This window comes from [Flexibacter] sp. ATCC 35208 (genome assembly GCF_001975825.1).
GTDB lineage: Bacteria > Bacteroidota > Bacteroidia > Chitinophagales > Chitinophagaceae > Chitinophaga.
Genome location: NZ_MTKN01000039.1, coordinates 1 through 57,671 on the forward strand (window position 1 = coordinate 1; position 57,671 = coordinate 57,671).

The following is a 57,671-nucleotide window of genomic DNA, read 5'->3' on the forward strand; positions in this document are numbered from 1 at the left end:
TTAAAAGTTTAAACAACTTCTATGTTTAACAACTTTGGTCCTATAATCCTTGTTCGTTTTTTCAGTAAAACAAATTTACTGAATCTTATATCCTTTTTCACTAATTTTCATTGAGAGTTGCTTAACTAAACGACATTGGCATTAAAATACTGTTTGCATTTGTTGTAAGTTTTGACTTACATTCGTCCTGTTATTTCCTATACCGTAAAATACTTACGATTTAACCCGGGGACATTTATTAGTAAATAGATTTTTTATAATGGGACTATTATTTCTATTCTTATACTTATTTGTAGCTGTGACCTTTCGTGTACAGTACTACAGAGACATATTATCCTATAATATCAATACTACTCCTGCTAATTTCATTGATTACAAAGGGCATTTCAATCATATTCACCTGTAAGCTTATGCCAAAGGCATCAGTGGCGAGGTAGCGGTGGGGTTTATCTGCCGGACGGGGGACGCTTCGATGCTGATTCCCTAAGCCAACGCAATTTATTCCGTGCCCTATAAGAATGTATTTGCCGGAAATGTATGTCTGCCTGATAGTATAGTTTCTACCAGAGAAGATCAGTCTGGCATCGGGAGCTCGAATTCCCAAACAGCACTGTATGTCAATTGATAGCACAGCAGGATCGAAACATTTGAAAATCAAATCAAATATATATGCGTTCTTTAGTTCTACTATTATCCATTATGCTGGCTGCGAGGGTAGCCAGTGCCCAAAGCTATGATCTCATCAACTATTACATCAACTCAGTTCCATCCAATGGCGTGAAGATCAAAACCAATCTGCCTTCAGGAACCGGCGCATCGATGATGCCTACGATCTTCATCAAAGGTTATTGTTATGGCAATGCCACCACGATCAATATTACATTGTCATTTTATTACTACAACAATTTATTTAATTTTCCTAAAGCAAGCAGTGCTGGTAGTTTTACTCCTCCAATTACGCTAGCCCAGGAGAATGGGAAGATTGTGATCTTTATCGATTCAAAGATCAATTACCAGCGTTTTAATGTGAGTGCCTATGCCATTGGGATTCAATCTGAAATAGCAGCTAACTACAGTGGCTGGACAGCGGTGGATAGTACGCTGCTCAGTACCGCCAGCAGTGTGACAAGTGTTCCTTACGCTAATAGAATAGAGGGTACTGCATTTTTACCTGACAGTATAACTGCCACTTCTGATGGCAGATTTGGTATCAGTACCCTGGCACCCAAAGCTCCACTGGATATCAATACCATGATGCCGGATAGTATGACGGCGATCGTATCCAGGTTACCGGAGGGTAATACGTCAGGTAGGGGAACCTTTCTAGGGGTGCATGCGGGAACGACTACCGCCAGTGGGAATACTTCATTCTCTATTGAGCATTATTTCTATGGGCTAAAGAATGCTTCCATCAATTTTGTGAGAGGGAATAGCCAGCAGGGAGGATACCTGACTTTTTCAACTAATGACGGGAGTGAGAAAATGAGGTTGGATGCGAGTGGGAATGTGGGGATTGGTACCACAAGTACAAGTACATACAAGCTGGCAGTGAATGGTACGATCGGTGCAAAAAAGTTGCAGGTCACACAGACTGGCTGGGCTGATTTTGTGTTCCATAAGGATTATGTATTGCCTTCCTTACAGGAAGTAGCCGAATATATTGATACACACCAGCATTTACCCGGTGTACCTTCTGCACAGGAGGTAGCAGAAAAAGGTATTGATGTAGGCGAAATGAATAAAATCTTATTGCAGAAAGTAGAAGAGCTGACATTGTATTTATTACAGCAACAAAAGAGAATCGAGGAGTTGGAGAAGAAGGTGAAGTAGGTATTTATATTTTAAGAAGAGTTGTATGCGACTAATATATTATCCCCTTATACTCATGATTATATTTTGTGGAACAGTACATGCCCAGGATCAGGGCGGCCTGAACCCCACAAAGTTTAGTGTAATACCTCCCGCACCCAATGCGGCTGGTATCAGTAAATACGGACATGTACCCGTTAATTTATTCAATGGCTTACCGAACGTACAGATACCACTTGGCAATTTTTCCGTAAGCGACGAGTTTAGTTCAGAAATAAGCTTGTCTTATCATGCCGGTGGCACCCGTGTAGATGAAGTGGCGTCATTCGCAGGACTCTGATGGTCGCTGAGAGCAGGAGGCGTGATTACCCGTACGGTACGTGGACTGCCTGATGAAAATGGGTACGTAGGACAAAATCACCAGGCTCAGATTCCTGCAAACCATCCTCAAAATCCGGATGCAGATAATTACGAACAATTTGTACGAAGTGCAAACGGTACAAACGATACCCAGCCGGATGAGTTCTCCTATAATATTGGTAACTACAGCGGTAAGTTTGTAGTAGATGCCAATAAAAATATTTACCTGATTCCTTACAGGGATATTAAAATAACCTGGGTAACTACTACAAGTGGCATGTATTTTACGCTGGTTACCGAAGATGGTACAAAATACATTTTTAACAACGAGGAGACTACACAGAATAATTCCTGTAGCGGAGATCCGGATATATATACATCTGCATGGTACCTGACTCAGATCATTTTACCTAAAAGTAAACGTACAATCAATTTTGAGTATGTGGTTGATCCAGGCATTGCCATACCCAATACCAGTATGACAGAAACATGGGGAAGGAATTATGGTTATGCCAACACGCTGCAAGGCTGTCCATCGCCTACAGTTCTAGTTTTATCCACCTGCAACACCACACGCGTACAAAGGCAGCAGAAGATCAAAAAAATCACGTATCCGGGAGGAACAGTTACATTTAACTATAATTTCCAAAGGACTGACCTCTCTGCATTTACCACTGAATCTGTATATGCATTAAGCGAGGTGGTATTTAGCAATGGTAGTATTACCACAGAAAAATATCTGCTGAATTATATTACGCCTGATCGTTTAAGATTATCAGCTGTAAGTACAGCTGATGCATCAAATAATGTAATTAATGCCTACAGCTTTGCGTATAATTCTACAACGCTACCCGCTGTAAATTCCTATTCTAAAGACCATTGGGGATATTATAATGGCGCCAGCAATACCACATTGTTGCCAGCAATGCCCGGTTATTCAGGTGCAAATAGGGAACCGAATATTCAGTATACGCAGGCAGGTATTTTGCAAACGATCACATATCCTACAGGAGGCACCACCTCTTTCGAATTTGAAGGTAACAGCTATAGCCATTATGGCACCTCTGGACTTGTAGCTGATCCGGTGTATGGTTCAACCACCGTTAGCAAATCCATTCGTACAGGGTATGCGAATGGTACGACTTATCCTGACGCGATCACAGATAGCATTACTGTCAACCTGAATGTCGATCAATATCTGAACTTCACTGTCTCACTAACTTCCTGCTGTGGTAATCTTTCAAGTTGCTATATTAAGAATGTATCGAATGGAGATGTCGTTACTCCTGCAAATGGACAGAGCTATATATGGCTGGACAGCGGGCAGTATAGAATAATGATGATTGCATCGCATGATGAGCCTACAGCAAGTGATGAAAGAGTGATCGTAAATGCAACGTATCAAACCCAGACCGGTACTACAGGCATAGCAGCAGGTGGTGGTCTGCGCTTAAAGAAGATGATCACTTATGATGGGATCAGTCATGACAGGGATATCATTAGAACCTATACTTATCAATTCGCTGGTGATACCGTTTCTTCAAGTGGATACTTAACCAACCTGCCTAAGTATAGATACTCGTTCACCTCTATGCGACCCAATAAGGGAACTTCGGATATGTTTAGATGGCCCTGTGATGTCTGGATCAGAACCTCCGCAGCAGGCAATGAGATTGAATCTGCTGAAGGAAGCGTCATTTATAGAACGGTGTTGGAGACTGACAACCAGAACGGAAGCTCCCGCTATGTATACGAATTTATGGACAATTCAAGTGGAGTAGGTAGCTATCCATATGGGCCGTCTTCAAATTTGTATCCTGAAAAAGGTTCATTGAAAGAACAGTATACTTATAACAGTGCCGGACAGCTATTAACATCTACAGTCAATACCTATTCGACTTTTACAAAGGGAAATATTGACGGATGGAAAGCTGCATATAGCAAAAGAGATGATATCTATGCTAACTATTCAGTCGAACAATTTGTAAACAACTATTATACTTATTATAGCAACGGCGCATTGTTGAGCAGTTCTACAAAAACTGAATACAGTGGTACTGATGTCCTGGTTACGGAGACTGATTTTGTGTATGATAATATGAACCATATTCTACCAACACGCATTCACAATACAAATTCTCAGGGTGATGATATCTGGACATTCAGAAAGTATCCGACTGACTTTGCAACGCCAAGCGGTACATTAACCACCGGAGCGCAGGCATTGAAACAAATGCAGGATAGAAATATGCATAACATTCCATTGGAGCAATACGAACAGCAGATCAGGCAAGGTGTAACCACTACCCTGGGCGCTCAGTATGTAAGATACAAAGTCTTACCTGCTACTTCTGCGACAATGGTGGTAATGGATACTGCATTCAGACTGAAAACAGCCGCACCGCTTACCAGCTTTATACCTGCTTCCGTACTAAATGGAAGTGTAAAAACAGATGCAAACTATGAGCCTACTATCAGTTTCAAAACTTACGACAGTACAGGAAACATCCGCGAGCAACAGGCAATATATGGTGTGAAAGAAGCCTATATCTGGGGCTATAATAATCTCTATCCTGTTGCCAAAATCGTAGGTACATCTTACGATACAGCAGTGAGGTATATCAACATGAATGTGATCCGAAATCCTTCCAGCGACGCAGCGCTGCGTACAGAACTGGAGAAAATTAGAACAGGCTTAGCTGCTGCCAATGTATTGGTGAGCTCCTATACCGTAAACCCGGAAGTAGGAGTGACGAGCCAAACAGATCCTTCCGGCAAGACGATCTACTATGAATACGATACAATAGGAAGACTGAAAGTAATAAAGGATATCAATGGCAAAATCCTGAAGCAGTATTCTTATCAGTATGTTCAACCTATCACCCAATAACAGATACCTATGAGGAAGATTAGTATATGCCTTTTGCTGCTGATAGGTAAATTTGGATATAGTCAAAATGTGCCGCTATCCGGTGCGCGCCCCACAGCGACTCCCGTAGCAGTGCCTTCAGCGTATAGTAATATCAATATAAATTATGTGCGGACATGGGAGCCGTCAATGCCTACTGCAGATACTACAGTTGTAAATGCAACAGCCCGTACGATGGCCGAGGTGAAAATGAGTACCGAGTATATGGATGGTCTTGGCAGGACCCTTCAAAAAGTAAATAAAGGCCTGAGTCCACAGGGTTATGATGTGGTAGCGCCTGTTATTTATGACGCATATGGCAGAGAGCAATATTCATATCTGCCATATACAGGAACTACCAGCGAGACTTATGCCAAAACCAATGGCTCTGCCAGTGATGGTAGTTTCAAAATTGACCCTTTTAACAGTCAAAAGACTTTTTATCAAGACGTTACTATCAATCCTGGTGCAGCAGGAGAAACTGTTTATTACGGGCAAACCCTGTTCGAAGCGTCTCCGCTAAACAGGGTGTTAAAAACCTATGCGCCTGGTAATAGCTGGGCAAAAGAAGGAGGCAACAAACCTGTAGAGAATCAGTACCTGATTAATAATGGTAGTGACTCTGTGGTGATATGGTCAATGACTGGCGGCATCCCCACTAAAACCGGTTATTATGCTGTGGGTACCTTATATAAAAATGTCGTGATCGATGAAGCTGGTAATAAATCAGTTTCCTATACAGATAAAGACAAGCATGTCGTACTGAAAAGAACGCAGCAGGCAACAACACCTGGTACTGCGCATATGGGTTGGTTAAACACCTACTATGTATATGATGACCTGGATAACCTGGTAGCAGTCCTTCCGCCATTGGCTGTGGAGTATGCGATGGGTGCTGGTTGGAGTGTAAGTGCCGTATTAAATGAATTATGCTTCCAGTATCAGTATGATGAGCGGAAACGCATGATCTCAAAACGCATTCCCGGTGCCGGTGCAGCCTACATGGTCTATGACGTTAGAGATCGACTTGTATTCACGCAAGATTCTGTACAGGGGATGGCCTCTCCTCAACAGTGGCTGGCCACTTTCTATGATAACCTGGACAGACCGGTAATGACTGCAATATATAGCGCAACCATCACCCGCGACGCGTTGCAGGCAAGTATGAATATTGCGACGACTACCACTACACAAAGTATTTCAAATAGCGCTCCACTGTCATCAGATCTGGTATTGAATGAGTTTGATGGAAGTAGTGAATACAAAGCCAGTAATTCCATTACCCTGAACCCAGGGTTTGTTACGACGGATGGGGTAGAAACGCTTGCCTATATCGACACTTCAGCTGTAGGTAGCACTGTGACAGTGGCAACTACCAATTCTTTACCTTCTATTAATGCTTCTGCGCTCACGCCATTGACATATACCTTTTACGATAATTATAATTTCAATGGTAAATTGGCGTATGTAAGTAGTGATATCAGCAAGCCCATAGCAGGAAGCAACCCTTATGCTGAGACAATACCGTCCACTCCATCCGGCAATACAAAAGGTATGGTAACCGGTGGTAAAGTCCGTGAATTAGGCACCAACCAGTGGCTGAACACTACTAATTATTATGATGAAAAGGGACGCACCATTCAGGTGATATCTGATAACCATGCAGGTGGAAAAGACGTACTGACTACCCTGTATGATTTCAATGGCAAAATACTCAGTACCTACCTGCGTCATAAAAATCCCCGCAGTAGCGCAACCCCGCAAACCACACTGTTGACCGTCATGACATACGACAACGGGGGCAGATTAGTGAGTACCTTAAAACGTATCAATGATAATACGGCAGATGATAAAGTAATTGCAGCAAATGCTTATGATGAACTGGGGCGGCTGCAACGCAAGCGGTTAAATGCGGTAGGTAGCAGCCAGCTTGATTCATTGACTTATCAGTATAATATCCGGGGATGGATAGCGGGCATAAACAAGGCATATGTCAATTCTACTGGGAGTACAAATTGGTTCGGTGAAGAAGTGGTGTATGATAATGGATATACTGCTAATCAGATCAATGGTAACATAGCTGGTGTGAAATGGAAAACCATGTCAAATGGTATTCCTCGATCATATGGGTTCACCTTTGACAACGTAAGCCGTCTGGTACAGGCAGATTTTACCCAGCAAAATACAACTGGTGATACGTGGAAATCTGATAAGGTGAACTTTAGTGTAAAATACCTGACCTACGATGCAAATGGTAATATCAATGGCATGCGTCAGGAGGGTATGGACGGTACTAAGCTAATCTCCGTCGATCAATTGAAGTATACTTACCAGGGTGGAACTAACAAAATGATCGCAGTAAAAGATACAGCGGTTACAGCTAGTGCAAAGTTGGGTGATTTTATTGATGGAAGTACTTCTACAAATGAGTATGTATATGACGGAAACGGAAACGTAACGGTAGATGCAAACAGGGGTATATCCAGCATTACCTATAACCACTTGAATCTTCCTTGGTCTGTGACTGTTACAGGCAAAGGCACTGTTACCTATTTATATAATGCATTAGGTGAGAAGCTGACTAAAACAGTGGTAGATAATACTGTCAGTCCTGCCAAAACAATCGTTACAGATTATATAGGTAGTTTTATTTATCAACAGGATACGCTGCAATATGTGTCTCACGAAGAGGGGAGGATCAGACCATTGTATGCGACAAGTAAACCAGTGAATTTTACCTATGATTATTTTGAAAAGGATCATCTGGACAATATAAGAGTAGTGCTGGGCACGAAATCTGATACAGCGGTGTATGCTGCTACTATGGAAACAGCCGTAAGTGCTACAGAAAATGCACTTTTCAGTAATATCGACAATACAAGAACGGCGAAACCTGTTGGATACCCGGAAGATAACACGACCAGTCCGAATGATTATGTTGCCAAGCTCAATGGTGTGAATGGGCAGAAGATCGGACCTTCTTTGGTATTACGTGTCATGGCAGGTGATACAATAGCGATTGTATGCAAAGCGTTTTATAAAAATGTCGGTGCAAGTGCTTCTCAGAATTCCTCTCTGAATATGCTAAATGCTATTTTACAGGCATTTTCAGGTAGTGGAGTGAGTGATGGTAGTCATGGAAGTACAGGGACTAATTCGCCGATCTCATCCCTTTCAACTGATATTTATGATGCATTAAAGAATAAGGATACCGCGCAGAATGTAACGACGCAGCCGAAAGCTTATTTGAATTATGCTGCATTTGATGATCAGTTTAACCTGGTGGATGATAATAGTGGTGTTAGACAGGTGAAAGGAGGAACAGATGTTCTGTTACAACTGGAAGTGCCGAAAATGGTGATCAAGAAGACCGGATTTATCTATATTTATGAATCAAATGAGAGTGGGCAGGATGTTTATTTTGATAATCTGGTGGTAGTCCATAATGCAGGGCCGTTATTGGAAGAGACGCATTATTATCCATATGGGTTGACGATGGCGGGGATCAGTAGCAAGGCGCTGAAAGGTAATGCTTACGTAGAGAACTATCACAGGTATAATGCAAATGAGTTGCAGAAGGGGGAGTTTAGTGATGGTACTGGATTAGAGTGGTATGACTTTAATGCAAGGACTTATGATCAGCAGTTGGGAAGGTTTAGCCAGATAGATCCGAAGATTGAGGAAGGAGAGCAGGAAAAGGGTAGTCCGTACCAGTTTGCAAAGAACAATCCGGCTAGATTTAATGACCCGGATGGGAAATGCCCCGCGTGTTTTGCAGCAATAGGGGGCGCTTTATTTGGAGCAGCAGCGGATTACGCTACGCAGGTGGCCACTAATATGGCTAAAGGACATTCCTTTAGAGAATCTTTAACTCATGAAATTGACTTAACATCTATTGGGATTTCTGCTGCATCAGGAGCGGCTTCAGGTGCTCTTTCAACTGTAAAAGCTGTATCAACTGTAGGCAAAGCTCTGGTAAAAGCGGGAGAACTTGCAATAAGTGCAACCGAATCAGTTGCTAGACAGGCTACTGATAAGGAGGGAGACGGTAAAATATCAATTTCCAAAGTGGGGGTGGATGTCGGAATGAATTATGTGATTGGTAAGGCTACGGATAAGGTGAAAGTTTTTGGTGAGGGATCTGTTGATAGAACTTTGCGGCAGGTGAGCAGAGGGCAAAGAGCATTAGCTGATAATGTTGCAAGAAGCACGAGGGCTGCTGGAGTTAAAACTTTTGAGAAAAAGCTGGCGGTTAAAGTAGGTGCAAATACTTTTACTGCCAGTTTGGCAGGTAATACCATTAGTGCTTTAAAGGAGGTTGGAGTGGATAAGGCACAGGAGCAATTGAAAAAACAAGAGGTTAATGTACCTTTTGTAAATAATTTCTTGGAACTCCTCAAGTAGAACTATTTATTTTACAAAATACCACAGTCTTAAATATGAAAAGTGTTTTTTGGATTGTTATAGTCATTTACGTTTTTGGGGCTACCTATCTGCTGTTACAATTTCCGGATTTTAAGATCGCAAGGAATGGTAAAATCGTTCAAATGAAAATCACAGAAATCCCCGGAAATGTTACATCTACTAAAGTTAAATATCACATGACGCTTAGTTATAAGGGGAAAACTTTTGATAAGCAGATTGGTGTATTGACTGCTAGTCGACATTCAGTTGGGGAAATGATTAATATGCGATACCTGGAAGGAAACGATAAAATCTTATTCCCACAAGAAACTGGTATGCTCCAATTTGGGAGTGGTATTTTTATTGCATTGTTAGGGTTGTTTGCAGTTATTTTTTTCCTAAGATATTGGTGAAAGTAAGGTTGTCTCCGCCAGGAGACAACCTTACTTTCTTACTTATCCAACACAACCTGATTGGGCATATCCTTCATCTTCATCCGCACCTCTTTCCCATATCTCCCTTCAATCTCCTTCCCACTCATCGTCGTCGTCACATGCGTAATCAATCCTGTACTGACATAATCTTCCACACAATCTATCAACACTTTTCCCAGTAGTTCAAATGTCGGACCGTAATACCTTGTCGGCATTTCCCGGTCCAGCCCATCAAAACAACAGGAGGTGTGCATCACTGGCAGCAACGCATGTCTGCCTATGATTGAATACTGATCACTGAGATTTGCACAATTGATCATCTTAAAAGGCTTTGGATCATTATCGACTTTTAATCTACAATGAGCCACATCAGCCGGGTCTTACCAATATTAGCACTACCCATTACCAACAATCCTTTTTTGAAGATCAATATTCAAAGCTGACGCTTCTGTTTCATCCCGTAACACCCATGCCAGAATTTGTCGTACAGCAGTAAACTAATAACGCCTGAAGGTGAAGTCGCGGCATTGAGAGTATTCCCTTATATGTTGTTCAATCATTGGATAGATCGCCTTGTAGTCAAATAGGCTCCTGATATTTACCTTTCCCTTCACTGTCATTGGAGGATATCGGCATATAAGGATGTCATCACTACAACGGTGTCTCTCAACCCTTTCCTATATTGAGCAATAAAGCCCCATTTTACGAGTTCCGACATGTAGCGGAAGTAGTGATTCTTCATCCGGGGTTTTTATTTTAATGCCATTCCCTGACCAAATGCCTGCACATGGAAACGTTGGGAGTAAACCCTGATATCCGGGAAGAGCACGATCTGCCAAATACCGGCAGGTAGAATTATTTTATATCGTATAGGTTGTGAAACAAATATAATACATGCGTATAGCTAGACTTGTTGGTAATACAGAATTGTTCAAACTGCACTATATTTTATCAATGATCAGATAAACAGTGAGATAACGGGAAAATTTCTGCAGAAATCACGGTATGTATTTAGTTGTAGTCACCGGTATCCGGGGGGAATCGTATATATATCCTAGTGTGCGCGTACAGATGCAGCAGGATAGGGAAGTGGTGTGAAAATGGTGCTGGATAAGGAACTCTGCAATATCCCATTAAAGTGGGATGGAAATGAACAAATGGCAAAAATAATAAAAGAATAATTTCTCGTTAACCAAGGGTTAACAAAATCGTATCGAGTAATGCATTAATATTGCATAACAAACATTGCAAGGGTAGCCCCAGCTACTTGATCTGAAACAAAAGAATTCGGTAACTGGGGTTAACAAACAATGGATGAAAGACCGGCTTTCCATTCATGGTTGGCCGTTTTTTTTTGCCCTAAACCCTCCCACACAAAAAAGCCCCCCAGAGGAGGGCTCTAAATACACACTCAACGGGTTCGGTCAAACCTGGTTTTCCAATGTAAATTCTTATACTGCTATTGAGAGCTCTTGCCGATAATTCTTTAAGGAATTCTGGATCTGCGATACAGGCACATGCCATGTCTTAAATCCCGGATAGGTCTCTGATGTTATTGCTTTGCTTGCAAATAGCACATCTGGCTTATGCCCAATACCTCCCAAATGAAAGTACTGCATGCCTGCAGTTTTCCCCAACCCACCCGCTTCTGCCAGTAACAAGTGCAAAGGTGCATATTGTAAGTATTGCTCATGTGTAGCGGCCAAATGCAACTGCATCATGTCATTACAAAACGTGAGTAATACCCCTGCTGTCACTTGCGTACCCTGACATGCCAGTAATAATGTGCTTTCAAAACCACTAGGTCTGAGTATCTGTCTGAACCACGCTTTATCAAAATGAGCGCTTCCTGATTGCAGGTGCATACTATTTCTGTAATAAATGTCTGCAAATGTATCCACGTCGTGAATCGACGTCGCCTGCCTTACCGAATATTCCTTTCGCCTAAGTAGTGATACATTGCTGCCGAAGTTTTCGCCATAATTTGCTTCCTGCATACTGGGAGAAAGCGACAGGTCTATCAGCAGGCTCTCCGCATGCTGTAGAAGGCGCCCTGTGCGCACCGGCTTAAAAGCCGCGTGAATCAGGGGATGCAGCATGATCCTCGACTCTGAAATCTGCTGTTCTTTGAGGTACTGTAAAAAGGCAATTTCAAATCGCTCCTGTACGCCATTGTCCAGCACCGCAAAATTCCGGCTGGCTACAGGGCCTGCAAATCCACTGATGTACCTTATATCATCAGTGCTGCTATTCACTACCACAGGCAGCGCGATATAGTCATCACGTTCTTCATAGACCAATAAAACAGGTTCGCCCGGAAATGTACTGTGATAATACCAGGTATGGTTAAAGTCAAATGTATGGGCGTTTCGGATGTAACGATCCCATCGGGTATTGTCATAAATGGACACAGTAATAAAAGACATATTCTCTACTAGTTTTTCAATAAAGCATGTAAAAAAATCAATAAGCAAAAGCAACGATTCGCCATTAGATGAGGTGAAAAATTATGAGTTTTAGCTAATGGCTGGTTCAGGGCATATCAAACACCTGGCGGAATACAACAGTATGGTACTGTTTTTGTAAAAAACAGCCCCTGAGATAGAAAATAATTTTACTATCCCTATGAGAAACCAACTGGAGAGGAGTAATTCCCCAATCATGAATATCACCAAACCATAAGGTGAGAATACAATCCTCCAATCAATTTTCCGCCTAAGTGACCCATAAAGACTCAATGTCTATGCCATTAGATTAATTATCTGTGAATCAATTACATAGTGTAATTCTCACAACCATGCTGGCTCCGATATATTGGAGTTATCCAACTGCATGTCCAAAATGTTGGAGTCCTGCCTGTTCATGACCGGTCATGAACAGGCCATCTGTTAACGAAAGTTGGGAATATGGAGCTATTCGGGTTGTTAGAATGGTTGGTTCCCAGGGAAACCACGGGTACACAACCGGATCATGATGCTGTGAAAGGGATTAAAAGTGAAGCGGAATTAATGGCGTTTATACAGTCTGTACTCAGACCGTATTTACACACTATTTCGATTTTGATCGGCATGGCCGATGCGGACGGTATGATCACCTGCTGGTGGTTGCATACTGACAATACTTTTGTATTTCCGGTTTTTCCGGATAAGGTCCTTCCTATGTATCTATCCAATCTTACCTCCAACATTTTGGAGCTGCATACCCCAGATCGTAGAGATGCTTTCCAGACCACTTTGTTTAAAAGCGGTGTAAAAGAGGCCCTGATACATTCTTTACACTATCAAGATAAAAATTTAGGATTTCTTTGTTTACTCTCTGAAACCAGCAATACATTTTCATCAGCCCTGCAATCTGAAGTGAACAGATCTGCAGGGTTATTCGTCGCAGCATGTCTGCAGGTATTATTGTTACAATTGGCAGAAGAATACCAACAAAAGGTGACTGGGGCGTTGCCACTGGTCGTGAATAATTCAGGGATGATAGGCGGGAAGGCATTGCAACCTGCATTACATTTAGTGTCTCAGGTTGCGCCTACAAGTGCGACCGTATTGTTAACCGGCGAAACTGGTACCGGGAAGGAGTTATTCGCTGCTGCCATTCACAACGCTTCGCCAAGGAAAAACAATATTATGATAAAGGTCAATTGTGCCGCATTGCCCCCTCAACTGATCGAATCGGAATTATTCGGTCATGAAAAAGGAGCATTTACAGGTGCATTGCAACGCCGGATCGGCAAGTTTGAACTCGCTGATAAAAGCACTTTATTTTTGGATGAAATAGGAGAGTTGCCACTGGAATTGCAGGCGAAATTATTACGCGCCTTGCAGGAAAAAGAAATCGAGCGTCTGGGCGGCAACAATATCATCAAAGTAGATGTTCGCATTGTCGCAGCTACCAATAAAAACCTTGAAGAAGAAGTGGCAAATGGCCGGTTCAGGGAAGATCTGTATTATCGTTTGTGTGTATTCCCTATTCACTTACCACCACTCCGTGAGCGGATAGATGACATCCCTGTTTTGCTCCAGCACTTTGCCGGCAGTGCCGCCCTGCGATATGAGAAAAAAATCAGGGGCATCAACCCTGCCTGTATAGCTGCGCTGGTCAGTTACCGCTGGCCGGGCAATATCCGGGAACTGGAAAACCTGGTAGAGAGGGCGGTCATTGCTTCCACTGACTTATATATTATGATCACACCGCCACTCAGCAGAGAGGTGGCGGCATCGTCAGATACTTCACCACCCGCTTCCACATTGGCAGATACCGAAAAAGCAGTGATTATCCAGGCCTTGCAACAATGCAATGGTAAGATCAGAGGCCCGCAGGGCGCAGCAGCAATGCTGGATATTAAACCCACTACCCTGGAGGCCAGGATGAAAAAACTGGGTATTGTAAAAAAGCATGTATTACGATAAGTGTCATCTCATAGCGCCTGCGTAACCGATGGCAAACTTCACGAGCGCGTTAGGGCCTGACAACTGTAATTTCTTGGTGATATTATGCCGGTGATTATCGACGGTCCTGACACTGATGCATTTATAAGATGCGATGTCCCTGCTGCTCATACCTCTGGCAATCATGCTTAGTATTTTAGCCTCTGTTTTACTCAGCCTGTCATTGATGGCGAGTGTGCTTACTTCGGGTAGCATCACATTTTCCTTTATATAATTTCGCGTATCCCTGATGTGATGAAACCTGCTGATACGGGAGTGGATACTTTTAAGTAATTCCTCGCCGGTAAAAGGTGCTACGAGATAATCATCTGCACCGAGGTTCATGCCTTTGCGCATATTTGCGGGCATATTCGGACGGGAAAAGAGAATAAAAGGTATAGGCTTCAGCACTGAATCATTTCTGAGTGTAATCAGGAACTGATACCCTGTGGCGTCCTGCACTATGGCATCGCAGAGAATGAGATCGGGATGATGTTGATGAGCCAATCCTATACCTTCCGTAATAGAACTGGTGCTAAGAAGGGTGTATTGCTCCGTAAGCAATTGCCGGATTTTCCGGGCCATGCCTGCATCGGCGGTAACTAAGAGTATTCGCTGGGTAGCGTAATTAAGCCCAGGGTCGTTGTTAGGTGCGTTCATGGTATACGGTTTTTCCCATACGGTTGATATGAGAATAATCAATCGTTGTTGAATCTAATTAATGGTTTAGGATCGGAATAGAATAATAACAATCTTAGGGAGGCTTTACAGAAAAGATATGGGGTTTTTTGAGTGCGAGACCTCTGTAAAGATATTGAAAAAATCTTAAGAAAAACGCTTCTGCGGTGAGCAGAAGCGTTTGAGATAAATGAGATATAATGCATTATAACCGGCAGTCAACCAGATTTCGGTCAATGCAGGCTTTGGTATCGAAAATTACGCCATTATTGCGTTTGTACTTTTTGAAATCGAAAGTTAAAAATTCTTTGTGTGCAACGGCTATGATAATGCCATCGTAAATTTCATTTTCATTCAATGAAGTAACGATGTCAAGACCATATTCATGTTTTACTTCTTCCGAATCTGCCCATGGATCATAGATCGTCACATCCAGACCGAAATCAATTAATTCATGATAAATATCCACAACCCTGGTATTGCGCACGTCCGGACAATTTTCCTTGAATGTAATACCCATGATCAGAATTTTTGACCCCTTGATCTTATGATCTTTTTCGATCATAAGTTTTACAATCTTGTTCGCTACAAAGTGCCCCATATGGTCATTCACCCTGCGGCCGGATAGGATGACCTGCGGGTGATAACCGAGAGCTTCTGCTTTGTGCGCCAGGTAGTAAGGATCCACCCCAATACAGTGACCTCCCACCAATCCTGGTTTATATTTTAAGAAATTCCATTTTGTACCGGCAGCTTCTATTACATCGTTGGTATCGATACCTACCTTGTCAAAGATGAGGGCCAGTTCATTTACAAATGAAATGTTGATGTCGCGTTGTGCATTCTCAATCGCTTTCGAAGCTTCTGCTACCTTGATACTTGGAGCTTTGTGTGTACCGGCGGTAATAATGCTTGCGTACAATGCATCTACATAAATAGCTATTTCAGGGGTAGAACCACTGGTGACTTTACGAATTTTTGTAAGAGTGTTAACTTTGTCACCCGGATTGATCCTTTCCGGTGAATAGCCTGCGAAGAAATCTTTGTTAAATACAAGACCAGATGTTTTTTCCAGTACAGGTACGCAATCTTCTTCTGTACAGCCGGGGTATACTGTAGATTCGTAGATGACTACATCGCCTGCTTTCAAAATACTGCCAAGCATGGAAGATGCACTGAGAAGTGGCTTGAGATCGGGGGATTTAAATTCATCGATGGGGGTAGGGACTGTGACAATAAAAACATTGTATTGTGACAAATCTTTCTTGTCGGAAGAAAATGTGAGTCCTGTGGGAGCACCTTCTTTTTTTCGGTCCTGGATCACCTGCTTTAATTCATCCAGGTTTGCTTCTTTGGTTCTGTCCTGTCCTTTGCTTAATTCCTTTACACGATCTGAATTGATGTCAAAGCCCAGTACGGGGTACTTTTTCGCAAATTCTATGGCAAGGGGTAAGCCGACATAGCCGAGGCCAATGATGGCGATGCGGCTGTTTTCTGGTACGTGTTGCTGTACAACGGGCTGCATAATTGAAGTAAGGATTAAATAATTAGATAGATTGTGGTACTATTTGTATTGTATTATTTTTGAATGCATAAGTTTCCAGCAATTTCACCAGTTTTTTATCTTTCGCAATTGATTTAATTGCGTGTAGATGCTTGCTATGATGCAAATCGGTCCCGATAAAGTCAATCAATTTATTTTCAATCAGCCATTCCGCAGCTTTCTGTATATGCCTGCCGTAATAACCGGTCAGGGAGAGCAGGTTTACCTGCAGAAGACAACCTCTTTGCTTGAATACTTTGTATTCTTCCAGCTGCGTATGGTAGTAATTATATCTTTCAGGGTGTGCCATTACCGGGCGATAGCCTTGTGCGGCGAGTTCAAAGAGCCATTGATGCAATTGGGGCGGAGCACTCATAAATGAGATTTCCACCAGCACCAGTTCACCATCCAGTGTCATGAGCGGAGCCTTCATCAGGTCTTCAAAAAATTCATCCATGTAGTATTCTGCTGCATGGTGAAACTGCACCGGAATATTTTTTTCAGCCAGTGCTTTTTTTACCTGTTGGTAAGGTTTTCTCAGTGTTTCGACCGAGTTTGGATAACGATCCATCATACAGTGAGGGGTCGTTATCACATGCTGAATACCGAGTGAATGTAAGGTTTCAATAAATTCTATGGACGTGTCGAGGTCTTGCGAACCGTCGTCCACGGCGGGTAACAGGTGTGAATGAATATCAGTGCCAATACCTGCCAGGAAAGGCAGGTTCGTCTCGACATTTTCAGATTTTTTACGGAAGAAAAACATAATGGTAAATTATTCCTCAAAGTTCAGGCCGGAGATTATTTCCTCCAGGTATTGTTGGTCTGTTTCGTCAAAATGTGACAGGTGTTCGCTATCTACATCCAGTACGCCGATCACTTCGCCACGTCGGATGATGGGTAATACGATTTCGGATCGCGAGAGACTCGAGCAGGCAATATGCCCCGGGAATTTTTCAACGTCAGGAACAATGAGGGTAGCGGACTGTGCCCAGCTGGCGCCACATACGCCACGTCCTTTTTTAATGCGGGTGCAGGCTACAGGACCCTGGAAGGGGCCAAGTACCAGTTCATCTCCTTTTATCAGATAAAATCCAACCCAAAACCAGTTAAATTGTTCTTTCAGGGCAGCTACTGTATTAGCGAGGTTCGCCACGAGATCGGGTTCACCTTCGATCAGCGCCTTGATTTGCGGAATGATAGATTGGTATTGGGCTATTTTGTCTCCTTGTACAATGCTTAAATCTTCTGCCATAAGGTGCAAATATAAGGTAAACCGGGGATATGGGCCAGACCAGCCACTACCGTAGTTAAAAGATAAAATGAACAAATAAATGTCGTATATTCAGGGCGTATTTTTAGCCTGACAGCCCGTTCTTCCATTAACGGTGCACCTATTGAAAATCCCACGCAAACAGAACCTTTTAAAAGACAACAAACATGAGAACCATTCATTCGCCGCCACAAGCATGATGCTTGTCATTCAGCATTCAAATTGCCAGTTGTTTATAATGCCAACCGGGTTTTAGTATATTTGTTACGATTATGGAAGCACAGGTAATTCTAGTTAACGAACAGGATGAAGTGACGGGGGTAATGGAGAAGATGGAAGCACATCGGAAAGGACTATTACATAGGGCGTTTTCTGTATTTATCAGGAACGATGCCGGAGACATGCTGTTACATCAGCGTGCACTTGATAAGTATCATTCAGGTGGATTATGGACCAACGCATGCTGTAGCCATCCTATGCCAGGAGAAACAGTTACACAGGCAGCCCACAGACGATTAACAGAAGAAATGGGCTTCGACTGCCCGTTGTCCGAATTGTTTCAGTTTACCTACCGTACAGATTTTGATAATGGTCTGATTGAGCATGAGTATGACCATGTACTCATGGGGACATATAACGGTACAATTAACCCGAACCCACAGGAAGTAAACGACCATCGGTTTATATCCGTAGAAACAATAACCCGGTTGTTGCAGGAACAACCCGCACAGTTTACCAGCTGGTTTAAGCTGGCTTTTCCAAAAGTTATTGAGCATCTGGGCAAATAAGGTTGTCAAAATGCAGTAAGAGAGCAATGGAGCAGTCATTATTAATGACAGCACCGGAGACTCCTTTTCCTGAATGTTTGAGGGTTTGATCATCCGGCGCCTCCGGAAGGTCGGGCCCTTTCTCATTTTTACGCCCTTTATTGCCGCAGATGCATGTACCCACTCAAAATCCTAATTTATTATGCCAACGATCATTATGCCACGGATAGTTTATCCGTTTCCCTCATTTATTAACCAGCATGTAGAAGCTGCACACGCCCAGAACCTGGCCTTTGTTACTCAGTTCGGTCTTGTCAATTCGCCGGAAGGCATTGCTAAATTTAATAAAGCACGCTTTGCATGGCTGGCAGCAAGGGCTTTTCCGTATGCAGCCCTACATGAGCTTTGTGTGATCGCCAACTTTAATACCTGGCTTTTTATGCTCGACGACCAGTGTGATGAAGCACAACTGGGTAAGAAAGCGGTATACCTGGAGAGCGTGACGGACAGTTTTATGCAAATCATACGTAATAATACGCCAGTGGATAGTATCCTCGGCCGCAGTTTTGCAGATATCTGGGACCGCATGCAGGCATTAGGTTCTCCGGGCTGGCAATTACGGTTTATCAGGAGTATGGAAGAATACTTTACTTCCTGCCATTGGGAGGCCGGTAACCGCGCCGCCAATGTTACGCCGACTGTGGCAGAATACGTGACTATGCGCCCTTATACCGGGGCACTGTTTGCAGATGTGGAGGCCATTGAAATCATCGAAAAAGTTTACCTCCCTTCTGAAATTCTGCAACATTTTATTGTGCAGAGATTGGTTTTAGCTTGTAATAATATTGTATGTTGGAGCAACGACATCTTCTCCTGCGCCAAGGAAGCAAAACAGGGTGATGTGCACAACCTCGTGCTTGTATTACGGCATGAGCGGCAGTTATCTCTGCAGGAAGCAGTAGATGAAACTGCACGTATGCACAATGAAGAGGTGAAACTGTTCACAGCACTCGAAAAACTGGTTCCGTCTTTTGGAGAAGTGATGGATAAGGAACTGGAAAGGTTTATCATGATCCTGCGGTCGTGGATCACCGCAAATTATGACTGGAGTTTTTATGATACAGGAAGGTACCAGGTAAGAGAGGTTGAAATCGCGCATTAGTTGAAAGAAAAGGTTGATCCATCAGGATCAGCCTTTTCTTAATCTTCTTTCCAATAGTTTTCCGATCCACCAGAAAGATGCCGCCAGTATGGCGAAAAAGAGTCCTTTGTGGGTACGGTCCCAGAGATATTCAAAATAACGTGTATACATATCCAGTAGTAGGAATAATACAGCCATATCCCTGATCATAGGATCATGTTTTTTGATGCCCCAAAGCAGCGACCCCACACACAGGATCGTAAATCCAATCACCCACCAGAGCAGGTGTATCTGCCTTACCTGCTGCCATTCTTCCCAGTTGGCCGTATTCCCAAAAATTGAAATCAACCACCCCGAAAGCAATAACAATAACCACGCCCCCGTCCAGGTGATATCCTCAATCCGTTTGTAATGTTTATTTTTATAAAAAGCGGCATGGATCAGCATCATCAACCCCGCCAGCAGCACCATCCGGCAAGGTAAGTTCATACCCCAGAAATAGGGCTGACCATGACTGAGAAAATAAGTGAGTTTTACATACGCAGGTATGAGACATAGAAGGGTCGCAGACCACAACAGCCGACTTGACAACACCACGCCGAGTGCACCATAACAGGCCGTAGCGGCTAGCCAAAACACACCGTAGTTCCCATTGAGATAATGAAATGACTTGCCTAAATAGACAACGCTGACTCCTATACTCAGTATAGGCAATAGCCAGAATAATTCCCTGTTGAGTGAGTACACCGGATAGCGTTGTTGCCTGCGGTAACCGTGGATACAAAGGAATACAGTGAGTAGTGCAAATCCCGCAGAGATAATGCCATCGTCCAGCGAGAACTTTAGTCTGAGTACTTCAATCCATTTTTCATCCAGCACCAGTGCGCCGAAAGCCATGAGTGCACATGAAATAGCAGCAATAAAAATATACAGGGTAATCGCCTGCCAGTCCGTAGTGCGGATGTGCCAGGTACCTCGCAGGTTTTGTGCCTGGTCGGGGGTGATAAGGGAATCGGTTTCCCACTGTGAAATGGCTCTTTCAAGCAGATGGGCGTCTTTTTTGTCAACTTCCAGCATATTGGGTAAATATAATATAAAATGAAAAGCCTGCATTAATTCCGTATATTTTCCTTTCTTTGCCCAGTTATAATTTTCCCTAAGGCCAATTAAACAGCTTAGTTGTAATGAAGCATTTACAGCAACTCGATTATATCGTCTTCCTAATTTATTTTGTGATAGTAGCAAGTTACGGCTACTGGATCTACAGTCGCAAGAAGTCTGCCATGGCGAGTTCCAAAGACTTCTTTTTGGCAGAAGGATCATTGACATGGTGGGCTATCGGAGCTTCACTGATCGCGTCCAATATCAGTGCAGAGCACTTTATCGGAATGTCCGGGTCAGGGTTTGCACTGGGATTGGCAATATCCACTTATGAATGGATGAGTGCCGCCACGCTCATTATTGTCGCAGTGTTTTTTATACCCGTGTACCTGAAAAACAGGATTTACACCATGCCACAGTTTTTATTACAGCGGTACAATTCCACGGTGAGTACCATCATGGCTGTGTTCTGGTTGCTGGTGTATGTGTTTGTCAACCTAACTTCTATTATTTATTTAGGTGCACTGGCCATCTCTGCGATATCCGGGATCGATTTTTACTGGTGTATTTTCGGACTGGCGCTATTTGCCGTAGTCGTGACTTTGGGCGGTATGAAGGTGATCGGCTATACGGATGTGATACAGGTGATCGTGCTGATCGTGGGTGGTCTGGCTACGACCTATCTCGCCCTGCACATGGTGAGCAGACATTTTGGATATGGTGATGATATTTTCAAAGGATTGAGCTTAATAAAGGAAAAAGCGGATACGCATTTTCATATGATCTTTCCTTCCACACACCCGTATTATAAAGATCTACCGGGATTATCCGTGTTGATAGGAGGGATGTGGGTGAATAATTTAAACTACTGGGGATGTAACCAGTATATTATACAGCGTACGCTGGGTGCGGATCTGAAAACAGCGCGCAGCGGTATCCTGTTTGCAGCGTTCCTGAAATTACTGATCCCTGTTATTGCTGTACTGCCGGGCATTGCAGCATATGTATTATACCAGAATGGGGTATTTGGTGCAGAACTGCATGATGCGGCAGGTGCATTAAAACCGGATCAGGCGTATCCTACATTATTGAATTTATTACCGGCAGGTCTGAAAGGACTGGCATTTGCCGCGCTCACAGCCGCTGTAGTGGCGTCTCTGGCGGGTAAGGCAAATAGTATTTCTACGATCTTCTCACTGGATATCTATCATAAGTTCTTCAAAAAAGATGCGACGGAGAAAGAGCTGGTAAAAGTAGGTCGTTATGTAGTAGTTGTTGCCATGCTCATAGCTGCGATGGTAGCACCAGCACTGCGTACACTGGATCAGGCATACCAGTTTATACAGGAGTATGTAGGTTTCATTGCACCTGGTGTACTAGCCATCTTCCTCTTAGGGTTGTACTGGAAAAGAACAACTACAAGAGCTGCCATGGCGGGTGCCTTGCTCACAATTCCATTATCAGCCGTGCTCAAGTTTCTGCCGGTGTGGACAGGCGGGGCCTTCCCGGATTTTCCGTTTTTGGATAGAATGAGTATTGTGTTTGGGTTGCTGATAGTAATTATGCTGATCCTGACTTATACAGAGGAAAACAGTAAATACCAGCAGCCGGTGATAATAGTAGATAAGAAATTGTTCAAGGCATCCCCTGCATTTGTAGTGGGGTCCGTTATTATAATGGGTATCCTCACAGCTTTGTATACGGTTTTCTGGTAAAACTATTTTGTTTGTCCTGAATTTCAAAAGCTCAAAAAAATCCCGTTTTGCCGAAGGCAAAACGGGATTTTTTTGCAAAAAAGCACAAAACACTCTCAAAATCACCCAAAATCATTTGTTGAAATCGATTGTAATTTGTAAATTCAGATTGTTAAGTCTGATTCCACTCTTTTACTTAAATCTACACGTATGAAAGCACATAATTTCTCCGGTGAGGAATTACACCCACTGCAGAGCATAGAACAATGGGAAGATGATGTACTCCTGCGCTACCCGGATGCCGGTGAACCAGCCAAAGCCAAAGAAGAGTTTCGTAATTATGAAAACCCTGGCAGAGACACTGTTCGGGATTTTTACCGCCTTAATCATACCTATCAGACTTATGAGTTTGTGCAGCAGAAGAGGGCAGATTTCCTCCGTTTCAACAGAAAAGAAATGCCTGTATGGGGCGCCATGGAATTCCTGAACACTTTAGTGGACGATTCCGATCCTGACATTGACCTTGACCAGCTGCAACACCTGTTGCAAACCGCAGAGGCGATCCGTGCAGACGGTCACCCTGACTGGTTTGTGCTCACTGGTTTTATCCATGACATGGGCAAAGTATTGTGCCTGTTCGGCGAAGCCCAATGGGCGGTAGTAGGAGATACCTTTCCTGTAGGATGTGCTTTCTCAGATAAGATTGTCTATCCGGAATTTTTCGCACTTAACCCTGATACGAGAGACGAGCGTTATAATTCCAAATATGGTATTTACAGCCCGCACTGCGGTTTGGATAATGTATCCATGAGCTGGGGCCATGATGAATACCTGTACCAGATGACGAAGAATTACCTGCCGGAACCGGCCCTGTACATGATCCGTTATCACTCATTCTATTCACAACACAGGGAACATGCCTACGAGCACCTCATGACCAATCATGATAAAGAAATGTTTGAGTGGGTGAAGAAATTCAATCCATATGATCTGTATAGCAAGAGTCCAAAACCACCGGTTATTTCCGAATTAAAGCCTTATTATGAAGATTTGATTGCGAAGTACCTGCCAGCTACTATTCGCCTGTAAATAACGGTTAGAATAAAGATAAATACCGTAAGTATAAGGCTTAGAATAAAAATACATGCCGCCTGTAAAAAGGCCGGATAAAATAAATGCGGCCGTTTCAGAAATGAAACAGCCGTTTTTTATTCAGACAACTAATGGAAAAAAAATCTTTATTGAGGTGGTTAATCATTTAGTAGGACCCCTCCCGAATTGGGAGGGGCTACTTTGAATACATCTTTCGTTTGTCGTGTGTGGGTTGGGAGCAATGGCGAAAGACCGCTTATTTTATGCCTAATTTTTGTTTGGCTGTCGGCAAAAGATCTTCGCAGGTAGCCGTAATTACAATATCTTTTGAATTATCGAGTACACATACATAACCTTTCTCTACTGCCAGGTCAGAGATGGCTTTCTTCGCTTTGGCCAGAATCGGAGCCGTCAATTTTGCCTCCCGGTCCGAAAGCTGCTGCTCCATCTTTTGCCGGTATTCTTCAATGTTGTTTTTAGATTGTTCCAGCTCTCTCAATCTCACTTCCCTGATAGCAGGGCTCATTTTCTCCTGCAAACTGTCAAATTCATTGGCTCTCGCCTGGTACGCAACAACCAATGCCTGTCCATCTTTCAGTAATGCCTGTTGATACCGTTGGAGTGAATCATATGCTTTCTGAGCTTCCGGCATACTGATAACTAATTGTTGCATATTTACATAGGCAATTTTCGCCTGTGCAAATGATGTAGAAGAAAAAATGAGCAACAGGATAACGAGCGTAAAAATTTTGCGCATAGGTTTTGTTTGGTTAGAAAAGGATAGCGAAACAACATCTTCATTAGCAATCCCTTCGGATCAAAACTGCAGTGACAGTTGATCCGCTACCGTGATAGCGCTAAGGTGGATAATAGTCTTTTAATAAAAAGTTAAGGTAATGATAAAGGAAAGTTAAGCTGTAGGGGTTGGTATAAATTCTCTTTTTCTTTCTTTAAAATAAGAAAAGCTGCCCGGCTTGCCCCGGACAGCTTTCTGTCTATTTTTGTAACTAAAATATTCACCTTTTGTTTTAACGAGTAAAGTACTTTTTAGTCGTTACAGAAATATTATTCTTTGCTCAAAGTACCAGAATAGCTACCTGTCACAGTTACATTATCATCATATTTCAGATTGTAACTAACAGTATAATCGCTACCAGATTTTTTCACGGTTACTGTACCGCTATTGGGGCTGTACAGTTCCACTTCGTCAGCTGAAGAAACCCAGCTACCATTTACCAGCTTCATGTTAGCTTCCACTTCAGCATAATAAAAGTTCTTTGTCTTGTCATATGACGCATCGCCGGAAGACAGATAAGTGTAGGTAGCACCATCAATCAATGTGTCAATACCCAGGTCTACATAGTGAACAGTACCAGTATAAGTTTCGCTGTTCAGTGTAGTCAGGTTATCGCTGAAAAATGCAATATCCCCCCAGCCATTACCTTCAGATGCATCGATGGATTCGTAACCATAGTTAGTTACATAGGTTTTGCCATTTACAGTAAAAGATCCTTTGTTGGAGTTGTCATCATCTTTCTTACAGGCAGTAAAGAACAGGGCCGCAACAGCAGCAGAAAACAGGAGTTTTTTCATGTTTGTTTTGAGTTTCAGTATAGGTTTATAGAATAAATAATTCGGGTTACCACTAAAAGGGTTAATGTTTTTTTATTTGTCCCGGTGCAAAGATATTACACTTTTTCAATTAACAAAATAAAATAATGTGTCCCTTTTTAAAAGGGACACACAATTATTGGGGTAAAACTGGCCTTGCTACATGAATTGGTCGCGTAGATACCGCATTTAAGAAGGCTACTACTGCATTTCTTTCTTCTAATGTTAACTTCAATGGTCGCATGATCACATCTGTTTTCGGGAACATCGGATCATTTTCCAACTCTGGTCTTGGCCTGATCTGCATACCGCTGTTATATAAATTCACGATGCCTTCCAACTCAGGGAAAAGGCCGTTATGCATATAAGGACCTGTGTACGCCACATCTCTCAATGACGGTGTACGGAAACGGCCTACATCATTTGTATCCTTTGAAATCTCATACCTGCCCAGGTCTTCATATTTACTCTTGTAATAAGTAAGACCAATGTTGTGAAACTGCTTATCGGTCAGATAGGTGCCGTGGTGACAATTCATACAACGTGCCTTGGTACGGAACACATGCAGTCCTTTGATCTCCTGATCGGTAAAGGCACTATCTTTCCCTTGCAGGAATAAATCAAACCGACTCTTCCTGCTGCGAATGGTTTTTTCAAATGCCGTCAGCGCGGTGCTGATATGCGACAATGTTACCCTATCCTTGTATACCGTTTTAAACAGAGAATCGTATCCTTTGATGTCCTGCAATTTTGCGGGCAGCAATGCCGTATCCATATCCATCTCATGGTGCGCACTCAATGGCCCGAAGATCTGATTGCCTAAGCTATTCGCCCTGCCATCCCAGAAATAACTACCACCGTAAATAAATACATTCAGCAGCGTCGGTGTATTTCGTGTACCCTGCAAATGATCATTACCTAAGGAAACCCTTCGGCCATCTGTCCAGGCCAGATCCGGCTCGTGACAACTACTACAGGAGATCTGGCTGGAACGCGATAAACGTGGATCGAAGAATAACAACTTCCCTAATTGCACTTCCGGATCTTTCATTCCATCTGCCCAGGCATTCTCTTTTGGCAATGCCTGCATCTCTTCATAGTGTATACCACTATCTATATCAGGCCTTGGCCATTCCGTCACGGGCTTACTATACAGGGTACGCAATGAATCTGCTTCGCTCTTAAAATGATGAACAGTATAACTGTTCAGGGAACATAAAATAATAAAGCTTCCTACTATCAGAATTGACCTTTTCATGTGGGTGTATTAAAAATAAAATTGAATGGCTAGATTTCCGTATGTCCTATCCTTGCCGGGTTTCATGGCTCCATCCAGGATCAGTGCACTTTCTTTGATTGCCTCCGTATATGCTATGGTACCTTTCAGACCTGCGTAAAATCCTTTGAAATGTTTGGTGTATTGTAAGGAGAAACGGCCACCGGCAGTAGTGGCAGCATTGTAATAGTAATTGTATTGTATCACCTGGTGGGTGAAATAGCTAACGTTAATGGAGGTGGTGTAAATAGATGGATGAATGGACTCAGTGTAGTGTAGGGCCAGATCGGCACCCCAGCGATCTTTGTTTTTGTTGGCATGGTTCCAGCCAATATTGGGTTGGATAGTATAATGTTCGTAGCTGACGTGATTGCCAGTCACACCATCCAGACGTTCTTCTGAATTATTATTCAGCTGTAGTCCATAATTGAAAATACGACCTGTATATACCGCACGGAAGGTATAATCCTTTGAACGGTACTGGTAGTTGTTCGCTTTGTAGTTGATGTGGTAATCGCCGCCCTTTTGTGTGTTGTAATCAAACTTCGCTGCCCACTTATTTTTAGACCACAGTGCATGTAGTTCTGTTTTTGTTATATTGTAATACGCGAGTGTATCAAACCCTGCACTGGAAGGGTAGTAATAGAATTGTTTTTCTTTGATGCGTTTTGCGGTCAGGGCAAATGTACCGAATACTTTATCCTTGTATAGTATTGATACACCGCCGCCACTTCTGCGGAAGCGGGTGGTGTAATTACGATCCGACAATTTTGGATTGGGCTCTGAGTAGCCATTGATCATGTAGTTGACGTAATTCGCATATACAGTGCTTTCGCTATAAGTCGTATTTTTATATGAAATGTTGACTACTTCTGCCCCATAGCCATAGTAACCATCTATCGTTGCTATTAGCTTTTGTCGCCATGCATACCCGGTACCTGCATTCATATTGAACTGGTAATCCCTGATACTTCCTCTGGGATCATTCACAGAAAAGTGATTGCCGATGCGGTAATCAATACTGGCTACTACCGGCATATGCTCATTGAAGAAACGTCTCTGTCCACCTGCACGGGCTGTATAAATCACTCTGTGATAACTCAGATTGGCTGGTGATCCGAAATAGTAAGGGGTAGAAGTATTGTTCCTGCTCTGGTGCGCAAAATGTGTACTGTCCTCAGACGTACGTTGGTAGTCAAATGAACCCCATAGATCAGTTTTGCCAATCACAGTTTTACCTTCCGTATTAAAGCGGAAGGTCTTGTCATTTGTGGCATCCTGTGCCGCCATGAACTTACCTGCAATCACGCCGTAATCCAGCCGGGCCGTATTATAAGCCGAGGGCATAAGCAGATGAATAAAGGAAGGAGTGAGCTTCCCTGCCTGATATAACAAATGCCTGGTGGAATCTGCTGCCAATTGCATAGCAGGAATTTCCTGTTGTCCCTGGGCAAGGACAACAGGAAGATAACCTACAGATATTATAAACAGAATTATTTTTTTCATTATTTAAATCCTCTTGGATTAGCAACGTCGAAGTAATCGAAATCTTCAGTAGAGTTATTGGTATCTTTTAAGATAATTCTTCCATTTACTGTTTTCAGTGTTTTACGGATCACTGACTGTGAGGAGTAAGAACCCAGTGGTGCGAATGTATAACCTGCATCAAAGGAAGCACCCAGTTTTTTAGGCACACGGTCTTCTGCTGTATTTGGCTGTATTTCTACGGCATCGATCACATACTTGTTTGGAATCTGGTAATACTTTGTAGCGGTAGATGATGGTGTGCTGATGGTAGGGAAGTTGTACTGAGGCCAATTCTTCACTACCTGTGAGCCATCCACTTTGAAAATTACATACGCATCACGACCGTTATTATCCAGGATCCAGTCACTACCGAAATACTGTAATACTTCCACATTTGGTACACTGATATTGTCTACGTCAGATGACAGTGCGCTGCTGAGGAAAGGGGCATAGTAGGTTTCGAAATCAGCACCGCTTAGATCTACTGTCAGGGAAGGATCTTTTACTGTGATGGTAGTACCATTGGAGCCAGTCCATGGTTCTTTGTGGTTCATCGCTGTTTGTGCGATCACGATGCTTTCACCTGGTTGTACGGGATATGTAGTACCATTGCCAGGTATCATGAGTAGGGTACGGGTGTATACGTAATCGCTATTAGGATTAATGTCTGTAGGCATATTTACAGAATATGTCCAGTCCATCTGACCATTTGCAAGTGTATAGTAAGTGGTGTTGGTGAATGATTGTCTGCCAAACACCTGACCAATGTACATACTGTCAGCATACAATACCTTGTCACTATTGTTATAAATTTCGAAGAACTGATCGCGGTACAGCGCACCATTGGTACGGTGAGAACCGGCATAATAAATTTGTTTGATCACCCATTGACCGGTGGTACCAGCTACGAGTGTCATATTCAGCGTTACATCATTGCCCACAGCGATCGCCGTATTTTTTTCAGCAGCATTGAAGGTGATATCACTGCTGATATAAGTACCGGTGATCTGGTAGTAAGTGGTATCATCGATGGTAATGCTGGCATCAATATCATAAGTACCTGCAGGAATACCTGTGAAGCGTGCAATACCTGAGTCATTGGAAGTTGTGCTCAGCATACTGTTGGTACCGGTGTTTGTAATTTTTACACTCACCCCTTTTATTGGCAGTTCATATCCACTTGAATCGAGGTCATATGCAAGGTTTACGACGAGGTTCACAGGAGTTATGCCAGTAGAAACTGCTTCTTCCTTCTTACAGGAATAAATTGTAGCTATAGTGATCAGCAGGAGTAAGTAAGAGATCTTTTTCATTATCTTTAAATTTTTACAGATAGTTCTGCTCCGAATGTAGGAGCGGTGTTGGGAAATACGTATGAGTTCGAACTGGTTTGATACCAGGGTTGATAATTGAATACATTGTAAACGTTGAAGGCAAACTTGAACCGCTGGCGGATTTCCTTACCCACGCTCATGTGGAAGTTCATGATAGGGTTGGGAGCGCTGTTGGTGTTTGTTTCAGAAGTGGGCATATACAGGTAGCCATACCTTGGATCGTTTTTATCGAATTTTGTGATCGCCACATAGTCGTATCCGATAGTGCGGTAGGCAATGGGGATGCCATTGCTTTCTGCAGTTTTGGTTTTGCTGATAATGGTACATTCAGCTGTGAACTGCACGATCAGACTGATCTTCGGAATATGGGTGACAGATGTAACACGCCCATTGCTGAAAGTCGTAGTACTGTTGGTAGCAGGATACAACCCCATTAGTGCGTAGTCAGATTGAGTGGTAGTTACATCTGAAGGTCTTGTTTTCCAAGTACTGGTCGTAGTTCTATAGTTCGTACTGTTAATACCGCCGCTGATGGTAAAGGAAGTAGCGATGGCCTTCACCTTTGGTGTACTTACGATCAGTTCTATCCCCCGGCTGGTAGATGCCAGAATGTTCTGGAAACTGTATCTGTTCAGCTGGTATTTTTTCATGCTATCTATTGTCACAATTGGTTTGGCGCCTTCCACATAGGTAGCAGTGTAAGCTGGAAGGCTGATCACTTCATAGTTACCGGTGGCAGTGATGCCATTTTTGTTCCATTTGGAATACAGATTGGCGGTGACGTTGAAACCATCTTTTCTGTATTGACCGGATAGCTCCAGTGTTTGGCTTTGTGATGGCTTCAGGTTTTTATTCGTCTGATCATAACGATCCACATAGATCAGGGAATAGCTTTCTGCTTCTTTACCATTATAAGCATTCAATAAAGGGATTTCCTGGAAAGACGGTCCGGGATAGCGTTGTGCCAGTGCCGGCGATTTAAAGGCAATACCATATGCCAGACCAACACGCAGGTTTTTGTTTACTTCATAGTTTGTATTGATACGGGGTGACCCTGTCACTTTCCCATTCTGTATATCCACTCTGCCACCTGCTCTTACGTGCAGATTGCGATCAGACACCCGCATTTTAAATACATCTTCTGCATAAAAGCCGAAGTCCTGCTGGGGTACGATGCGGCTATAATCGTAATAACGCTCACCCATTCCTGGTGTCTGACTGCCACTGGTACTTACATATGCCAGTAGCTGCGGTTTTTCGCCATCTGCCAGTTGCCCCAGGCCTTTGTTCCGGCCATAGTTATAGTTACCCCCGATGGTGAGGAAATGACTGATTGTACCGGTTCTGAATTCATTGCTCATATCCAGGCCGGCAGTCGCTGTAACGGGGCGGCCATCGATGATGTTGGTGCCCCTATAGATGCCGGGTGCATACGATCCTTCATGAATACCGGTAGTGGTAGCTGTCGTATATAGAATATAAGCCTTGTTCACATCGTATTCCTTGTAGGAATACTGGTGCCCTTCACTATATCGGAGATTCAGGGTGATGTTTTTTACAAAGCTGCCATTTACACGATAGTTGGCTTTGTTGGAGATGGAGAAGTTCCAGCTGTCAAAACGTACTTTGGCAGATGATTCATCGTCCGGATCTTTTTTAATCCCATCCAGGTTGCGTCCGTAATCTACGATGGTCGTACTTTTCAGGCGTTTATTTTTGCCATAAAAATTTGTCCATATTACATTGCTGGTCATTCGCTCGTATGCCTTCAGTTTCTCGCGATTATCAAAGGTGGAATTGACATAACTAAAGCTGGCATTCATAATACCTGCTTTAGGTGAAAGGCGGAAGCCTTTTGAAAAGCTGGCGCTGGTAGCCTGGTCACGTATTTGTGTACGGAAATATCCTTTGGAGATCCCCGCCTGTCTTTCAATCACCACTGCACCATCGGTGAGGTCGCCATATCTGGCAGATGCTACTCCGGAGATGACTTCAATACTTTCTATATTATCTGGTGGAATCTGGCGCAGATCCGTACCGCCATAGGTATAATCACCGGTATAAGTCGTAGTGCCAGAACCACTCAAACCCCAGCTGTTGCCAGATGTGATAAAGGATGAAATGCCTACTCCATACGACCCGGGATTACGGGTCTGCATGTTCATGTTATTCGTAATGTTGTTACCATCCATGATGATGGCAACACCAAATGCATTGTTCAGTTCATAGGCACCCTTTCCGTAAGTGGTGGTTTCAAAGTTGGCCCGCAGTTGTATGTTCTGCACATTCTGCAGGGAAGGTGCCTGCATGGTTCTGTTTGGGATTTGGTTCAGCAGATCGTTCAGGCTTAATGCAGGAGTTTGTTCAATCATCTCTCTCGTGATCATTAACGAAGAGTTGGAGCTTCCTTCAAAGGTGCGGTTCGCTGTTACCTCAATATTTTTTAACCGGAGACTCACTTCTTTCATGAAAACAATGGGAAGTATAGTGTCTGTAGCCAGCTGTTCTATCTTGCGCATTTGTTGCTGGTAGCCTACATAAGAAATTTCAAGGGTAAAGGTGCTTATACCGGAGAGGAGCATGGTAAAGTTACCATAGTTGTCAGTCGTAAAGTATTGGTTCAGTTCTTTGATACGTACACTGGCGGCAGGTAGTGCGATGCCATCTTCGGTGAGTACGCGACCGGATACTACATTCCTGCTGGTAGCCGCCACTGGTGAAGGTGGCGGCGGTATGATCCTCTTTTGTGCAGGTGTGGCTGATTTGTATATCACGAGGCGATTGCCCTGCAGGCGAAAGGCCAGACCCGTACCTTTGAGCAGTGTGCTCGCAATGCTTTCGATTGACTGTTTGTCAAACGATCGTACAGGCACTGCGATGTCGTCTGCATCTGTGGGATTGAATGCGATATTCACGCCCGATTGTGCTGAGAGTGCCAGCAGCGCATGATCCAGCTTCCAGCCGTTCTCTGTGCGGAAGGTGATTGTTTGCGCATGGCAGACCGCTGTAATGAGCAGCAGGCAGGCTATTTTAATTACATCCTTTACCATCTAAAATAATTTCGTCCTGTTGGATATTGTATGTGATTCCGTATATCAGATTGAGGTTGTCCAGAATGTCGTGAAGGTTATCACCCGTCGTAAAACTCACGGTGACACGGCATTTCAGGATACCATTGTTTTTAGTATTGAAACTTACGTGATATTGTTCCTGCAGTGACGCTAACAGCTGACTAAGCGTTACATTGTTCAGGGTAAATTTCTGCTCCATCCAGCTGGTGTTTTCAGCGGGAATCAGCGTAGCCCGTTTCGTAGTTTTGTTTACAGACATGCCTTCTCCCTGTTGTAAAAGCTGATCTTTTACTTTTACAACACCACTTGTTACACTTACCTTTTCATCGCGCTGTGCTTTGTAACTACGCACCTGGAAACTGGTGCCGATATCGGCTACTTCCAATCCTGTAGCAGTGGTAACGGTGAATGGATTGTTTACGTCGTGCTGAACTTCGCAGAAAATTTCACCTTCTTTGAGAATGACTTTTCTACCTGCATACTGAATAGTAGTTTTTGCATTCATCCAGATAACAGTACTGTCAGGCAGGGTCAGTTTTTTAACACTGTCCGCAGTGCTGAGAGTGATCATGGAGTCTGGCTGTAGTAGCATATAACTAATAACTGCTACGAACAAAACAGCTGCTGCAATGCTAGCACGCCTGATGATGCGATAGATACGTGCAGGTTTATCAATTTGTCTGCGCAGCGCGTCGGTAGCAAGATTTAACTCTTCGCTGGCGCCCCAGTTATAAATACCGAGTACAATTTCTTTGGCCTGGGCTACAATCTCAGGATGTACATTGCTGATCGTATTCCAATGATGGATAGTCGCTTCGTCTGCTTTGCCAAGGCAGTATTGAATGAAGCTGTCGTCTAGCAGTAATGTTTCTATGTTTAATGGCTGATTCATACTATATAGAGCAGGGAGAATTTTGTTTTTACCCTCATGTTTTTGAGGGAGAAAGAATTTTGTAGCGGGAAACGCCGTGCCATAAGGTGTTTCAGGGGCAATGATCAATTTGGGAAAACTTTAACAGATACATTTTTCCCGAATCCGTAAACGATCCTTTTTTGAATGGGGTAGCTTTGCGGCTTTAATTGCCAACACATGGGAGCCAGGGGAACAGCAGAAATCCGGGCGTTATGGACGGCATTTGTAAATAATCGTAGCGAACAGGATTTTTACGCATTGTACCGTCAGTTTTTCCCTTATTTGTTATCGATAGGATTGAAAATTACGGCTGACAGGGATCTGGTCAAAGATGTATTGAACCAGCAATTCCTGCAGTTGTGGCAGCAGCGCGAAACGTTGCAGGATATTGAATATCCGCTCACTTATGTGACGACGAGTTTCAGGCGGAAATTATTGAAGGAAGAAGGCGCGAATTCGATCGTACAGGAACTGACAGACGAACATTTACAGCTATACACTGAACAATCTCCGGAACAGGCGTCCCTGCATCGGGAAGCTGATATTTTGCTACAACAGAGGATTACAAATGCTATTCAACGTCTTTCGGAGAGAAAACAATTATTGATCCGGTTGAAATATTTTGAAGGATTGTCTTATGCGGAGATAGCGCTGAAAACAGGGCTAGCGGAGCGGACGATTTATAATAAGGTGCATGAAGCGATCAAGGAATTGAGGAAGGAATTGAATTAACTTAGATTGACTTAATTATCCTAAACTAACCAAAACTAAAAAGCTTTTGCCAAAGGCAAAAGCTTTTTAGTTTTGGTTAACGAATCATTCATCACGGCCTTCGGCCGTGATGAATGATTCGTTAAAATCTATTTTAATGCGTCGAATAATATTTCGATTGGATGAAGGGCTTTCTTCCCCGTTCCATCCTTCACCTGATGCCTGCAACTTGTACCCGGCGCCGCTATCAGCGTATCATCCGCCGCACTCCTTACAGCTGGAAATAAAACGAGTTCACCTATCTGCATAGATAAATCATAATGTTCCTCCTCATACCCAAACGACCCCGCCATACCACAACAGCCAGAAGCAATTACCTCCACTGAATACTGTGCCGGCAGTGATAACATATTCTTACTAAACAATGCGGAAGACAACGCCTTTTGCTGACAATGCCCATGCAGTTTTATTTGTTTTTTCTCATCAGTAAACTGTGAAGCTTTAATATTCCCTTTCTCCGCTTCTTTATTCAAAAACTCATCAATCAGGAATACATTTTTCGCCAACGCTTTCGCTGAAGATCTCAATTCCTCCCGCGCCAGATCAGGATACTCATCTCTAAAACTTAAAATAGCCGAAGGCTCCACACCCAACAATGGCACATTATCATTTATCACCTCACTAAAGATCCGTACATTCTGCTCTGCAAATACCCTTGCTTTACGCAGCAACCCTTTAGACAACCATGCACGTGCACTTTCCGGATGCTCAATCATCACCACATCATATCCCAGGCGATACAACAACTGCACTGCTTTGATACCAATATGTGTATCATTGAAGTTCGTAAACTCATCACAGAACAAATACACCTTCCTGGTGGCCACTGGCAATCCTGCCTTTATACCCGGCCACTCTTTCTTAAACCAGCGACGGAGGGTAATAGATTGTAACCCCGGCAATGAACGATCTTTCGCAAAACCAGAAGTTTTCTTAATAATATTCCCGGTTACCTTCGTACTGATCATCCAGTTGTAAATGCCCGGTACATACTGTGCCAACCCATTCAGGCGGTTATAATTACTGATCAGCTTTGCTCTAAACGGCACCCCATTCGCATCATAATAATGCTGCAGGAATTCCATTTTCAGTTTCGCCATATCTACATTTGAAGGACATTCAGACTTACAGCCTTTACAAGCCAGACAAAGGTCCAGTACTTCTTTGATCTCTTTATGATCGAAACGGTTTTCTTTATTGGAATGCGTCAGGAACTCACGCAGGATATTCGCCCTTGCACGGGTGGTATCCTTTTCATTGCGCGTAGCCATATAGCTTGGACACATGGTCCCACCACTCAGTTGCGTCTTACGGCAATCGCCGGAACCGTTACACTGCTCTGCGTGTTGCAGAATGGTCTGTTCCGGGAAGTGAAAGACAGTCTGAATAGGCGGTGTTTTTTGCCCTGGTGTATAACGCAACATGCTGTTCATACTCGGCGTATCTACAATCTTATTCGGATTGAAGATGTTCTCCGGATCCCACGTATACTTTACATCTCTGAGCAGCTCATAGTTTTTATCCCCGATCATCTGGCGGATGAACTCACCACGCAAGCGACCATCACCGTGCTCACCACTCAGTGAACCTTTGTATTTCTTTACAAGTGTCGCAATCTCTTCAGCAATTTTACGGAAGAGGGCGTTCCCTTCTTCTGTTTTCAGATTGATGATTGGACGAAGGTGGATCTCACCGCTACCCGCATGTGCATAGTGCACACAGTAGAGATTATTGGCTTTTAAGACCTCGTTAAAGTCGCGGATATAGTCAGGCAGGTCGTAGATGTCGATAGCAGTATCTTCGATCACTGGCACCGCTTTTTCATCACCCGGCAGGTTACTAAGCAAACCAAGACCTGCTTTGCGCAGCGTCCAGATCTTCTTGGAATCAGCACCAAACAGGAGGGGGAAGTGGTAGCCCAGCCCCGCGGCTTTCAGTTCCGCAGTGAGGCGGTCGGAGATCTCTGTGATTTCATCGCGGGTATCGCGCAGGAATTCCACCACGAGTATCGCGCCGGGATCGCCCTGTACAAAGAAGCGGTTCTTGCTTTGTTCAATATTGTCTTTTGTACACTCGAGTATGTAGTGGTCGATCAGTTCACTGGCGCTGGGTTTATATTGCATGGCAATAATATTCGCACGCAGTGATTCGTCTACGTTATTAAAGTGTACGCAGAGCAGACCTGTCTCTTTTGGAGGCAGGGGCGATACGTTGATTTTAATTTCAGTGAGGAACGCGAGGGTCCCTTCGGAACCGGCAATGAGTTTACAGAAGTTAAAGTCTTCTTTACCGGCAGTGAAGGGTGCAGTTTCCAGCAACATGTCTACAGCATAACCAGTATTTCTGCGCAGGATGCTTGGCTTTGGAAATTCGCGGCGTATTTCTTCCTGGTTGGAGTGGTTACCAAGCAGGGTACGCATTTGTTTATAAACAGCGGTTTCCAGGCTGCCATCGTTCTTTTCACAACGGGCATGAAACTCTTCGGCAGAGATGCTGTTGAACGTCACGTCCGATCCATCGCTGAGAATAGCCTTTACTTCCAGCAGGTGTTCGCGGGTACTGCCATACACAACGGAGTTGGAACCGCAGGAGTTATTGCCCACCATCCCGCCGATCATGGCGCGGTTAGCGGTCGATGTTTCAGGACCGAAGTAGAAGCCGTATGGTTTCAGGAATAGATTGAGTTCATCGCGGATCACGCCGGGCTGAACTCGTACCCAATGTTCTTCTGTATTGATTTCGAGGATTTTGGTGAAGGTGCGCGACACGTCTACTATGATACCGTTTCCGACTACCTGTCCTGCCAGCGAGGTACCTGCCGTTCGCGGAATCAGCGACGTCTTGTTTGCCCTCGCAAATCGGATCAGTGTTTTGATGTCTTCTTCATTGGCTGGAATAGCTACTGCCAATGGCATTTCTCTGTATGCTGAAGCATCTGTGGCGTACAGGGTACGCATGGTGTCATCAGTGTATAACGTTCCGGTAAATTGTCCGGCAAGCTCCCTAAGCTTTTCGCGCATATTAATCTTCCCTTTTCAGAAGGCAAAAGTAAGGTTTAGATTGCTGGAATGCAAATGAGTGATTTTGTTAGATTTTATCTAATTTTTATAAAATTTATTGCAAACTTTTTACAGGGTTGACCATCGCCGCCCTGATAGATTGATAACTCACAGTCAGGAGTGCAATCCCGCAGGCCAGGATCCCTGCGCCCACAAAGATCTCCCAGCTGATCTGGATCCTGTAATCAAAATGTGTGAGCCAGTTACGCATCAGTAAATAGGTAAATGGTGATGCAATTATACCCGCCAGTAATACCAGCCATATAAAGTCTTTGGATAGCAATAGCCAGAGCTGTGGCAGACTGGCGCCTAGTACCTTCCTGATACTGATTTCCTTGGTCCTGCGTTCTGCCATGAACATAGCAAGGCCAAAGAGTCCCAAACCCGAAATCAAAATGGCCAACAGGGCAAAGGCGGCAGCTATACGGCCTACATGATTTTCCATTTCGAATTTATGGGCGAAATCCTGGTCGGTAAAGCTATAAATGAAGGGGAGGTCTGTATTGTATTTTTCAAAAACAGGCTGAATGATGCTGAGAGTGTTGGACAAGTCTACCCCCTTTTTCAGCCGCAGCAAAATATTGTTCGCATCATCTCTTTCAAAGAGAATCGCCAGCGGATAGGCGGTCTGATATGGATTGTACAATACAAGATCCTTTACAATACCAATAATGGTGAGTGTGCGGGCACCAGATTGTATGGTTTTGCCAATAGGATCAGTGTACCTGATGGTCTTCAGCGCAGTTTCATTTAAGACCACGGCATTGGAATCTGCCGGCCGGCTGGCTTCAAAAGAACGGCCCTGCAGCAGCTGCATACCCGTTACCTGCTCATAATCCCAATCGCCCATGATCACATCCATTCCAATTTCTGCTTTGGGGTCTTTGCCACTCCATGTGAAATCACTCCACTTGTTATAATTTGCTGTCATGGGTTGTGAAGCTCTGGTGACTGCCTCCAGTTTCCCGGTACTTAACAGTTCCTGCTTCAGTGCCGGAAAATTCTTATTTAATGCTTCACTGGTGGCCACTGATAAAAGATTATCAGGATTATATCCCAAAGATCGTGTTTGTGCATGCCTGATCTGCTGAAATACAATACCCGTACAAATGATAAGGGAAATACTAATGGCAAACTGGAACACGACTAAGACACGACGTAGCGTTACCGGGTTACGGCCTGTATGCACCGGGCCTTTCAATACCTTCACGGGAATAAAACCGGAAAGGTACCAGGCAGGATAACTACCGGCGAGTAACCCTGTGGCAATACAGATACCTAATGCCATCCACACATGCTGATATGTAAACTGTACATGAGATATACCTACCTGGCCAAGGAAGGGTTGTATGAGCATAATGAAGATGATGGCAAAGATAAATGCAATCAATGCCGTCATCACAGATTCTGTGAGGAACTGTCCGACCAGTTGTGTACGTCCGGAACCGATTGCTTTACGGATACCTACTTCTTTGGCGCGCTTTTCAGACCTTGCCGTACTCAGATTCATAAAATTGATACACGCAATCAGTAACACAAATATGCCAATGATGGTAAAGAGATGTACATAGGTCATTCTGCCACCGCTTTCTTTCCAATCTCTGAATTCATTGTGCAGGTGCATGTGTGTTAAGGGCTGTATGTCCAGGAACTGGTTATTATGTTCCGGATCATGCAGGTGCACTAACCCACTTATTTTTTTGGAGAAATCCGCCATATTTACACCGGGATGGAGCTCTACTGCATTCCATGCAAAGTTGAATCCCCAGTTGGACCGTGCATTTCTGACGAATTCATACTTCTTTTCCATCAATGAAAAAGGCACGAGAAAATCAAACTGGAATGTTGAATTCGAAGGCACATCAGCCATCACACCGGTCACCTGCAATTCTTCATTGTCTACTTTTACAAATTGGCCCAATGCAGATGCATTTCCAAAATAGGCATGCGCCTGTGACTTCGTCAGAATAATACTGTTCACATCATTCAAAGCTGTATTGATATTGCCTTCAATCAACGGGAAGGAAAACATATGGAGAAAAGCCGGATCAACAAAGAGGCAATTCTTTAAATACTTATTGGTACCATGCACCAGGCTCATTTGCGAAGACTGACTAATCCTCGTAGCTCGCTTTATTTCGGGATAATCATGCTGCATGATATCGTAGATAGGAACGGGCGTGCTGTACTGGGAACCTTTTACATCATTGAATAGGGTGTGTTTCACGAATACCCCTATCCGCTGCCCATTCGCATGAAACTGATCAAAACTCTTTTCATACTGTACCCACATTCCGATAAGGAGGGCGAATGCCATACCCAAAGAAAGCCCTGTAATATTAATAGCAGAAAGCGTCTTGTGCTGTTTAAGGTTGCGCCAGGCAACCCGGCAATAATTCCAGATCATGAAAAAATCAGTCCTACAATGATACCAGTTTGTAAATGATTGTAAATGAATAACTTTCTGTTTTGCAGACTGTTCACTTTTAGCAACTTGTGTCCGGTTGCGAACACTTTGGCTGGCATGGTTTCTGAACGCTCTTAATAAAGAATTTTTAACCCAAAAAATTGTGAGTTATGGAAATTATGTGAGTTATGGAAATTAGAGACAGATCAATCGGTAGTCACGGTTTAGAACAGGGGGGACCCAACCTCGGTAACGATTATAGCCGTGATATAACAAGAGAAGTGACTTCAGGTGATACTGAAAAGATAATACTGCCTAAAAAAAGCAAACATAAAAAAGAACAAAACAAAGGCGATAAAAATCCAAAGCAGCGATAAGATGAGGGCTGCTTAAGCGGGTGAGGCTGTTAAAAAGCATAAGCTTTTTAACAGCCTTCTTATTTAAAATAACGATTGTTGTTTTGGTTGGAATACAGGTTTCGGCATACTGATCCCACACACTTCCTTCATTTTATCTATGAAATAAACAGTCGCATCAATATAACTCAGTTCATCCCCCATATGCATAAAGAAATACAATTCCATTAATCCATTCTTTATCCATTGATCGATTCTGTACACCCAGTCATCCATCCTTTTATAATCCGTCGGGTGTAAACTATTCCCCACGAAGCGGACCATAGACCCCGGGGTGGGCAATTGCATATGCACACAATCCCTTCTACCTGCTGTATCAGTGATCACCGCACCTATTTTTAGTGTTCTTAATGTATCAAAGAGCTCTTTGGTAGTGGCAGGGTTATTAAACCAATCCGGATGTCTGAGTTCTACATACCATTGCAGATCCGTCGGCAGACTTTGCAGATATTTATAAAGGTTATCCCTCCGGGTAGGGCTATAGTTCTCTCCCAATTGCAAAAAGATAGGCCCCAGGTTTTCTTCCAGTGCAAGGATACCTTCAAGGAAGGCGGTCGTCTGATCCTGCGCATTTACAAGATTACTATAGTGACTGATGGACTGCGGCACTTTAGGGCAGAATTTAAAATCCGTCCTGTTTACCCGTTCCTTCCATTTGCCGATTGTATAAGCATCATAGATCTTATAATGAGTAGCATTGAACTCAATACAATTGAAATGATGGGGGTATTGCTCAATATAATTGGCTTCTTTGGTACCCTTGGGGTAAAGGTGGCCAACCCATTCTTTCATTCCCCATCGCGGGCATCCAATATAAATTGCCACATTTGCCGCCGGCTTACCTGGTAATACCTGTTGGTTGTCAGCAGGATCAGGAAGAGTAAAGTCTATATTGCTTAATAATGAATCATTAACGCGACCAAATTGCATAAAACTAATTGGAAATTAATAGTCTTCGAAGATAAGATTTTTCACTATAATCGCTTTTTCAGCATTCCGTGGTTGCCACGCCACAGATCGTGGCGATGAAATTGCCTTATGGTAAAAAATCATTATGAATTGAAAGGCTTTCTACAAGCTCAATAGAAGCGGGTTTGATGGCAGCAGGCTGTACCAGTGGCGGCTATACAAATAATAGAAAGAAAGTTTGGATATTCCTTTGCAATATCCTTTTTCCAAGCTAATTTGATTGCATACAAGCCCTTTATTTATTAACTGACAAGCATGGAAATTTTACACGTTAGCGCGGAATGTTATCCGGTAGCGAAAGTTGGAGGATTAGCCGATGTAGTAGGAGCACTACCAAAGTATCAACACCAGTTAGGGTGTGTTGCCAAGGTAGTGATGCCCGCTTATAAATCCCGCTTTTTTGAACAAAACGAATTTGAGCTCGTGCACCAGGGAGGAACCTGGGTAGGGTTCAACTGGTACCATGTCAATGTATTCCGTGAAAAGAACAATGTATTGGGCTTTGACCTGTACCTGTTAGATATTCCGGGACTACTGGACAAGGAGGGCGTGTATGGTCACTGGAATGATCTGGAACGTTTTCTGGCATTCCAGATCGCAGTGCTGGACTGGCTGAATGAATGGCAGCATCATCCGGACGTCGTGCATTGTCACGATCATCATACTGGGTTTATTCCTTTTATGATGACACATGCTTACAAGTACGAAAGGCTGCGCAATATAGCCACAGTACTCACCATTCACAATGCACAGTACCAGGGCCAGTTTGGCTGGGATCAGCTATACCGGTTACCGGGTTTTGACCTCTGGAAGGCAGGCCTGGTAGGATGGGAGGGCGCTGTGAACCCACTGGCGGCAGCCATCAAATGTGCATGGAGGGTTACCACCGTTTCACCAGGGTACCTCGAAGAAATGTATAACGGCGCGAATGGACTGGAAAGTCTGCTGCGAAGCGAGCGTCGCAAGTGCAAGGGTATCCTGAATGGTATTGACAACAAGATATGGGATCCTGCTACAGATCCGATGTTACCTGTCCACTATGATGATACTTCCTTCGTAAGCGGGAAGAAAGAAATAAAGCGCCAATTGTGTGAGGAGTTTGGATTTGACCCTGAATTACCCTTGTTCTCCTTCATTGGCCGCCTGGTGGGCGAAAAAGGCGCTGACCTGTTACCAGATATTATTGGTCGTTCACTATATGAGCAACAAAATCAACTCAACTTCCTTGTATTGGGTAGTGGAGAGCCGCATACAGAGTGGCGTCTGCACCAGACAAAGAGTACGACTGGTCCAAACTTTAATGTACAATATGGTTATAACGAGGGCTTATCGCATCGGATCTATGCCGGTAGTGATTTCCTGTTAATGCCAAGCAGGGTAGAACCTTGTGGCCTGAACCAGTTATACGCACTGCGTTATGGCACAATGCCTATAGTACGTAGCACAGGTGGCCTTAAAGATACCGTGAAGGATTTTGGAGAACAGGGTGGTTTCGGTATCCGATTTATACAGGCAGAAGTTTGGGATGCTTGTCAGGCTGTTACCCGCGCTGTAGAGCTGTATCGTGATGCACAGGCACTGCAGGAGATCCAGGAATATATTATGCAGATCGATCACTCCTGGGACAGCGCCGCTGCAGAATATGTAAAATTATACGAATCAATAGTAATAAGACCTTAATTGGCACGGAACTTTCCACGTAAGTTTGTAAACGGGACTTTTCATATAGTTATCATTATTTCAACGAAACAAAAGAATAGAATATATGTCTAACGCAGTTATCTCCCTTATCTTAGGAGGCGGTTCAGGTACACGTCTTTATCCGCTCACCCGCAGGCGCTCGAAACCCGCTGTGCCCGTAGCCGGTAAATATAGGCTGGTGGATATTCCCATCTCCAATTGTTTGAATGCGGATATGAACCGCATCTTTGTGCTCACCCAGTTTAACTCCGCGTCACTGAATAAGCATATTAAGAATACATACCACTTTAGCCACTTCAGTAAAGCGTTCGTAGATATCCTGGCGGCAGAACAAACTCCCGATAACCCCACCTGGTACCAGGGTACAGCCGATGCGGTGCGTCAGTGCCTCCATCATATCGAGAACTATGAGTATGACTATGTGCTCATACTATCTGGCGACCAACTGTATCAGATGGATTTCAGGGAGATGCTGCAACATCATATAGAATCACAGGCAGAGGTGACGATCGGTACCATCCCGGTCACCGCTAAAGACGCTTCTGACTTCGGTATATTAAAAACTGATGATAAAGGAACAATTACCTCCTTTACCGAAAAACCGAAGCAGGAAGTTCTGGCACCCTGGGCTTCGCCTGTAAGCGATGAGATGCATGCAGAAGGAAGAGAATACCTGGCAAGTATGGGTATCTACATCTTCAGCAGAACCACGCTCAATGAATTGTTGAAAGGGCAGGAGGCTGCCACCGATTTTGGCAAAGAGATAATTCCATACGCCATCAACGCGGATCTGAAAGTAATGAGCTATCAATACACCGGTTACTGGACGGATATTGGAAATATCAGCTCGTTCTGGGAAGCAAACCTGTCATTGACAGATGAGATCCCTCAGTTCAATTTATTTGATGAAGGCAAGATCATCTATTCCCGTGCGCGTATGCTGCCACCGGCAAAGATGAGTGGTACCTTCAACAAGACCATCATTTCAGACGGTACAATTATCTCAGATAGCACCCTGGAACGTTGTGTAGTGGGTATCCGTGCCCGTATTGGCCGTGGTTCAGTGATCACAAACAGCTACATTATGGGTAGCGATTTCTACCAAACCCTCGAAGACCTGGCCAGAGCCAAGGCCAAAGGCCATCCGCCAATGGGGATTGGAGATAACTGTGTGATCAATAATGCGATAATAGATAAGAATGTGAGCATTGGCAACAATGTAAAGATAAATGTAGGCGAGACATTGCCGGATGGTGAGCATGAGCAATATACCGTGAAGGATGGTATTGTGGTGATTAAGAATGGAATGGTATTGCCGGATGGATTTGTGATTTGATCGCATTGGGTTTGAGAGAATTGGGTATTTATGGAATCCGGTTTTTGGATTTATGGAGCCGATGGCTAGTTTCAAAAAAAAAATCGCTTTTACCGAAGGTAAAAGCGATTTTTTTGGTTTAGCGGCAAAAAAAACTGTTAAAATCGTTTTTAAAACTGACAAGTGGTTTTTATTTCCTTATCTTTGAAAAACCGCAACAGCAAAGACTTTCAGCCCAGGGGAATGTAAAAAAATAATTTCTATTAACAGCGTTAAATACTGTTAAAATATCTCCTTCTTTTATCGGGTCTTACCGCCCGTTCATCTCATTTTTTCGCCTAATCACCGACAGATATTCCATATTCGCCGACATAACACATTCCTCCTTCTCCCGAAATCTACATTTGTTTTTTAGGTACTCAACAAAAAATCAATTTGATGGTCTTGCTGGATCAAAGGGCAATACATATAACAGGCCTCTGTTGTCTGCTGTTATTATCAGTCGCCTGCCATGAAAAAAAGAATAAGGAGGATGCTAAATCTCAGGGAAACCAACCTACCATTGTAGATGTCATTATCGCCGACACCCGTAGTGTAAGCAATAACATCGAGGCAAACGGTACAATCGTTCCCAACGAATACGCCGAACTCCATCCCGAAATTAGTGGCAGGATCACTTTCCTCAATGTTCCCGAAGGCGCCATCGTCGAAAAAGGCACCCTCATTGCCCGCATCAACGATGCCGACCTACAGGCACAACTGGAAAAATCCAAAGTTCTCCTGGATCTCTACGAAAAAACAGAACAACGCGACCGCAAACTCCTGGACATTAACGGTATCAACCAGGCCGACTACGACCTGGCCTTGAACAATGTGAATGGCACCAAAGCTGATATGGCCTACACGCAGGCCCAGATAGACAAAGCCGCCGTCCGTGCCCCCTTTACCGGTACCATTGGCTTACGCCAGGTTAGCATCGGGGCATACGCCACACCAGCGACCCTGATCGCTACTATCCAGTCACCCGACAAAATGCGGATCGACTTCACATTACCTGAGAACTACGCGCACAACCTCAAAAAAGGTGGTGTGGTAGAAGTAGTGAGCGATGCGAACAATGGCACCCGCAGGCAAGCCATCATTATCGCTACCGAACCACAGGTGAGTCAGACGAGTCGCAACGTAAAAGTGCGCGCCCTGCTCTCCGACGGCAAAGGCCGCCCAGGCGCATTTGTAAAAGTATACTTCAATGCCGGTGCGGAATCCAAAGCCATCATGGTCCCTACCAATGCACTCATTCCAAATGATAAGAATAACCAGGTCATACTCGTCAAAGACGGCAAGGCCCACCTCACTACTGTGCAAACCGGCGTGCGGGAAGCCAATAATGTGGAAGTCACCAGCGGCATTACTGTAGGTGATACCGTCGTGGTGACAGGTGTGCTCTTCGCCCGCCCTGATGCTCCTGTGAAAGTCAGACAAGTGAAGACACTGGAAAAACTCGTGGCTGCACAGCAATAATCACCCAACGGAATTCAACAAATGAATATTTCAGAACTATCATTGAAGCGGCCTGTCCTTGCGACAGTGATGAACCTCCTGATTATACTGTTTGGGGTGATTGGCTACTATTTCCTGGCAGTGAGAGACTATCCTGCCATCGATCCTCCTATTATTACAGTAACCACTTCTTATACAGGTGCGAACCCGGATATCATGGAAAGCCAGATTTCCGAACCCCTGGAAAAACAGATCAACGGTATTCCCGGTATCCGTACCATCTCCTCCAACAGCTCCCTGGGTAGCAGCGTGATCACGGTGGAATTCAACCTGGGTATCGACCTCGAAGCCGCTGCCAGTGACGTGCGTGACAAGGTGAGCCAGGCAACTAAAAGTCTGCCGCTGGACATCGATGCACCTCCGGTAGTCACCAAGTCCGATGCGAACAGTGACCCGATCCTGATCCTCGCCGTACAAAGCCGTACCAAGTCGCTCATGGAACTGAGTGACTATGTCGATAACGTACTGCAGCAACAATTACAGACCATCGACCAGGTAAGCTCTGTGAACATCTTTGGCGATAAAAGCTATGCGATGCGCATCTGGCTCAATGAAGCAAAGATGGATGCTTACAATGTGGCATATAATGATATCAGCACGGCCCTTAGCAATGAAAACGTGCAGTTACCCGCTGGTAAAGTATACGGTAACAACACCGAATTGACCATTAACGCCATTGGTCGTCTCACCACAGAAAAGGATTTCCGTGACCTCATTCTTCGCGAAGACAGTACAGGCATTGTACGTCTCAGTGATGTAGCCCGTGTAGAACTGGGTCCGCAGATAGAAGAACAGGGCTGGAAATACAATGGTGTAAATGCGGTAGGGTTGGCGATCATTCCACAACCGGGAGCGAACAACATCGCTATTGCCGATGAGTTCAAAAAACGTATGGAGTCGATCAAAGAATCCAACAAAGACGATATTGAATTCAGTGTGCTGGTAGATAATACCCGCAATATCAGACAGTCACTGGCCGAAGTAAAGGAAACACTGATCATTGCATTTGCACTGGTGGTATTGGTGATCTTCTTCTTCTTTAGAAACTGGCTGATCGCCATCCGTCCATTAATAGATATTCCTATCTCCCTGATCGCCACCTTCTTTGTGGTGTATCTCGCGGGCTTTACCATTAATATATTAACGCTGTTGGGTATCGTACTGGCTACTGGCCTCGTGGTGGATGATGGTATTGTGGTCACGGAAAATATCTTCCGAAAACTGGAGCAGGGGATGAGCATTCGTGCGGCTGCGCTGGAAGGAAGTAAAGAGATATTCTTTGCAGTCATTTCAACATCATTGACACTGGCCGTGGTATTTATGCCGGTGATCTTCCTGCAGGGATTTGTGGGCAGGTTATTCCGTGAATTCGGGGTAGTGCTGGCCACAGCGGTGTTAATCTCGGCCTTTGTATCCCTTACGATTACGCCGGTATTAAATGTGTACCTGAATAAGAAAGATGCTGGTCATGGCAAGTTCTATGAAAAAACAGAACCTTTCTTCCAGGGTATGGAAAGTGGCTACAAGCGCTGGCTGGAAGCATTTATGAAAGTACGCTGGGTCGCAGTGGCCATCATTCTGGTGTGTGCAGGTATGATATGGTTGATCTTAGGTAGTATACAAAGTGAGATTGCACCACTGGAAGACAGAAGCAGTATCCGTATGACGGTGAGCTTACCTGAAGGTACGAGCTATAGTTATACCCAGGCAGTGAGTGACAAGATAGCGAATTACCTGTATGACTCAGTACCGGAAAGAGCCTTTGTGTTTGCAAGAACACCTGCGGGGTCAGTGATCAATAGTTCTCAGCCACGTATTGGTCTGGTAACGCCGGAAGAGCGTGATCGTAGTCAGGCGGAGATTGCCAATGACCTGAACAAGAAGCTGAAGCGCTTTAATGATGCGCGTATCTTCACGATACAGGAGCAGACAATTGCGGTGGGTTCCGGTTCTAAGACCAGTTTACCAATACAGTTTATCCTGCAAAATCAGGATTTAGATAAACTTAAAAAGACGATTCCGTTATTCCTTGAAGAAGCACGTAAAGATCCAACCTTCGCTAACGTAGACGTAGATCTGAAATTTACAAAGCCTACATTGGAAGTAACGTTCGATCGTATGAAGATCAAGGATCTTGGCTTATCTACGAATGATGTGATCTCGGCTATGCAGGCTGCTTTCAGTGGTGGTCGGCTGGCGTATTTCATCATGAACGGCTACCAATATTACGTAATTGCACAGTTGGAAAGAACGGAGAGAAATGAACCTGCGGATATCAGTCATATTTATGTACGCAATGCGAGTGGAGATAAAATTCCATTGGATGCGGTAGTGAAAGTAGTAACCAGTACGAGTCCGGCTACGTTGTATCACTTCAACCGTTTCAAGAGTTCCACCATTTCAGCATCCCTGGCACCGGGTCATACTATTGGTGATGGTATCAAAGCCATGCAGGCGATAGCCGACAGGTTACTGGATCCAACCTTCCATACGGCATTGTCCGGTTCCAGCCGTGACTATGCAGAGAGTTCTTCCAATATCGTATTTGCCTTCCTGCTGGCGTTGGTATTGATCTACCTGGTACTCGCTGCACAGTTTGAAAGCTTTATTGATCCGTTCACCATCATGCTCACGGTGCCGCTGGCATTGGCAGGTGCGTTGTTGAGTCTGTGGGTATTTGGTCAGACATTGAATATCTTCTCCGAAATCGGTATGATCATGTTGATTGGACTGGTGACGAAGAATGGTATCCTGATCGTAGAGTTTACAAACCAGAAGCGTGAGATGGGTATGAGCAAACATGATGCGGTAGTAGAGGCAGCATCACAACGTCTGCGTCCGATCCTCATGACATCGCTGGCTACGGCACTCGGTGCATTGCCACTGGCCATGAGTCTGGGAGCTGCATCGACGAGTCGTGTACCATTGGGCATCGTGGTAGTGGGTGGTATTATGTTCTCACTGATCCTGACCCTGTTCGTGATTCCGGCAATATATACCTTTGTGAGTAGTAAGCACAAGGCACACATACCTGATGTGGCAGAATAAAACAAAATTCATGAAAAGATTCATTATATATCTAACCTTTTTCTCACTTCCAGGGCTGCTGCATGCGCAGCAGCTCACGCTGAAAGATGCTGTGAATATTGCGTTAAATAAGAACCTGGGCATTAAGATCGCGGAGAATAATGTGAAGATTGCGGAGGAAAATAACAACTACGGTATAGCTGGTGGTATGCCTGTAGTCAGCGCCTCCGGCTCCGATGTAGAAGAGCTCACGAGTCTTGAGCAGAAGTACGCAAATGCCGCGAACAACAAATCGAGCAATAACGCCCGCTCTAACCAGCTCTCTGCCAGCTTTGGCGCCACCGTCCCTATTTACAGCGGGAGTAAGATCTCCAATGCCAGCAAGCGTCTGGATGTTGCTGAGTCTATGAGCAATGACTACCTCAAATCCCGTGTTGCGTTCATTACCTATAATGTGATGACAAAATATTACGACATCATTCGTCAGGAGAGCTATGCGGCTACACTGGAACGCTCCCTGGAAGTATCCCGCCAGAAACTGGATATCGTAAAAGCACAACAAAGTGTGGGCGTTGCCAACAATGCAGACCTCTTTCAGGCCCAGGTAGATCTGAATACACAAATGCAAAACCTGCAGGCGCAGCAACTGGTGATCGATCAGGCCAAAACCGATTTACTGACTGTCCTGACCTTAAAACAGGACTCGCTCATTCATATAAAAGACACTATTATCGTAGCCACAGATCTCCAGCTGGCACCCATCCTTCAATCGATGGAGCAACATCCTGACCTGATTGCCGCAGGCAAACAGGTGCAGATCGATCAGTACCTTGAAAGGGAAACGGCTGCATATCGCTATCCTTCTCTGACAGGCAATGCCGGCTATAATTACAATTATACCAAGAACAGTGATGGATTCTCCTTATTGAACCAGAACTATGGTCCATACGTCGGAGTAGGTGTAAACATCCCGATCTTCAATGGCTCCGTTTACAAAAGGAGGCAGGAGATCGCAGGCATCAATACCTCCAATGACAAGTTGATCAGAGATACCCTCGGCATCAACTACACAGGTAATATTATCAAGAGCTGGCAGGCGTATAATAATAACCTGCAGCAATTACAAACTGCCAAAGACAACTACGATCTGTCAGGAAAATTACTGGATCTTGTCTTGCAGCGTTTTCAACTCAAGCAGGCGACGATCATAGATGTCAAAACCGCACAACAAAGCTTCGAAAATGCAGGTTATCTTTTAATAAACGTAAGCTTCGCCGCAAAATCTGCGGAGATCAGGTTGAAATATTACGGGAATCAACTCAGCCAGCCATAACCGCCTTTTCCATAACTGGCTTTTGCCGGCTTACTTTTGCCGTCTCTTGCTTGCCGCCGGTACATGCTGGGTTGCAGCCAACATGTACCGGCCCCCGCGAAAAAGAACGCTTTGACAGAAGGTCAAGGCGTTCTTTTTCGCCCACCTCCCAACTTACCATTCATGAAATATCCCCCGGATTATCCCCCTTTTCCCCTAAATTCGTGCATTCAAAAGATCATTTGAGTGTAGTATGGAGCAACCTGTAAGCAATATAACGTATAGTCAGACGGGGTATTTCAATCAACTAGTAATCGACTTTCTGGCAGATCATCCGCATCTCCGTCCCTTTTACAAACATTCCTCCTTATCCCCTGATTTTGAAGCTGCTATCGCCGCCAAAAAATCCCAACCACAAAACCGTGGGGTATTAGTCACCTCCCTGCAGGAACAATACCACGGCCTTCATATCACTGATCACGTCAAAAACAACATCACCGCCTTAGGCTCGGCGAACACCTTCACCATTACTACCGCTCACCAGCCTAACATCTTTACCGGCTACCTCTATTTTGTATACAAGATCCTGCAAGCCATCAAGCTTGCCAGCCAGTTACAAGACAAGTATCCACAATATAAATTCGTCCCTGTTTACTACATGGGCAGTGAAGATGCCGACCTCGACGAACTCGGCCACATCTACCTCGCCGGCAAAAACATCAACTGGGCCACCTCCCAGCAAGGCGCCGTAGGCCGCATGCAGCCCGAAGGCTTCGCCGATCTCTTCACCACCATCGAGTCCGCCCTTGGTTACGGTCCTCACACCGCCGAACTCATGGACATAATGAAAAAGGCATACCTCGAACACGAAAACATCCAGGAAGCCACCTTATACCTTGTAAATGAACTCTTTGGTCGTTTTGGCCTCGTCGTGCTCGTCCCTGACAGCCCGGCGCTGAAGCGGCTCTACATCCCCGTCATGCGGGATGAGTTACTGCACCAGCACTCCCATAAAATCGTCAACGAGACCCTCACCCGGCTCTCTCAACACTATAAAGTACAGGCCAATCCCCGCGAGATCAACCTGTTCTACCTGACTCCGACCTCCCGCGAACGTATCGTCCAGATAGGAGATACCTGGAAAGTGCTGCACATGCCGGTCGAGTTCACCCGCGACACGTTGGAAAAGGAATTACAGGAACACCCGGAGCGATTCAGCCCGAACGTCATATTAAGAGGTCTCTTCCAGGAAACTATCCTCCCCAACATCGCCTTTATCGGCGGGGGAGGGGAGATCGCTTACTGGATTGAATTACAGGACCTCTTCGCCCATTACAAGGTGCCATTCCCGGTACTGCTATTACGCAACTCCTTCCTGCTGGCAGATATGCCTTCCTTAGCCCGTTTAAACAAACTGGGCCTGGAAGTTCCGGATCTGTTCAGAGATGCAGAATCATTGGTCAACGATTTTGTACAAAAGCATACCAATGCCGCGCTGGTCTTAAAAGATGAATACACCGCGATCGAAAAGCTTTTTGATGAACTGTCCTTAAAAGCAGAAGATATTGATATTACCCTGGTGAAATCAGTAGAATCAGAACGATCCAAAGCGATAAAATCCATTGGTAAACTGGAACACAAGTTCCTCCGTGCAGAGAAAAAGAAATTCGCCTGGCAGACGGACCAGATCCGGGGACTCAAACAAAAGTTATTCCCTGCTAATAGTCTACAGGAGCGTAAAGAGAACTTTATGCCCTGGTATATTCAGCATGGGCCGGGTTTCTTTGATCTGATATTGGAACATCTGGATCCAATCACCGATCAATTTGGGATTATTTATACAGATTAAAATTTACTGAGTAAATCAATCATAAATTTTTTTCAGCTCGCCGCAGGTACTTTCTCGCTTTCGGCCGGTACTAGCTAGCTTGCAGCTCATATTTGCTTGTCTCAGGTACCTGTTTGCCTCAGGGTACTTGCTCTCTTGCCGCAGGTATTTGCTCGCTTACCGCAGGTACTTGCTGGCGTAAGCCAGCAAGTACCTGCCCCGCGAAAAAAAACGCCTGGGCCGAAGGTCCAGGCGTTTTTTTTTGCTAATTATTTTGCTAATTATTCTGCTCCAACGTCTTCTTCATATCCTTCAACAAACTCATCACCGCATGTAACTGATCCCTCACCTGCTTCACCTCCAATATCTCCTGCCTCAACACCGTATCCCCCTGCCCATTATTCACCTCCTCCTGCCTCTTCTGATACATCGCCTCCAACTTCATATCCAACGTCTCAAACGCCTCCACAGTCGCCGGCGGCGCCGCCACTTTCTCCCCAGGCCGCTCTAACATTTCCAATATACAACTAAAATACGCCTGCAAATTATTACTCAACAACTTATACTCCGGCTGCTGAAACCTCACCCCATTATGCGTCGTCCCATAATTCGCCAACGCCGCTATATGCGAAACAATCGAATTATTCACCACCACAAAATGATACACCTGCGACCCATTCTTTTGCTTACTCTTCGGCTCTGACAGCATTCGCTGAAACGCCGACATCAGGTTCGCCGCACTCACATTCGAATCCTTCCTCGCCAACTTATAATCATTCACCACAAAAGGCTCCTGCGTATACATATGCATCACCTGCTCAAAATAATTCGCATTGCTCTTCACCATCTTTATCATATGACTCGGCAACGTATTCTTCTCCCAACTCGGCCACAACAACAAATTCGCAAAGAACGCGATCGTTCCCCCAATCGTCGTATCCATTACTCTCCAACCTACATTATAAAAATGTGCAGGATGCAAAAAGTGTAACAGGAATATCACAAACGGCGTCACAAAAAACACACTCAATGTATACTGATGCGTCATAAAACTATACGCTCCCAGAATACACAGTAACATAAATATAAATATCACTGTATTGTTCATCGTAAAGAACAGGATCACCGCCGCAAAGAGCGCCCCTGCCACTGTTCCGTATATCCTTTGATAACTACGGGCTTTCGTAATACTAAAACCTGGTTTCAATATCACCACTATCGTCAGCAATATCCAGTAGATCCTGTCCAGGTGTAATAACTGACCGATTACATACCCCGTCACCGCCGCCAGACTTACGCGCAAGGCATGCCTGAATATATGCGACTGAAAAGTCAGGTTATTAAAGAACGTCTCCGCATCATACTGCCCATGGTTCGTAAAGCTGGATAATTGTAATCTCGGATCAATGATCTCATCCTTCACCCTTTCCAGCCTTGTAAGCCGGTGCAGGTTATAGATTCTTTGCGCCATATCCGCCAGGTTATGCAGGATATTTGACAGCACCAGCAATCGTGACCGCTCTTTTACTGTTGGTAAAGTTTTCCTGATATCATCCACAGCCGTCTGCACTTTTACAATCTCATACCGCAGGTTCGCCTTTGGCAAAGAACGTTGTCCGGCCGCTACTGCTTCGCCTATGATCTTCAACTCGCCTGCAAACTCTAATATCAGTGTATGGAATTTATCCAACACCCCCGCCCCGTCAAATGACTCATGCAAGGCATGGTAATCCGTCTGCGCCGCCATAATCTGCTCCTGCAGGTCCACCATATCGAGGAAGATCAGCACTAATGCCTTATTAATACTGGTAGTACCTTCCTGGTGAGAACGTCTTTTTAATAACAACTCTCTCACCGCTTCATGTTTCTCACTCACCACCACCTGCTGTGCCAGTACATCTTTATAAATTTTTTCAATTTTATCACCAGCACCCTGCTCATAAAAACGCGCCCTTGCCAGTAAATAATCCGCCGTTTCCGTAATACACTCAGAGAGCATCTGTTGTACACTTAAATAAGGCCGTATCTGCCAGAGCAACAAGGCCAGGAGCCCATACCAAACCGCACCTAATAATATATAGAGGCTGTGAATGACCGCTTCGTAGGGGGGCACCGCCTTTTCCCCCAGTATAGATACCATCACCAGCATACAGGCGATCCCAATATTCCCTCCTCTGTTACCATAAATAAGCAACATAGAGTTCATAAAACAACACGCCAGTATATAAAAGGTCATCAAAACCGGATACGGCATGATGAGCGAGGTAGTAATGGCTGTAAACCAGATGAAACCAATGGCAATTAGCGTCCCGTTTCGCTTATGAATGGCAGTTCCCGGTACATCCGAGAGGGCAGTAGCTAGGGCGCCGAGTGAAATGACGATCCCGAGCGGGAGGTTGCCCAACATTGAGCAGACTACAGAAGGCACGACTACACTGATGGTAGTACGTAAACCGGTACTAAAATGATAGCTGTAGATGAAATTCCTGACTTCCTGGATCCAATGCCGCATGTAGAAATTAATATTTACAAAGATATGAATTCAAAGATTAAACCATTCTGGCTGGAATGGGAACGTCGGTTAAAAAGAAAGGGTTCTTTTCTTTAGGCCATTTAAAAGAGGTTTTTTTCAAAAAAACAGAAATTTCCCAGCTGCTGCAGGCCCATTTAGCTGCCAGATAAATCTTTCCTTCACCACTGCAACTAACTCCTCCTCAATGGCGCCAGCAAAAAGAGCCTTCTTTCCCGCAGCCGCAGGCGATTTATAATTTTTCATAAAATAGAAAAAATCCCTAATTTGTGTCCCCTGTTAGTCTATACCATATCGGCTAACCCATCATTATATTCAACTAAAGCAATGATCTTCAGCAACCTGTCTGAAATTTATACACAACTGTGTATAATTAAATTTCCCCCGACATGTCTATCTATTATAAATTACTGCTTTCTTTGAACAAATAATGACCTGGAAACATAATTGTGCTGTGAATGGTTAAAATCTGATACGACAAATCAGAGAAATCATAGTTATCTTTGACGGCTTAAAAAAAACAAAGAGGAGCAATTGTGCGTTTAAAAACATTAGAAATCAAAGGCTTCAAAAGTTTTGCAGACAAGACTGTCTTACACTTCGACGAAGGTGTAACCGGGGTTATAGGCCCCAACGGCTGTGGCAAAAGTAATATTATCGACTCCATCCGATGGGTTATCGGTGAGCATAAGATCTCCAATCTCCGCTCTGAAAACCAATCTGGCCTGGTGTTCAACGGCTCCAAAACCCGCTCTGCCAGCGGGATGGCTGAAGTAAGCCTCACGTTTGAGAATACCCGCAATGTACTCCCTACTGAGTTTACAACCGTCACTATCACCCGCAAATTCTACAAGAACGGCGATTCCGAATACCGCCTCAATGACGTAGCCTGCCGACTCAAAGACATCCATAATCTCTTTATGGATACTGGTGTTAGTACCGACTCCTACGCCATTATCGAACTCGGAATGGTAGATGATATTATCAAAGATAAAGAGAACTCCCGCCGCCGCATGCTTGAGCAAGCCGCCGGTATCTCCATCTACAAAACCCGTAAAAAAGAAGCAAAATCCAAACTCGACGCCACCGAAGGGGATCTGAACCGTATTGAGGACCTGCTGTTTGAAATCAACAACAACCTCAAAACCCTCGAAGCCCAGGCCCGAAAAGCAGAACGCTTCTACGAAATCAAGAAAGAATACCGCGAAGTCTCTATAGAACTGGCCAAAGCAGCCCTCGAAGGCTTTAATGTCGAATTTAAAGACCTCACCGACCAGCAACAAGCCGAATCAGACAAAAAACTGGCCCTGGAAGCCGACATCACCAAAGATGAAGCCTCCGTCGAAGAAGATAAACTCCACTTCGTAGCCAAAGAACGCGAACTCTCTGTCCTCCAAAAATCCTTCAACGAACTGGTAGCTACCATCCGTACCAAGGAAAACGACAAGAACCTCGCTACACAACAACTCACTTACTTAAAGGAAAGAGAACGCAATATCAGCCACTTCCTCGCCAACGCCGAAGGACAGCTGCAAGGTCTCACCGAATCCATCGCCTTTACCGAAAACCAGGTTACAGAAGAACAGGACGTGTTCGACTCCCTCCAGGATCAACTGGAAGGCCTGCAGGACATGGTCGATGAGAAAAAGGAATCCTTTAACCAAAAGAAACTGGCCCTCGAAACCCTCCGCCGCGACCAGCAACAATGGCAACGCCAGCAGTTCGAGGCAGAGAAAAAAGTGGCCGTAGCCGATACTTCGGTGCAAAACCTGGTACGCAGCATCCAACAGCTGCAGGAAGAAAAAGCCAACCGCCAGCTGCAGATCACGCAACTGGAAGAAGAAAAGGCCTCCCTTCAGGATACCCTGCTGGATAGCAAAGCTGACCTGGAAGATATGGTCGCTTTCCAGGAAGAGACCAAAGGCAAGATCCTCAGCACCCAGGGCGAAATCGAAGGCCTCCGAGATAAACTCGTGGATGAAAACCGTACCCTCGATCAGAAAAAGAACGAGTACGACCTGCTGAAATCGCTGGTAGACAGTCTGGAAGGCTACCCCGACAGTATCAAATTCCTCAAGAAAAATACCGACTGGAACAATAAGGCACCTATCCTGAGCGATATCTTCTTCTGTCGTGAAGACTACCGCACCTGCGTGGAGAACCTGCTTGAACCTTACCTGAACTATTATGTAGTCAACAACGCCGCCGAAGCCATTCAGGCCATCAACCTCCTCGATGACAACAAAAAGGGTAAAGCCAACTTCTTTATCCTCGACCAGTTCCATCATCAGGGCGGTCAGCTCTTTACCCCACCCAATACCATCCCGGCACTGGATGTGGTAGAGATCGACGAACGTTACAAAGGTCTCGGCAACTACCTCCTGGGCAAAGTATTCATCGCTGACAATGTAACAGGTATCGAATGGGACCAGCTTGCTGATCAGGATGTACTCGTGATCGAAAAGAGCGGCCGCATCGTGCGTGGTAAATACAACATGAGCGGTGGTAGCGTGGGCGCTTTCGAAGGCAAGAAACTCGGTCGTGCCAAGAACCTCGAAAAACTGGATGAAGAGATCCGTGCACTGGAAACCATCGTAGCTACCCTGCGTGAACAGATACAGGAAAAGCACAACCAGGTACTCGGCTTCAACACACAGCTGAATGAAAACAAGATCAATCAGCAGCGTGAAAAGATCAACCAGCTGAACAACCAGGTGTTTGGTCTCCAGAACAGGATCGAGAACTTCCGTCACCTGATTGATTCCGGCGATAAACGACTGGCCGAAATGCAGCAATCCCTGGAACAGAACCAGGAAAGCATAGCCGGTGTAAGAGAAGAACTGGAAGATCTGAACGAAAAGGTACACGCCCTGCACGACAACATTGTCAACGCAGAACGTGCTGCCAGCGACGCAGAGGCCCAGTTCAACCAGGCGAATGTACAGTTCAATAACCAGAACTTACAGCAAACCCGCCAGCAATCCAAAGTAGCGGCCCTGCGCCAGGAACTGGATTTCAAACGCAAACAACTGACCGATCTGCACAACCAGATCACCAGCAATAAATCCCAACTGGAAGACGCCGTGGCCAACATCGCCGCTGCCGAAGACAAACTGGGCACTGCCGAAGATGGTCTCATAGAACTCTTCCGCCGCAAAGAAACAGAGGAGAAGGAACTGAACGAAAAAGACCAGGAATATTATAACTTCCGAAACCAGTTGCAGGAAAAAGAAACCAGTCTTCGTACCCGCACCCGTGCCCGTGAGGAACTGGACCGGCAGCTGACGGTGATCAAAGACAAGGTGAACGAACTGAAGTTACAACTGGCCTCCATGAAGGAGCGTTTAAGTGTAGAATTCAAGGTAAATCTTGACGAAATCATCGACGAACAACGTAGCTCAGTATTGCCG

Annotated in this window: 39 protein-coding genes (1 of these 39 running past the window's edge); 19 read left to right on the forward strand and 20 right to left on the reverse strand. The window is 44.4% G+C overall.

The window, feature by feature from the left end; translation table 11 throughout:
• The first annotated feature begins 669 nt into the window (after positions 1-669).
• The 5 genes from BW716_RS22190 to BW716_RS22210 are packed head-to-tail and all read left to right on the forward strand — an operon-like array spanning position 670 to position 9,894.
• Complete coding sequence (locus BW716_RS22190) at positions 670-1,830, forward strand: hypothetical protein (protein WP_143708967.1); 1,161 nt, start codon at positions 670-672, stop codon at positions 1,828-1,830.
• Between the two features lie 55 nt (positions 1,831-1,885).
• Positions 1,886-2,149 carry a hypothetical protein gene (locus BW716_RS22195; RefSeq protein WP_083726102.1) on the forward strand — a complete coding sequence of 88 codons (264 nt, stop codon included), beginning with the start codon at positions 1,886-1,888 and terminating at the stop codon, positions 2,147-2,149.
• A gap of 21 nt (positions 2,150-2,170) precedes the next feature.
• Positions 2,171-5,059 (forward strand): hypothetical protein, encoded by a 2,889-nt coding sequence (locus BW716_RS22200; protein ID WP_083726104.1) that lies wholly within the window; start codon positions 2,171-2,173, stop codon positions 5,057-5,059.
• Between the two features lie 9 nt (positions 5,060-5,068).
• Entirely contained in the window at positions 5,069-9,481 is a 4,413-nt protein-coding gene (locus BW716_RS22205; RefSeq protein ID WP_083726106.1) for a DUF6443 domain-containing protein, read from the forward strand.
• 35 nt (positions 9,482-9,516) lie between these two features.
• On the forward strand, positions 9,517-9,894 hold the full coding sequence (locus BW716_RS22210) for a hypothetical protein (RefSeq protein WP_083726108.1): 378 nt from the start codon (positions 9,517-9,519) through the stop codon (positions 9,892-9,894).
• Between the two features lie 38 nt (positions 9,895-9,932).
• Here BW716_RS22210 and BW716_RS22215 read toward each other — a convergent pair whose 3' ends face one another.
• The 3 genes from BW716_RS22215 to BW716_RS22220 form a co-directional block, all read right to left on the reverse strand.
• Complete coding sequence (locus tag BW716_RS22215; RefSeq protein WP_083726110.1) at positions 9,933-10,235, reverse strand: hypothetical protein; 303 nt, start codon at positions 10,233-10,235, stop codon at positions 9,933-9,935.
• A gap of 296 nt (positions 10,236-10,531) precedes the next feature.
• Positions 10,532-10,657, reverse strand: a complete 126-nt coding sequence (locus tag BW716_RS38470; RefSeq protein WP_255373891.1) for a hypothetical protein — start codon at positions 10,655-10,657, stop codon at positions 10,532-10,534.
• Between the two features lie 709 nt (positions 10,658-11,366).
• Positions 11,367-12,341, reverse strand: a complete 975-nt coding sequence (locus tag BW716_RS22220; RefSeq protein WP_083726112.1) for a GNAT family N-acetyltransferase — start codon at positions 12,339-12,341, stop codon at positions 11,367-11,369.
• 480 nt (positions 12,342-12,821) lie between these two features.
• On the opposite strand from BW716_RS22220, the gene BW716_RS22225 reads away from it, so the two are divergent.
• Complete coding sequence (locus BW716_RS22225) at positions 12,822-14,327, forward strand: sigma-54-dependent Fis family transcriptional regulator (RefSeq protein ID WP_220388811.1); 1,506 nt, start codon at positions 12,822-12,824, stop codon at positions 14,325-14,327.
• Positions 14,328-14,330: 3 nt separating this feature from the next.
• On the opposite strand, the gene BW716_RS22230 is transcribed toward BW716_RS22225, so the two are convergent.
• The 4 genes from BW716_RS22230 to BW716_RS22245 form a co-directional block, all read right to left on the reverse strand.
• On the reverse strand, positions 14,331-15,005 hold the full coding sequence (locus BW716_RS22230) for a response regulator transcription factor (RefSeq protein ID WP_143708969.1): 675 nt from the start codon (positions 15,003-15,005) through the stop codon (positions 14,331-14,333).
• A gap of 223 nt (positions 15,006-15,228) precedes the next feature.
• Positions 15,229-16,548, reverse strand: coding sequence for a nucleotide sugar dehydrogenase (locus tag BW716_RS22235; RefSeq protein ID WP_083726116.1), 1,320 nt, complete (start codon positions 16,546-16,548; stop codon positions 15,229-15,231).
• Positions 16,549-16,570: 22 nt separating this feature from the next.
• The gene (locus tag BW716_RS22240; RefSeq protein WP_083726118.1) at positions 16,571-17,332 is read right to left on the reverse strand and encodes a tyrosine-protein phosphatase; all 762 of its coding nucleotides are present in this window, start codon (positions 17,330-17,332) and stop codon (positions 16,571-16,573) included.
• A 9-nt stretch (positions 17,333-17,341) separates the two neighbouring features.
• Positions 17,342-17,821 carry a GAF domain-containing protein gene (locus BW716_RS22245; protein WP_083726120.1) on the reverse strand — a complete coding sequence of 160 codons (480 nt, stop codon included), beginning with the start codon at positions 17,819-17,821 and terminating at the stop codon, positions 17,342-17,344.
• A gap of 290 nt (positions 17,822-18,111) precedes the next feature.
• Between BW716_RS22245 and idi the strand changes: the two genes are divergently transcribed.
• Complete coding sequence (idi, locus tag BW716_RS22250) at positions 18,112-18,627, forward strand: isopentenyl-diphosphate Delta-isomerase (protein WP_083726122.1); 516 nt, start codon at positions 18,112-18,114, stop codon at positions 18,625-18,627.
• Between the two features lie 181 nt (positions 18,628-18,808).
• Positions 18,809-19,768, forward strand: a complete 960-nt coding sequence (locus tag BW716_RS22255) for a (-)-gamma-cadinene synthase (protein ID WP_143708970.1) — start codon at positions 18,809-18,811, stop codon at positions 19,766-19,768.
• A 27-nt stretch (positions 19,769-19,795) separates the two neighbouring features.
• On the opposite strand, the gene BW716_RS22260 is transcribed toward BW716_RS22255, so the two are convergent.
• Positions 19,796-20,824 (reverse strand): hypothetical protein, encoded by a 1,029-nt coding sequence (locus tag BW716_RS22260; protein WP_143708971.1) that lies wholly within the window; start codon positions 20,822-20,824, stop codon positions 19,796-19,798.
• A 107-nt stretch (positions 20,825-20,931) separates the two neighbouring features.
• Between BW716_RS22260 and BW716_RS22265 the strand changes: the two genes are divergently transcribed.
• Positions 20,932-22,563 carry a sodium/sugar symporter gene (locus BW716_RS22265; RefSeq protein WP_083726128.1) on the forward strand — a complete coding sequence of 544 codons (1,632 nt, stop codon included), beginning with the start codon at positions 20,932-20,934 and terminating at the stop codon, positions 22,561-22,563.
• Positions 22,564-22,752: 189 nt separating this feature from the next.
• Complete coding sequence (locus BW716_RS22270; protein WP_083726130.1) at positions 22,753-23,631, forward strand: inositol oxygenase family protein; 879 nt, start codon at positions 22,753-22,755, stop codon at positions 23,629-23,631.
• A gap of 259 nt (positions 23,632-23,890) precedes the next feature.
• Here the strand turns inward: BW716_RS22270 and BW716_RS22275 are convergent, their stop codons facing one another.
• The 7 genes from BW716_RS22275 to BW716_RS22305 form a co-directional block, all read right to left on the reverse strand.
• Positions 23,891-24,391: an OmpH family outer membrane protein gene (locus BW716_RS22275; RefSeq protein ID WP_083726132.1), complete on the reverse strand. Its 501-nt coding sequence runs from the start codon at positions 24,389-24,391 to the stop codon at positions 23,891-23,893.
• A gap of 308 nt (positions 24,392-24,699) precedes the next feature.
• Positions 24,700-25,227, reverse strand: coding sequence for a hypothetical protein (locus BW716_RS22280; protein WP_083726134.1), 528 nt, complete (start codon positions 25,225-25,227; stop codon positions 24,700-24,702).
• A 154-nt stretch (positions 25,228-25,381) separates the two neighbouring features.
• Complete coding sequence (locus BW716_RS22285) at positions 25,382-26,503, reverse strand: cytochrome-c peroxidase (protein WP_083726136.1); 1,122 nt, start codon at positions 26,501-26,503, stop codon at positions 25,382-25,384.
• A 9-nt stretch (positions 26,504-26,512) separates the two neighbouring features.
• Entirely contained in the window at positions 26,513-28,027 is a 1,515-nt protein-coding gene (locus tag BW716_RS22290) for a DUF6850 family outer membrane beta-barrel protein (RefSeq protein ID WP_083726138.1), read from the reverse strand.
• Positions 28,027-29,361, reverse strand: a complete 1,335-nt coding sequence (locus BW716_RS22295; RefSeq protein WP_083726140.1) for a DUF4876 domain-containing protein — start codon at positions 29,359-29,361, stop codon at positions 28,027-28,029. The genes BW716_RS22290 and BW716_RS22295 overlap by 1 nt, the downstream gene beginning before the upstream one ends.
• A gap of 5 nt (positions 29,362-29,366) precedes the next feature.
• Positions 29,367-32,432, reverse strand: a complete 3,066-nt coding sequence (locus BW716_RS22300) for a TonB-dependent receptor (protein WP_083726142.1) — start codon at positions 32,430-32,432, stop codon at positions 29,367-29,369.
• The gene (locus tag BW716_RS22305; RefSeq protein ID WP_143708972.1) at positions 32,413-33,345 is read right to left on the reverse strand and encodes a FecR family protein; all 933 of its coding nucleotides are present in this window, start codon (positions 33,343-33,345) and stop codon (positions 32,413-32,415) included. Before BW716_RS22305 ends, BW716_RS22300 begins: the two co-directional genes overlap by 20 nt.
• 198 nt (positions 33,346-33,543) lie before the next feature.
• Here BW716_RS22305 and BW716_RS22310 point away from each other — a divergent pair, with 198 nt between their 5' ends.
• Positions 33,544-34,098 carry an RNA polymerase sigma factor gene (locus tag BW716_RS22310; RefSeq protein ID WP_083726146.1) on the forward strand — a complete coding sequence of 185 codons (555 nt, stop codon included), beginning with the start codon at positions 33,544-33,546 and terminating at the stop codon, positions 34,096-34,098.
• 128 nt (positions 34,099-34,226) lie between these two features.
• Here BW716_RS22310 and BW716_RS22315 read toward each other — a convergent pair whose 3' ends face one another.
• Together BW716_RS22315 and BW716_RS22320 are read right to left on the reverse strand one after the other, a co-directional pair.
• Positions 34,227-37,157 carry an FAD-binding and (Fe-S)-binding domain-containing protein gene (locus BW716_RS22315; RefSeq protein WP_083726148.1) on the reverse strand — a complete coding sequence of 977 codons (2,931 nt, stop codon included), beginning with the start codon at positions 37,155-37,157 and terminating at the stop codon, positions 34,227-34,229.
• A 94-nt stretch (positions 37,158-37,251) separates the two neighbouring features.
• Positions 37,252-39,603 (reverse strand): ABC transporter permease, encoded by a 2,352-nt coding sequence (locus BW716_RS22320; RefSeq protein ID WP_083726150.1) that lies wholly within the window; start codon positions 39,601-39,603, stop codon positions 37,252-37,254.
• Positions 39,604-39,791: 188 nt separating this feature from the next.
• Here BW716_RS22320 and BW716_RS22325 point away from each other — a divergent pair, with 188 nt between their 5' ends.
• Positions 39,792-39,980, forward strand: a complete 189-nt coding sequence (locus BW716_RS22325; protein WP_083726152.1) for a hypothetical protein — start codon at positions 39,792-39,794, stop codon at positions 39,978-39,980.
• A 63-nt stretch (positions 39,981-40,043) separates the two neighbouring features.
• Here BW716_RS22325 and BW716_RS22330 read toward each other — a convergent pair whose 3' ends face one another.
• A complete protein-coding gene (locus BW716_RS22330; protein ID WP_083726154.1) occupies positions 40,044-40,949 on the reverse strand; it encodes a DUF72 domain-containing protein in 906 nt (301 codons plus the stop codon).
• A gap of 294 nt (positions 40,950-41,243) precedes the next feature.
• Here BW716_RS22330 and BW716_RS22335 point away from each other — a divergent pair, with 294 nt between their 5' ends.
• From BW716_RS22335 to bshC, 6 genes are all read left to right on the forward strand, one after another.
• Positions 41,244-42,668, forward strand: coding sequence for a glycogen synthase (locus BW716_RS22335; RefSeq protein ID WP_083726156.1), 1,425 nt, complete (start codon positions 41,244-41,246; stop codon positions 42,666-42,668).
• A gap of 85 nt (positions 42,669-42,753) precedes the next feature.
• Positions 42,754-44,025, forward strand: a complete 1,272-nt coding sequence (locus BW716_RS22340; RefSeq protein WP_083726158.1) for a glucose-1-phosphate adenylyltransferase — start codon at positions 42,754-42,756, stop codon at positions 44,023-44,025.
• A 417-nt stretch (positions 44,026-44,442) separates the two neighbouring features.
• The gene (locus tag BW716_RS22345; protein WP_083726160.1) at positions 44,443-45,525 is read left to right on the forward strand and encodes an efflux RND transporter periplasmic adaptor subunit; all 1,083 of its coding nucleotides are present in this window, start codon (positions 44,443-44,445) and stop codon (positions 45,523-45,525) included.
• 21 nt (positions 45,526-45,546) lie between these two features.
• Positions 45,547-48,612, forward strand: coding sequence for an efflux RND transporter permease subunit (locus BW716_RS22350; protein WP_083726162.1), 3,066 nt, complete (start codon positions 45,547-45,549; stop codon positions 48,610-48,612).
• 10 nt (positions 48,613-48,622) lie between these two features.
• On the forward strand, positions 48,623-49,924 hold the full coding sequence (locus tag BW716_RS22355) for a TolC family protein (protein WP_179091225.1): 1,302 nt from the start codon (positions 48,623-48,625) through the stop codon (positions 49,922-49,924).
• 232 nt (positions 49,925-50,156) lie between these two features.
• On the forward strand, positions 50,157-51,752 hold the full coding sequence (gene bshC / locus BW716_RS22360) for a bacillithiol biosynthesis cysteine-adding enzyme BshC (RefSeq protein ID WP_083726166.1): 1,596 nt from the start codon (positions 50,157-50,159) through the stop codon (positions 51,750-51,752).
• Positions 51,753-52,008: 256 nt separating this feature from the next.
• Here the strand turns inward: bshC and BW716_RS22365 are convergent, their stop codons facing one another.
• A complete protein-coding gene (locus tag BW716_RS22365) occupies positions 52,009-54,243 on the reverse strand; it encodes an FUSC family membrane protein (RefSeq protein WP_083726168.1) in 2,235 nt (744 codons plus the stop codon).
• A gap of 117 nt (positions 54,244-54,360) precedes the next feature.
• Complete coding sequence (locus BW716_RS36880; protein WP_179091226.1) at positions 54,361-54,507, reverse strand: hypothetical protein; 147 nt, start codon at positions 54,505-54,507, stop codon at positions 54,361-54,363.
• A gap of 290 nt (positions 54,508-54,797) precedes the next feature.
• Between BW716_RS36880 and smc the strand changes: the two genes are divergently transcribed.
• Positions 54,798-57,671, forward strand: the 5' portion of a protein-coding gene (gene smc / locus BW716_RS22370) for a chromosome segregation protein SMC (RefSeq protein ID WP_083726170.1). The gene runs 657 nt beyond the window's last position; only the first 2,874 of its 3,531 coding nucleotides appear in the window; its start codon is at positions 54,798-54,800; its stop codon lies beyond the right edge, outside the window.

Bases quoted from the DNA above. Each gene is read 5' to 3' on its own strand.
- BW716_RS22255 (WP_143708970.1), top strand. From the start codon at position 18,809: ATGCCAACGATCATTATGCCACGGATAGTTTATCCGTTTCCCTCATTT.
- BW716_RS22315 (WP_083726148.1), bottom strand. From the start codon at position 37,157: ATGCGCGAAAAGCTTAGGGAGCTTGCCGGACAATTTACCGGAACGTTA.
- BW716_RS22285 (WP_083726136.1), bottom strand. From the start codon at position 26,503: ATGAAAAGGTCAATTCTGATAGTAGGAAGCTTTATTATTTTATGTTCC.
- BW716_RS22305 (WP_143708972.1), bottom strand. From the start codon at position 33,345: ATGAATCAGCCATTAAACATAGAAACATTACTGCTAGACGACAGCTTC.
- BW716_RS22215 (WP_083726110.1), bottom strand. From the start codon at position 10,235: ATGATCAATTGTGCAAATCTCAGTGATCAGTATTCAATCATAGGCAGA.
- BW716_RS22210 (WP_083726108.1), top strand. From the start codon at position 9,517: ATGAAAAGTGTTTTTTGGATTGTTATAGTCATTTACGTTTTTGGGGCT.
- BW716_RS22300 (WP_083726142.1), bottom strand. From the start codon at position 32,432: ATGGTAAAGGATGTAATTAAAATAGCCTGCCTGCTGCTCATTACAGCG.
- BW716_RS22325 (WP_083726152.1), top strand. From the start codon at position 39,792: ATGGAAATTAGAGACAGATCAATCGGTAGTCACGGTTTAGAACAGGGG.
- BW716_RS22365 (WP_083726168.1), bottom strand. From the start codon at position 54,243: ATGCGGCATTGGATCCAGGAAGTCAGGAATTTCATCTACAGCTATCAT.
- BW716_RS38470 (WP_255373891.1), bottom strand. From the start codon at position 10,657: ATGAAGAATCACTACTTCCGCTACATGTCGGAACTCGTAAAATGGGGC.
- BW716_RS22340 (WP_083726158.1), top strand. From the start codon at position 42,754: ATGTCTAACGCAGTTATCTCCCTTATCTTAGGAGGCGGTTCAGGTACA.
- BW716_RS22245 (WP_083726120.1), bottom strand. From the start codon at position 17,821: ATGGCAGAAGATTTAAGCATTGTACAAGGAGACAAAATAGCCCAATAC.
- BW716_RS22265 (WP_083726128.1), top strand. From the start codon at position 20,932: ATGAAGCATTTACAGCAACTCGATTATATCGTCTTCCTAATTTATTTT.
- BW716_RS36880 (WP_179091226.1), bottom strand. From the start codon at position 54,507: ATGAAAAATTATAAATCGCCTGCGGCTGCGGGAAAGAAGGCTCTTTTT.
- BW716_RS22310 (WP_083726146.1), top strand. From the start codon at position 33,544: ATGGGAGCCAGGGGAACAGCAGAAATCCGGGCGTTATGGACGGCATTT.
- BW716_RS22355 (WP_179091225.1), top strand. From the start codon at position 48,623: ATGAAAAGATTCATTATATATCTAACCTTTTTCTCACTTCCAGGGCTG.
- BW716_RS22290 (WP_083726138.1), bottom strand. From the start codon at position 28,027: ATGAAAAAAATAATTCTGTTTATAATATCTGTAGGTTATCTTCCTGTT.
- BW716_RS22195 (WP_083726102.1), top strand. From the start codon at position 1,886: ATGATTATATTTTGTGGAACAGTACATGCCCAGGATCAGGGCGGCCTG.
- BW716_RS22190 (WP_143708967.1), top strand. From the start codon at position 670: ATGCGTTCTTTAGTTCTACTATTATCCATTATGCTGGCTGCGAGGGTA.
- BW716_RS22320 (WP_083726150.1), bottom strand. From the start codon at position 39,603: ATGATCTGGAATTATTGCCGGGTTGCCTGGCGCAACCTTAAACAGCAC.
- BW716_RS22235 (WP_083726116.1), bottom strand. From the start codon at position 16,548: ATGCAGCCCGTTGTACAGCAACACGTACCAGAAAACAGCCGCATCGCC.
- BW716_RS22350 (WP_083726162.1), top strand. From the start codon at position 45,547: ATGAATATTTCAGAACTATCATTGAAGCGGCCTGTCCTTGCGACAGTG.
- BW716_RS22295 (WP_083726140.1), bottom strand. From the start codon at position 29,361: ATGAAAAAGATCTCTTACTTACTCCTGCTGATCACTATAGCTACAATT.
- BW716_RS22270 (WP_083726130.1), top strand. From the start codon at position 22,753: ATGAAAGCACATAATTTCTCCGGTGAGGAATTACACCCACTGCAGAGC.
- BW716_RS22345 (WP_083726160.1), top strand. From the start codon at position 44,443: ATGGTCTTGCTGGATCAAAGGGCAATACATATAACAGGCCTCTGTTGT.
- BW716_RS22335 (WP_083726156.1), top strand. From the start codon at position 41,244: ATGGAAATTTTACACGTTAGCGCGGAATGTTATCCGGTAGCGAAAGTT.
- BW716_RS22205 (WP_083726106.1), top strand. From the start codon at position 5,069: ATGAGGAAGATTAGTATATGCCTTTTGCTGCTGATAGGTAAATTTGGA.
- bshC (WP_083726166.1), top strand. From the start codon at position 50,157: ATGGAGCAACCTGTAAGCAATATAACGTATAGTCAGACGGGGTATTTC.
- BW716_RS22260 (WP_143708971.1), bottom strand. From the start codon at position 20,824: ATGCTGGAAGTTGACAAAAAAGACGCCCATCTGCTTGAAAGAGCCATT.
- BW716_RS22230 (WP_143708969.1), bottom strand. From the start codon at position 15,005: ATGAACGCACCTAACAACGACCCTGGGCTTAATTACGCTACCCAGCGA.
- BW716_RS22225 (WP_220388811.1), top strand. From the start codon at position 12,822: ATGGAGCTATTCGGGTTGTTAGAATGGTTGGTTCCCAGGGAAACCACG.
- BW716_RS22220 (WP_083726112.1), bottom strand. From the start codon at position 12,341: ATGTCTTTTATTACTGTGTCCATTTATGACAATACCCGATGGGATCGT.
- BW716_RS22280 (WP_083726134.1), bottom strand. From the start codon at position 25,227: ATGAAAAAACTCCTGTTTTCTGCTGCTGTTGCGGCCCTGTTCTTTACT.
- idi (WP_083726122.1), top strand. From the start codon at position 18,112: ATGGAAGCACAGGTAATTCTAGTTAACGAACAGGATGAAGTGACGGGG.
- BW716_RS22240 (WP_083726118.1), bottom strand. From the start codon at position 17,332: ATGTTTTTCTTCCGTAAAAAATCTGAAAATGTCGAGACGAACCTGCCT.
- BW716_RS22275 (WP_083726132.1), bottom strand. From the start codon at position 24,391: ATGCGCAAAATTTTTACGCTCGTTATCCTGTTGCTCATTTTTTCTTCT.
- BW716_RS22330 (WP_083726154.1), bottom strand. From the start codon at position 40,949: ATGCAATTTGGTCGCGTTAATGATTCATTATTAAGCAATATAGACTTT.